Origin of the sequence: Streptomyces sp. NBC_00620 (assembly GCF_026341825.1) — a bacterium.
Taxonomy (GTDB): domain Bacteria; phylum Actinomycetota; class Actinomycetes; order Streptomycetales; family Streptomycetaceae; genus Streptomyces.
The window spans coordinates 1958519-2012365 of sequence record NZ_JAPENY010000002.1; the positions used below are offsets into that span (position 1 = coordinate 1958519).

The 53847-nt window shown below is 70.5% G+C and carries 62 protein-coding genes (2 of these 62 only partly in view); 34 read left to right on the forward strand and 28 right to left on the reverse strand.

Features of this window, described 5'->3' with window-relative positions; genetic code table 11:
- A protein-coding gene (locus tag OG246_RS28065) for an NADH:flavin oxidoreductase/NADH oxidase (protein WP_266469479.1) crosses the window boundary here: on the reverse strand, positions 1 to 424 show its 5' portion. The gene continues 656 nt to the left of window position 1, outside the view; only the first 424 of its 1080 coding nucleotides appear in the window; its start codon is at positions 422 to 424; its stop codon lies off the left edge, out of view.
- A 119-nt stretch (positions 425 to 543) separates the two neighbouring features.
- Here OG246_RS28065 and OG246_RS28070 point away from each other — a divergent pair, with 119 nt between their 5' ends.
- Positions 544 to 903 carry a helix-turn-helix transcriptional regulator gene (locus tag OG246_RS28070; protein ID WP_266469481.1) on the forward strand — a complete coding sequence of 120 codons (360 nt, stop codon included), beginning with the start codon at positions 544 to 546 and terminating at the stop codon, positions 901 to 903.
- Here the strand turns inward: OG246_RS28070 and OG246_RS28075 are convergent.
- A complete protein-coding gene (locus OG246_RS28075) occupies positions 900 to 2255 on the reverse strand; it encodes a nucleobase:cation symporter-2 family protein (protein WP_266469483.1) in 1356 nt (451 codons plus the stop codon). The genes OG246_RS28070 and OG246_RS28075 overlap by 4 nt on opposite strands.
- A 145-nt stretch (positions 2256 to 2400) precedes the next feature.
- Entirely contained in the window at positions 2401 to 3765 is a 1365-nt protein-coding gene (locus OG246_RS28080) for an FAD-dependent oxidoreductase (RefSeq protein ID WP_266469485.1), read from the reverse strand.
- Positions 3766 to 3988: 223 nt separating this feature from the next.
- Between OG246_RS28080 and OG246_RS28085 the strand changes: the two genes are divergently transcribed.
- Entirely contained in the window at positions 3989 to 4459 is a 471-nt protein-coding gene (locus OG246_RS28085; RefSeq protein WP_266470960.1) for a DUF6214 family protein, read from the forward strand.
- A gap of 81 nt (positions 4460 to 4540) precedes the next feature.
- On the opposite strand, the gene OG246_RS28090 is transcribed toward OG246_RS28085, so the two are convergent.
- A complete protein-coding gene (locus OG246_RS28090; RefSeq protein WP_266469487.1) occupies positions 4541 to 5191 on the reverse strand; it encodes a DUF305 domain-containing protein in 651 nt (216 codons plus the stop codon).
- Positions 5192 to 5385: 194 nt separating this feature from the next.
- On the opposite strand from OG246_RS28090, the gene OG246_RS28095 reads away from it, so the two are divergent.
- A complete protein-coding gene (locus OG246_RS28095; protein ID WP_266469489.1) occupies positions 5386 to 6888 on the forward strand; it encodes an LVIVD repeat-containing protein in 1503 nt (500 codons plus the stop codon).
- Here OG246_RS28095 and OG246_RS28100 read toward each other — a convergent pair.
- Positions 6876 to 7595: a TetR/AcrR family transcriptional regulator gene (locus OG246_RS28100; protein WP_266469491.1), complete on the reverse strand. Its 720-nt coding sequence runs from the start codon at positions 7593 to 7595 to the stop codon at positions 6876 to 6878. The genes OG246_RS28095 and OG246_RS28100 overlap by 13 nt on opposite strands.
- 183 nt (positions 7596 to 7778) lie before the next feature.
- Here OG246_RS28100 and OG246_RS28105 point away from each other — a divergent pair, with 183 nt between their 5' ends.
- A complete protein-coding gene (locus tag OG246_RS28105) occupies positions 7779 to 8024 on the forward strand; it encodes a DUF2630 family protein (protein ID WP_266469493.1) in 246 nt (81 codons plus the stop codon).
- A 45-nt stretch (positions 8025 to 8069) separates the two neighbouring features.
- On the opposite strand, the gene OG246_RS28110 is transcribed toward OG246_RS28105, so the two are convergent.
- The 4 genes from OG246_RS28110 to OG246_RS28125 form a co-directional block, all read right to left on the reverse strand.
- Complete coding sequence (locus OG246_RS28110; RefSeq protein WP_266469495.1) at positions 8070 to 8768, reverse strand: HAD family hydrolase; 699 nt, start codon at positions 8766 to 8768, stop codon at positions 8070 to 8072.
- A 33-nt stretch (positions 8769 to 8801) separates the two neighbouring features.
- Positions 8802 to 9491: a phosphatase PAP2 family protein gene (locus tag OG246_RS28115; protein ID WP_266469497.1), complete on the reverse strand. Its 690-nt coding sequence runs from the start codon at positions 9489 to 9491 to the stop codon at positions 8802 to 8804.
- A 96-nt stretch (positions 9492 to 9587) separates the two neighbouring features.
- On the reverse strand, positions 9588 to 10523 hold the full coding sequence (locus OG246_RS28120; RefSeq protein WP_266469499.1) for a M56 family metallopeptidase: 936 nt from the start codon (positions 10521 to 10523) through the stop codon (positions 9588 to 9590).
- A 110-nt stretch (positions 10524 to 10633) separates the two neighbouring features.
- A complete protein-coding gene (locus OG246_RS28125; protein WP_266469501.1) occupies positions 10634 to 11179 on the reverse strand; it encodes a DUF5134 domain-containing protein in 546 nt (181 codons plus the stop codon).
- A gap of 191 nt (positions 11180 to 11370) precedes the next feature.
- On the opposite strand from OG246_RS28125, the gene OG246_RS28130 reads away from it, so the two are divergent.
- Both OG246_RS28130 and OG246_RS28135 read left to right on the forward strand, forming a co-directional pair.
- Entirely contained in the window at positions 11371 to 13023 is a 1653-nt protein-coding gene (locus tag OG246_RS28130; protein WP_266469503.1) for an FUSC family protein, read from the forward strand.
- 308 nt (positions 13024 to 13331) lie between these two features.
- The gene (locus tag OG246_RS28135) at positions 13332 to 13823 is read left to right on the forward strand and encodes a MarR family winged helix-turn-helix transcriptional regulator (protein ID WP_266470962.1); all 492 of its coding nucleotides are present in this window, start codon (positions 13332 to 13334) and stop codon (positions 13821 to 13823) included.
- Between the two features lie 6 nt (positions 13824 to 13829).
- Here the strand turns inward: OG246_RS28135 and OG246_RS28140 are convergent, their stop codons facing one another.
- A complete protein-coding gene (locus OG246_RS28140) occupies positions 13830 to 14594 on the reverse strand; it encodes a VOC family protein (protein WP_266469506.1) in 765 nt (254 codons plus the stop codon).
- 116 nt (positions 14595 to 14710) lie between these two features.
- Positions 14711 to 15097, reverse strand: coding sequence for a VOC family protein (locus OG246_RS28145; RefSeq protein ID WP_266469508.1), 387 nt, complete (start codon positions 15095 to 15097; stop codon positions 14711 to 14713).
- A 69-nt stretch (positions 15098 to 15166) separates the two neighbouring features.
- Here OG246_RS28145 and OG246_RS28150 point away from each other — a divergent pair, with 69 nt between their 5' ends.
- Positions 15167 to 15709, forward strand: coding sequence for a GNAT family N-acetyltransferase (locus OG246_RS28150; RefSeq protein WP_266469510.1), 543 nt, complete (start codon positions 15167 to 15169; stop codon positions 15707 to 15709).
- Between the two features lie 29 nt (positions 15710 to 15738).
- On the opposite strand, the gene OG246_RS28155 is transcribed toward OG246_RS28150, so the two are convergent.
- Positions 15739 to 16422 (reverse strand): glycerophosphodiester phosphodiesterase family protein, encoded by a 684-nt coding sequence (locus OG246_RS28155; RefSeq protein WP_266469512.1) that lies wholly within the window; start codon positions 16420 to 16422, stop codon positions 15739 to 15741.
- A gap of 389 nt (positions 16423 to 16811) precedes the next feature.
- On the opposite strand from OG246_RS28155, the gene OG246_RS28160 reads away from it, so the two are divergent.
- The 5 genes from OG246_RS28160 to OG246_RS28180 all read left to right on the forward strand — a co-directional run bounded on the left by OG246_RS28160 (position 16812) and on the right by OG246_RS28180 (position 21453).
- Positions 16812 to 18209 (forward strand): DUF6421 family protein, encoded by a 1398-nt coding sequence (locus OG246_RS28160; protein WP_266469514.1) that lies wholly within the window; start codon positions 16812 to 16814, stop codon positions 18207 to 18209.
- Positions 18210 to 18244: 35 nt separating this feature from the next.
- Positions 18245 to 19003 carry an SDR family NAD(P)-dependent oxidoreductase gene (locus OG246_RS28165; protein ID WP_266469517.1) on the forward strand — a complete coding sequence of 253 codons (759 nt, stop codon included), beginning with the start codon at positions 18245 to 18247 and terminating at the stop codon, positions 19001 to 19003.
- Positions 19000 to 20070: a low specificity L-threonine aldolase gene (locus OG246_RS28170; RefSeq protein ID WP_266469518.1), complete on the forward strand. Its 1071-nt coding sequence runs from the start codon at positions 19000 to 19002 to the stop codon at positions 20068 to 20070. Before OG246_RS28165 ends, OG246_RS28170 begins: the two co-directional genes overlap by 4 nt.
- 83 nt (positions 20071 to 20153) lie before the next feature.
- Positions 20154 to 20747, forward strand: a complete 594-nt coding sequence (locus tag OG246_RS28175; protein WP_266469520.1) for a transglutaminase family protein — start codon at positions 20154 to 20156, stop codon at positions 20745 to 20747.
- 13 nt (positions 20748 to 20760) lie between these two features.
- A complete protein-coding gene (locus tag OG246_RS28180; RefSeq protein ID WP_266469523.1) occupies positions 20761 to 21453 on the forward strand; it encodes a B3/4 domain-containing protein in 693 nt (230 codons plus the stop codon).
- Positions 21454 to 21457: 4 nt separating this feature from the next.
- On the opposite strand, the gene OG246_RS28185 is transcribed toward OG246_RS28180, so the two are convergent.
- Together OG246_RS28185 and OG246_RS28190 are read right to left on the reverse strand one after the other, a co-directional pair.
- Positions 21458 to 22186: a 1-acyl-sn-glycerol-3-phosphate acyltransferase gene (locus OG246_RS28185; RefSeq protein WP_266469525.1), complete on the reverse strand. Its 729-nt coding sequence runs from the start codon at positions 22184 to 22186 to the stop codon at positions 21458 to 21460.
- Between the two features lie 186 nt (positions 22187 to 22372).
- Complete coding sequence (locus tag OG246_RS28190) at positions 22373 to 22789, reverse strand: DUF4395 domain-containing protein (RefSeq protein WP_266469528.1); 417 nt, start codon at positions 22787 to 22789, stop codon at positions 22373 to 22375.
- A gap of 75 nt (positions 22790 to 22864) precedes the next feature.
- On the opposite strand from OG246_RS28190, the gene OG246_RS28195 reads away from it, so the two are divergent.
- From OG246_RS28195 to OG246_RS28210, 5 genes are all read left to right on the forward strand, one after another.
- Complete coding sequence (locus tag OG246_RS28195; protein ID WP_266469530.1) at positions 22865 to 23278, forward strand: thioredoxin family protein; 414 nt, start codon at positions 22865 to 22867, stop codon at positions 23276 to 23278.
- An 81-nt stretch (positions 23279 to 23359) separates the two neighbouring features.
- Positions 23360 to 23440, forward strand: coding sequence for a putative leader peptide (locus OG246_RS42915; protein WP_353962478.1), 81 nt, complete (start codon positions 23360 to 23362; stop codon positions 23438 to 23440).
- A 44-nt stretch (positions 23441 to 23484) separates the two neighbouring features.
- Positions 23485 to 23994, forward strand: coding sequence for a flavin reductase family protein (locus OG246_RS28200; RefSeq protein WP_266469532.1), 510 nt, complete (start codon positions 23485 to 23487; stop codon positions 23992 to 23994).
- 205 nt (positions 23995 to 24199) lie between these two features.
- Entirely contained in the window at positions 24200 to 24985 is a 786-nt protein-coding gene (locus OG246_RS28205; RefSeq protein ID WP_266469534.1) for an electron transfer flavoprotein subunit beta/FixA family protein, read from the forward strand.
- A gap of 67 nt (positions 24986 to 25052) precedes the next feature.
- Entirely contained in the window at positions 25053 to 26015 is a 963-nt protein-coding gene (locus tag OG246_RS28210; RefSeq protein ID WP_266469536.1) for an electron transfer flavoprotein subunit alpha/FixB family protein, read from the forward strand.
- Between the two features lie 74 nt (positions 26016 to 26089).
- Here the strand turns inward: OG246_RS28210 and OG246_RS28215 are convergent, their stop codons facing one another.
- Entirely contained in the window at positions 26090 to 26983 is an 894-nt protein-coding gene (locus tag OG246_RS28215; protein WP_266469538.1) for an endonuclease/exonuclease/phosphatase family protein, read from the reverse strand.
- 202 nt (positions 26984 to 27185) lie between these two features.
- Here OG246_RS28215 and OG246_RS28220 point away from each other — a divergent pair, with 202 nt between their 5' ends.
- Together OG246_RS28220 and OG246_RS28225 are read left to right on the forward strand one after the other, a co-directional pair.
- Positions 27186 to 28490, forward strand: a complete 1305-nt coding sequence (locus tag OG246_RS28220) for an aldolase/citrate lyase family protein (protein WP_266469539.1) — start codon at positions 27186 to 27188, stop codon at positions 28488 to 28490.
- Positions 28491 to 28671: 181 nt separating this feature from the next.
- Entirely contained in the window at positions 28672 to 30360 is a 1689-nt protein-coding gene (locus OG246_RS28225) for a serine/threonine-protein kinase (RefSeq protein WP_266469541.1), read from the forward strand.
- Between the two features lie 11 nt (positions 30361 to 30371).
- Here the strand turns inward: OG246_RS28225 and OG246_RS28230 are convergent, their stop codons facing one another.
- Positions 30372 to 31127 (reverse strand): hypothetical protein, encoded by a 756-nt coding sequence (locus OG246_RS28230; protein ID WP_266469543.1) that lies wholly within the window; start codon positions 31125 to 31127, stop codon positions 30372 to 30374.
- Positions 31128 to 31130: 3 nt separating this feature from the next.
- On the reverse strand, positions 31131 to 32195 hold the full coding sequence (locus OG246_RS28235) for a LacI family DNA-binding transcriptional regulator (protein ID WP_266469545.1): 1065 nt from the start codon (positions 32193 to 32195) through the stop codon (positions 31131 to 31133).
- A 241-nt stretch (positions 32196 to 32436) separates the two neighbouring features.
- Here OG246_RS28235 and OG246_RS28240 point away from each other — a divergent pair, with 241 nt between their 5' ends.
- Entirely contained in the window at positions 32437 to 33396 is a 960-nt protein-coding gene (locus OG246_RS28240) for an ROK family protein (RefSeq protein ID WP_266469547.1), read from the forward strand.
- 23 nt (positions 33397 to 33419) lie between these two features.
- Here the strand turns inward: OG246_RS28240 and OG246_RS28245 are convergent, their stop codons facing one another.
- Both OG246_RS28245 and OG246_RS28250 read right to left on the reverse strand, forming a co-directional pair.
- On the reverse strand, positions 33420 to 35453 hold the full coding sequence (locus OG246_RS28245) for an NPCBM/NEW2 domain-containing protein (protein WP_266469549.1): 2034 nt from the start codon (positions 35451 to 35453) through the stop codon (positions 33420 to 33422).
- 420 nt (positions 35454 to 35873) lie between these two features.
- On the reverse strand, positions 35874 to 36332 hold the full coding sequence (locus OG246_RS28250) for an excalibur calcium-binding domain-containing protein (RefSeq protein WP_266469551.1): 459 nt from the start codon (positions 36330 to 36332) through the stop codon (positions 35874 to 35876).
- 122 nt (positions 36333 to 36454) lie between these two features.
- Between OG246_RS28250 and OG246_RS28255 the strand changes: the two genes are divergently transcribed.
- Both OG246_RS28255 and OG246_RS28260 read left to right on the forward strand, forming a co-directional pair.
- Positions 36455 to 36646 (forward strand): hypothetical protein, encoded by a 192-nt coding sequence (locus OG246_RS28255; protein ID WP_266469553.1) that lies wholly within the window; start codon positions 36455 to 36457, stop codon positions 36644 to 36646.
- A 134-nt stretch (positions 36647 to 36780) separates the two neighbouring features.
- Positions 36781 to 37821 carry an NUDIX hydrolase gene (locus tag OG246_RS28260; RefSeq protein WP_266469555.1) on the forward strand — a complete coding sequence of 347 codons (1041 nt, stop codon included), beginning with the start codon at positions 36781 to 36783 and terminating at the stop codon, positions 37819 to 37821.
- 145 nt (positions 37822 to 37966) lie between these two features.
- Here OG246_RS28260 and OG246_RS28265 read toward each other — a convergent pair whose 3' ends face one another.
- On the reverse strand, positions 37967 to 38497 hold the full coding sequence (locus OG246_RS28265; protein ID WP_266469557.1) for a hypothetical protein: 531 nt from the start codon (positions 38495 to 38497) through the stop codon (positions 37967 to 37969).
- A 253-nt stretch (positions 38498 to 38750) separates the two neighbouring features.
- Here OG246_RS28265 and OG246_RS28270 point away from each other — a divergent pair, with 253 nt between their 5' ends.
- Genes OG246_RS28270 through OG246_RS28280 form a run of 3 tightly spaced genes read left to right on the forward strand, consistent with a single transcriptional unit; the run spans position 38751 to position 41118 of the window.
- On the forward strand, positions 38751 to 39269 hold the full coding sequence (locus OG246_RS28270) for a hypothetical protein (RefSeq protein ID WP_266469558.1): 519 nt from the start codon (positions 38751 to 38753) through the stop codon (positions 39267 to 39269).
- Between the two features lie 20 nt (positions 39270 to 39289).
- On the forward strand, positions 39290 to 40438 hold the full coding sequence (locus tag OG246_RS28275) for a sensor histidine kinase (protein ID WP_266469560.1): 1149 nt from the start codon (positions 39290 to 39292) through the stop codon (positions 40436 to 40438).
- Positions 40435 to 41118: a response regulator transcription factor gene (locus tag OG246_RS28280; protein ID WP_266469562.1), complete on the forward strand. Its 684-nt coding sequence runs from the start codon at positions 40435 to 40437 to the stop codon at positions 41116 to 41118. The genes OG246_RS28275 and OG246_RS28280 overlap by 4 nt, the downstream gene beginning before the upstream one ends.
- A gap of 30 nt (positions 41119 to 41148) precedes the next feature.
- Here the strand turns inward: OG246_RS28280 and OG246_RS28285 are convergent, their stop codons facing one another.
- Positions 41149 to 42504, reverse strand: a complete 1356-nt coding sequence (locus OG246_RS28285; RefSeq protein WP_266469564.1) for a dipeptidase — start codon at positions 42502 to 42504, stop codon at positions 41149 to 41151.
- A 184-nt stretch (positions 42505 to 42688) separates the two neighbouring features.
- Between OG246_RS28285 and OG246_RS28290 the strand changes: the two genes are divergently transcribed.
- Positions 42689 to 43894 carry a geranylgeranyl reductase family protein gene (locus tag OG246_RS28290; RefSeq protein ID WP_266469566.1) on the forward strand — a complete coding sequence of 402 codons (1206 nt, stop codon included), beginning with the start codon at positions 42689 to 42691 and terminating at the stop codon, positions 43892 to 43894.
- Positions 43895 to 43934: 40 nt separating this feature from the next.
- Here the strand turns inward: OG246_RS28290 and OG246_RS28295 are convergent, their stop codons facing one another.
- Positions 43935 to 44384, reverse strand: a complete 450-nt coding sequence (locus tag OG246_RS28295; protein ID WP_266469567.1) for a nitroreductase family deazaflavin-dependent oxidoreductase — start codon at positions 44382 to 44384, stop codon at positions 43935 to 43937.
- A gap of 145 nt (positions 44385 to 44529) precedes the next feature.
- Here OG246_RS28295 and OG246_RS28300 point away from each other — a divergent pair, with 145 nt between their 5' ends.
- From OG246_RS28300 to OG246_RS28315, 4 genes are read left to right on the forward strand one after another with little or no spacing between them, the layout of a single operon-like run.
- Positions 44530 to 45267 carry a TetR/AcrR family transcriptional regulator gene (locus OG246_RS28300; protein ID WP_266469569.1) on the forward strand — a complete coding sequence of 246 codons (738 nt, stop codon included), beginning with the start codon at positions 44530 to 44532 and terminating at the stop codon, positions 45265 to 45267.
- 14 nt (positions 45268 to 45281) lie between these two features.
- Positions 45282 to 45473 (forward strand): hypothetical protein, encoded by a 192-nt coding sequence (locus OG246_RS28305; RefSeq protein ID WP_266469571.1) that lies wholly within the window; start codon positions 45282 to 45284, stop codon positions 45471 to 45473.
- A 53-nt stretch (positions 45474 to 45526) separates the two neighbouring features.
- Entirely contained in the window at positions 45527 to 46765 is a 1239-nt protein-coding gene (locus OG246_RS28310; protein WP_266469574.1) for a sensor histidine kinase, read from the forward strand.
- Positions 46762 to 47427, forward strand: coding sequence for a response regulator transcription factor (locus tag OG246_RS28315; protein ID WP_266469577.1), 666 nt, complete (start codon positions 46762 to 46764; stop codon positions 47425 to 47427). Before OG246_RS28310 ends, OG246_RS28315 begins: the two co-directional genes overlap by 4 nt.
- Here the strand turns inward: OG246_RS28315 and OG246_RS28320 are convergent.
- The gene (locus OG246_RS28320; protein ID WP_266469578.1) at positions 47388 to 47735 is read right to left on the reverse strand and encodes a DUF6332 family protein; all 348 of its coding nucleotides are present in this window, start codon (positions 47733 to 47735) and stop codon (positions 47388 to 47390) included. The genes OG246_RS28315 and OG246_RS28320 overlap by 40 nt on opposite strands.
- Positions 47736 to 47807: 72 nt before the next feature.
- Positions 47808 to 49304: an MFS transporter gene (locus OG246_RS28325; RefSeq protein WP_266469579.1), complete on the reverse strand. Its 1497-nt coding sequence runs from the start codon at positions 49302 to 49304 to the stop codon at positions 47808 to 47810.
- A gap of 85 nt (positions 49305 to 49389) precedes the next feature.
- On the opposite strand from OG246_RS28325, the gene OG246_RS28330 reads away from it, so the two are divergent.
- The gene (locus tag OG246_RS28330; RefSeq protein ID WP_266469580.1) at positions 49390 to 49797 is read left to right on the forward strand and encodes a MarR family winged helix-turn-helix transcriptional regulator; all 408 of its coding nucleotides are present in this window, start codon (positions 49390 to 49392) and stop codon (positions 49795 to 49797) included.
- Between the two features lie 174 nt (positions 49798 to 49971).
- Here OG246_RS28330 and OG246_RS28335 read toward each other — a convergent pair whose 3' ends face one another.
- Together OG246_RS28335 and OG246_RS28340 are read right to left on the reverse strand one after the other, a co-directional pair.
- The gene (locus OG246_RS28335; protein WP_266469581.1) at positions 49972 to 50733 is read right to left on the reverse strand and encodes a CbtA family protein; all 762 of its coding nucleotides are present in this window, start codon (positions 50731 to 50733) and stop codon (positions 49972 to 49974) included.
- A gap of 15 nt (positions 50734 to 50748) precedes the next feature.
- Positions 50749 to 50970, reverse strand: a complete 222-nt coding sequence (locus OG246_RS28340; RefSeq protein WP_266469582.1) for a CbtB-domain containing protein — start codon at positions 50968 to 50970, stop codon at positions 50749 to 50751.
- Between the two features lie 248 nt (positions 50971 to 51218).
- Here OG246_RS28340 and OG246_RS28345 point away from each other — a divergent pair, with 248 nt between their 5' ends.
- Entirely contained in the window at positions 51219 to 51803 is a 585-nt protein-coding gene (locus tag OG246_RS28345) for a histidine phosphatase family protein (protein ID WP_266469583.1), read from the forward strand.
- 51 nt (positions 51804 to 51854) lie between these two features.
- On the opposite strand, the gene OG246_RS28350 is transcribed toward OG246_RS28345, so the two are convergent.
- Entirely contained in the window at positions 51855 to 52592 is a 738-nt protein-coding gene (locus OG246_RS28350) for a DUF1775 domain-containing protein (protein ID WP_266470963.1), read from the reverse strand.
- Positions 52593 to 52813: 221 nt separating this feature from the next.
- Between OG246_RS28350 and OG246_RS28355 the strand changes: the two genes are divergently transcribed.
- Both OG246_RS28355 and OG246_RS28360 read left to right on the forward strand, forming a co-directional pair.
- Positions 52814 to 52951 (forward strand): hypothetical protein, encoded by a 138-nt coding sequence (locus tag OG246_RS28355; protein WP_266469585.1) that lies wholly within the window; start codon positions 52814 to 52816, stop codon positions 52949 to 52951.
- Between the two features lie 180 nt (positions 52952 to 53131).
- A complete protein-coding gene (locus OG246_RS28360; RefSeq protein WP_266469586.1) occupies positions 53132 to 53311 on the forward strand; it encodes a hypothetical protein in 180 nt (59 codons plus the stop codon).
- An 84-nt stretch (positions 53312 to 53395) separates the two neighbouring features.
- On the opposite strand, the gene OG246_RS28365 is transcribed toward OG246_RS28360, so the two are convergent.
- A protein-coding gene (locus OG246_RS28365) for an MFS transporter (RefSeq protein ID WP_266470965.1) crosses the window boundary here: on the reverse strand, positions 53396 to 53847 show its final stretch. 712 nt of this gene lie beyond the right edge of the window; the window shows 452 of its 1164 coding nt (coding positions 713-1164); its start codon lies beyond the right edge, outside the window; the stop codon is at positions 53396 to 53398.

The window sequence follows — 53847 nt, forward strand, 5'->3', positions numbered from 1 at the left end:
CGAAGGGAAGCGGGCTCGGGCCGAGCGGCTGCCAGCCGTACGCGTCCGGGCCGACCGGCGCGCCGCCCTTCCAGGGGCGCTCGGTCGATGCCTTGCGGCCGGCGTGGGCGAGCTGGATCGCCGGGACGGTGCCGTGGCTGGTCAGGAAGCGGGTGATGCGGCGGAACGCCTCGACCTGGGTGTCGTTCCAGATGCCGAGGTCGTACGGGCTGATGCGGCCCTCGGGGGAGACGGCGGTGGCCTCGACGATGATCAGGCCGGTCCCGCCGGCGGCCCGGGCCGCGTAGTGAGCGAAGTGCCAGTCGTTCGGGGCGCCCGTCGACGGCCCCTCCGGTGCGGCCGAGTACTGGCACATCGGGGGCATCCACACCCGGTTGGGGATGGTGACATCGCGCAGGGTGAAGGGCTGGAAGAGCGCGCTCACGGCGGACTCCATTCGTCGCGGGGCCGGTGTACGCCTCGTACGATAGGCATCGTAGTACGGTGGATGTCAAACTACGAGAGGTCTCGTACAATGAGGGTCCCCGACGATGTGGAGTCGCCGTGACCACCGCCGCCCCCGCCCCCAGCAGTCGCGACCTGCCGCACCCCGCGAGCGAGGAGATCCGGCTGGAGTCGGTGCTGCACGCGCTCTCCGACCCCATGCGGCTCCAGGTCGTGCGAGAGCTCGCCGCCGACGGCGACGAGCTCTCCTGTTCGCACTTCGATCTGCCCGTCACCAAGTCCACGACGACGCACCACTTCCGGGTGCTCCGCGAGAGCGGGGTGATCCGGCAGGTATACCGCGGCACGGCCAAGATGAACGGCCTGCGCCGGGACGACCTGGACGACCTCTTCCCGGGACTCCTGGACAGCGTCCTGGCCGCGGCCACCCGGCAGGCCGACCGGTCGGCCGGAGGCTAGGCTCCGGCCGAAGCGGCCTCGGGCTCGGCGGCTGTCTTGGGTGAACCGGCCTTGCCCGGCAGGTGGTTGAAGAGCAGGTTGAGGGCGATCGCCGTCAGGCACCCCGCGCTGATCCCGCTGTTCATCACCGTCTGGAACCAGTCCGGGAACTTCTCGTACACCGTCGGCACCCCGACCGGGAGCATGCCGATCGCCACCGAGACGGCCACCACGGTCAGGTTGTGGTTGTCCTTGAAGTCCACCTGGGCCAGCGTCCGCAGACCGCTCGCGGCGACCGTCCCGAACATCACCAGACCCGCGCCGCCAAGGACCGGCGCCGGTATGGCGGCGACCACCGCGCCCAGCTTGGGCAGCAGGCCGAGCAGCACGAGGATGCCGCCCGCGGCGGCGACGACCCAGCGGCTGCGGACCCGGGTCATGCCGACGAGGCCCACGTTCTGCGCGTACGCCGTGTAGGGGAAGGTGTTGAACACCCCGCCGAGGACGGTCGAGAGGCCGTCGGCGCGCAGACCGTCGGCGAGCGACCGCGGCTCGATCTTCCGGTCGGTCATCTCGCCGACCGCGATGAGGTCACCCGTGGTCTCGGTCATCGTCACCAGCGCCACGACCAGCATCGAGATGATCGCCGAGGCATGGAAGGTGGGCGCCCCGAAGTGGAACGGCGTGCTGATCCCGACCCAGTCGGAGTCCCCGACCCCACCGAAGTCCGTGAACCCGAACGGCACCGCGACCGCGAGACCCACCGCGATACCGATCAGCACCGCGATCCGGCTCAGGAAGGCCGGCGCGAACCGCTGCACACCCAGCACCACGGCCAGTACGAAGCCCGCGAGCGCCAGGTTCTTCGGCTCGCCGAAGTCCGCCGAACCCACGCCCCCGGCCGCCCAGTTGCCCGCGACCGGCAGCAACGAGATCCCGATGATCAGGATCACCGTGCCCGTGACGAGCGGCGGGAAGAAGCGGAGCAGCCTCCCGAACACCGGTGCCAGCAACACGATCGCGAGGCCCGCGACGATCACCGACCCGTAGATCGCGGGCAGTCCACCACCGGTAGTCCCGATGAGCACCATCGGCGAGACCGCCGCGAACGTACAGCCCTGCATGATCGGCAGCCGCACCCCGAAGCGCCAGAAACCCACGCACTGGATCAGTGTCGCGATCCCGCACACCAGGAGATCCGCGGTGATCAGATACGCCATGTCGGCAGGCGACAGCTTCATGGCCCCGCCCACGATCAGCGGAACCGCCACCGCCCCCGCGTACATCGCGAGCACGTGCTGGAGCCCGAAGGCGGCCAACTGGCGTACGGGTGGGACCTCGTCGACGGGATGCACGGGTGTGGTGGTTGCCATGGGCACTCCAGGAGCGGGCGGGGACGCGGGGGGCAGCACCAGACCGTAGGCGACTTGAACAGTTTGTTGATTTCTGGCTTGTTGCCGATGTGTGTCATACCCACGGAGTTGTCGCCGACTCTGCTAAGAACCCCCTGCGACCCCGCTAGGACCTGGCCGTCCGTGCCGCGGCCAGCAGTGCTGTCCAGTCCGGCAGCTTGACCACACCCCGCCCGAGCGAGGCCCCGAGCTCCGCCTCGGCCCGCTCGATCGCCTGCCATCCGGCCCACTCGACCGGCGTCAGCCCCGCCGCTCGCAGCGCCACGAGCGGATCCTCGGGCAGTTCCCGCCGTACGAGCATGCCGGCGTCCTCGAGCAGCGAGGTCACCGTCTCCTTGGCGCACGGCCGGTTGGTGCCGATGACGCCGGTCGGGCCGCGCTTGATCCAGCCCGCCACGTACTCGCCCGGCGCGATCGTGCCGTCCCGCACGACCCGCCCCGCGAGATGCGGCACCGTGCCGTGCTCCGCGTCGAACGGCAGCCCGTCCAGCGGCACTCCGCGATAGCCGACCGAGCGCAGCACCAACTGTGCGTCGATGTCCTCGTACCGCCCCGTGCCCGTGACGCCGCCATGGCCGTCCGGCACCGTCCGCTCGAAGCGCACCGCTCCCACGCGCCTGCCGTCGCCTTCCCCGCCGTCGGCGAGCAGTTCGACGGGGCGGAGGAAGAAGCGCAGCCGGATCCTGCGGGTGGCGCCGCGCGGCGGCGTGGCGGCCCAGCCCCGCAGCACCTCCACGTTCCGACGGTTGGCGGCCGGCAGTCCGGAGGGTTCGTTGTACTCCGGATCGAGCTCCAACTCCCGGGGATCCACGATCACTTCGGTGTCCGGCAGGGCGCCGAGCTCGCGCAGTTCCTTCGTGGTGAAGCGGGCCTGGGACGGTCCGCGCCGCCCCACCATGCTGATCTCCGTCACCTCGCTCGCGGCCAGCGCGGTGAGCGCCGCCTGCGGCATGTCGGTGGGGCTCAGCTCGGCCGTGCCGCGGGCCAGGATCCGGGTCACGTCGACGGCCACGTTCCCGACGCCGATGACCACGGCCGACCGTGCGCCGAGCACGAATCCGTCGGCCACGGAGTCGGGGTGCGCGCTGTACCAGGACACGAACTCGGTCGCCGACCAGCTGCCCGCCAGTTCCTCGCCCGGTACCCCGAGGTGGCGGTCGGTGGCGGCGCCCACGCAGTAGACGACCGCGTGGTACAGCTCGCGCAGCCGGGCGGCCGGCAGCCCGTCCGGGCCGATCCGCACGCCGCCCAGGAACCGCACCCGCTCGTCCTCCAGGACCGCCCGCAGGTTGTTCTGGAGGGACTTGATCTTCTCGTGGTCGGGTGCCACGCCGTAGCGCACCAGGCCGTACGGGCAGGGCAGCCGGTCCAGTACGTCAACCCGCACCTCGGGCACCTGGCTCTGCTGGACGAGGCCCTGGGCGGTGTAGACCCCGCTGGGACCCGAGCCGACGACGGCGACACGCAGCACGCGGAACTCCTTATCCGAAACCTGAACAGTCCGAGGAGATCGCTGATGACTCCAGGATCGCACCACCCGTGCTCCGCTGACAGGGTCGGCGCGCGGCTCACGCGTGCGTGTCCGTTCGTATGGAATGTGATCATGCGGTTACGTTCCGTATGTGCTAGAAGCATCCTCCCTTAATCCGTCCGATCGCCTCAACCTCTCCGACCGCTGCCGTTCGGACGGTGCCGTGTCCGTGTGGCCCGCGTGGGAAGTGCGTGAGCACGCGGGTGTCACGTCCTGGTTCAACGTCCGGCTGGCCTTCGCCGACGGCGCCCAGGTCGACGTACTCGCCGTGGTGGCCGAGGGTGACGTCTCGATCGAGGACGTACGGGCCCAGCCGCCGCTGTCCCTCGGTGACCTCGACCTGCTCGCCGAGTGGATCGAGGAACCGCTCTTCGAGGCGTGCGGCGCGCGGACCGCACCCTCGCACGAACCGTCGTGCGAGGAGGGGCCGTCGCGCCGCGCCCGGGCGGCGTGGCCGCGCGGCATCGAGGGCCGCCGGCTCGTCGCCGAGGAGTACCTCGCGGCCCAGGGCGAAGGCCGCGACCCGGTGCTCGCGGTGATGTGCGCGACCGGGCACAGCCGCCGCAGGTCGCTCAAGCTGATCGCAGGGGCGCGCGACGCCGGTTTCCTGACACCTCGTCACGCTCGCCGCTAGGCGGAGCGGCGATCGGCCGGGGTGGTTGGGCGGTAGTCGGATCCGGCAGGCTATTGAGGCCCGGCACCGAGGTTGCAGGCGCTACGACATGTCGCGCATCCTGCTGATCTCGCTCGTCTGCTGCGCGATCACGTCGTCGGCCATTTCCTCGATCCGGATGTTGTTGCCCTGGCCCTTCACATCCGTCGCCATCGTGATCGCCCCGTCGTGATGCGTGATCATCAACTTCAGGAAGAGCTCGTCGAACGCCTTGCCCTTGGCCGCACGCAACTTCTTCAGCTGCGCCTCCGTCGCCATGCCGGGCATCGCCTCGTGGGCGTGCTCCGTGGCGGCGGTCTCGCCGCCGTTCGCTTTCAGCCAGCTCTCCATGGCGGCGATCTCCGGCCCCTGCGCGGCCGTGATCCGCTCGGCAAGTGCCTTCACCGCGCTCGACTCGGCCTGTTTCGGGGCGAGTTGCGTCATCTCCAGCGCCTGCGTGTGATGCTCGATCATCTTCTGCGCGTACGCGATGTCCGCGGAGTTGGGGGTGTCGTCGTCGGTCCGCTGCTTCGCGGCGTCCTCGGCGGAAAGAGTTTCGGCGGCCTCGCCGGGCTTGCCGGGCACGATCACCGAAGGACCGCTGCTCTGGGGGGACTTGGCCTCGGAACCGGAGTCACACCCTCCCAGTGCGAACACCACGACCGCCAGCGACGCCGTGACCAGGGACGCGTGGGACGGACGGCGGAAGAGCACAGCGACCTCCTGCGGCACACGAATGGACGGACACCTCAAGGGTGTTGATGACCGTCCTAGCACGCTTGCGAACCTGAATGATCAGAAACTTTCATTACGACTGCGTTGCCGTCTGTTGATCTGTGCATGGTGAAGACGATACTGCGGGGTGTGCGTGAACCGTTCGACTGCGAACGGCTACAAGGGAGGAAGCAGTGATCCTGTTGAAAGACCCCCGAACGCGGCACAGACGTCTGGGAGTTGCTCTGACCGCGGCCGGACTCCTGGCCGCGCTGCTCACCGCCGGCCCGGCGGCCGCGACCCCCGACCCCGGGGACAGCCCCGTCGCGCAGGAGAAGGTCTCCCAGAGCGATGCCGCGGCCGCAGAGGCGGCCATAACCGCCGGCGAGATACCCGGGCAGGACGAGATCGTCCACTCGGCCAACATCGAACCCCTCGTGAACATCCCCAAGGAGGCGCTGCCCGGGACCAACTCGGACCTCGCCTTCCAGGGGAAGTACGCCTTCGCCGGCAACTACGACGGCTTCCGCATCTTCGACATCAGCAACCCGAAGGCGCCCAAGACGGTCGCGCAGGTGCTCTGCCCGGGCTCGCAGAACGACATCTCGGTCTCCGGCAACCTGCTCTTCCTGTCCACCGACTCCTCGCGCAGTGACAACTCGTGCGCCAGCACGACGCAGCCCGTGACGGAGAAGTCGTCGTGGGAGGGCATGAAGGTCTTCGACATCACCGACAAGGCGAACCCGAAGTACGTGGCCGCCGTCGAGACCGCCTGCGGCTCGCACACCCACACGCTGGTGCCGGAGAAGAAGAACGTCTACATCTACGTCTCCTCGTACTCGCCGAACGCCACCTACCCCGACTGCCAGCCGCCGCACGACGGCATCTCGGTCATCAAGGTGCCGCGCAACGCCCCCGAGAAGGCGGCAGTGGTGGGCTTCCCCGTCCTCTTCCCCGGTGAGGGACCGGACGGCGGCGGCAACCCGGGCTCGCCCACCAACCCGGGCGTCTCCAAGACCACCGGCTGCCACGACATCACGGTCCTGCCGTCGAAGGACCTGGCCGCGGGCGCCTGCATGGGCGACGGCATCCTCTTCTCCATCAAGGATCCGGAGAACCCGAAGGTCATCGACCAGGTCCAGGACAACGTGAACTTCGCGTTCTGGCACTCGGCGACCTTCAACCAGGACGCCGACAAGGTGGTGTTCACCGATGAGCTGGGCGGCGGTGGCGCGGCCACCTGCAACGCGGCCATCGGTCCGAACCGCGGTGCGGACGGCATCTACGACATCGTTGGCAAGGGCGACAAGCGCAAGCTCGTCTTCAAGAGCTACTACAAGATCCCCCGCTACCAGGCCGACACCGAGAACTGTGTCGCCCACAACGGCTCGATCGTCCCCGTCGAGGGCAAGGACATCATGGTCCAGGCCTGGTACCAGGGTGGCGTCTCCGTCTGGGACTTCACCAACTCGGCCAAGCCGAAGGAGATCGCCTACTTCGAGCGCGGTCCCCTGAGCGCCACCACGTTTTCGGTCGGCGGCTCCTGGTCGGCGTACTACTACAACGGTTACATCTACTCGAACGACATCGCCAAGGGCTTCGACGTGCTGAAGCTCAGCGACCGGCGCACGGACCCGGCGAAGCGCGTCAAGCTGCGCGAGCTCAACGTGCAGACGCAGCCGGACTACTTCGACTGACCGTTCAGCCGATCGGGCCGGCCGTCGGACTGAGGACCGGGCTGATCGTCGGTCCGCAGGCCGGTCGCGAAGAAGCGTGACAGGTCCGTGTCGTACGTCCCGCCGGGCACCTCGGTGTCCGGCGGGACACCCAACTCCCAGTCCAGGCGGTACCGCTTGAACAGCTCGGCCCGCAGCGTCGGGATCGGCATCGGGACGCCCGGCACCAAAGCCGCGTACACCGCACCCATCAGCAACGCGCGCAGCATCGGGTAGTCGGCGGCGGCGTCCGGCGAACCGTAGCGGGCGACGGTGTCGCCGAGCAGTTGCGCGAGACGCTGCTGATCCGGGCACTGCACGAATCCCTCGGGCTGAAGGATCCCCGCCATGTGCTGGCGCATCAGCACGGGCTGGTCCCGGGCGAGCCCCAGAATCGCGTCGATGGCCCGCGCCATCCGCTCCCGGCCGTCCTCGGTACGCGGCTCGCGCTCCAGAGCCTCCTCCAGCGTGCGGTGCATCAGCCGGTGCACGGCCGACTGCACGAGCTGGCGCTTGCCGGGGAAGTAGTACGACACAAGGCCGCGCGCCGATCCCGCGCGATCCGCGATGTCCCCGAGCGTCGTCGCCTCGTAGCCCCGCTCGCTCACCAGCTCCACCGCCGCCTGCAGGAGCCGCTCCCGGGAACGCCGCCGCAACTCTTCATTGACGTCTCGGCTGCGCGGGGACATTCTGAAACTCCTGCGTTGACTGGCTGTCAGCCAACTATACTCAACGCGTCCGGACCGAGACCCTCAGTGGGCGGCTCCGGGCTGCCGTTCGCCTCGGGTGACGCGGGGGATCATCCGAGGCGGACGCGCGGGGCGGGGGCGGCCTCCTTAGAGTGGGTGGGAGTGCCGAGGAGGCGGATGGACATGGATCAAGACCAGATCCTCGCCAGGATCACGGCGATGGTGGACGACGAACGACGCCTGCGCGAGGCCGTCGCGTCCGGGCAGATCGACAGCTCGACCGAGCACGAACGGCTCGGACAACTGGAGCGCGACCTCGACCAGTGCTGGGACCTGCTGCGCCAGCGGCGTGCGAAGACCGAGTTCGGCGAGAACCCGGATGAGGCCCGCGTCCGTCCTTCCTCGCAGGTCGAGGGCTATCAGAGCTGAGGCAGCGGTTGACGGAGCGGCCGGGAGCGAGGCCGCGCCGGGACGTCAGCCGAGCAGGCCGAGGATCGGCCGCAGCCCGTCCGGGCGCTCGGTCACCGGCAGGTGGTCCACGAAGTGCACCGCGCAGCCCAGGGCCGCCGCACCTCCGTCCGCGTGGCGGTCGTCCCCGACCATCAGCGTGTCCTCGGGGGCGATGCCCAGCGCGTCGCAGGCGGTCGCGAACAGTCGCGGATCCGGCTTCTGGATGCCGTGCTCGTACGACAGGACGTACGCGCCGACGTACGGGTCGAGGCCGTGCGCGCGGAAGACGGGCCGCAGATCCCAGCCGATGTTGCTGACCACACCGACCGCGATCCCGCGCTCGCGCAGTGCACCCAGCACCTCTTCCGCGTCGGGGTAGGGCCGCCAGGCGGCCGGGGTCATGTGGCGGTCGTACAGCGTGTCGTGCAGCCCGGGGTCGGGCAGCGCCACGAGTCGGGAGAGCCCGGTGTAGGCGGCCCGATGCAGTTCGGCGCTCTGGTCCCGGATCGCCCACACGTCGGTGAGGTCGTCCGGCACCAGCTGTGCAGGGGAAGCGCCGCCGGGAAGCGCGCCCGCCGACTCCAGTGCCCGGGCCGAGCGGACCAACTCCGTCTCGGGCAAGGGGATGTCGGCCTCCGCGAGCGCCGCCCGCAGCCAGGACTCGGTCGATTCGACGCGGAAGAGCGTTCCGGAGAAGTCGAAGAGCACGCCTTTGATCGTCATGAGGGTGATCCTTCGCGGCGCGGCCCGCACAGGTCAAGGCCGTCCCGAGGCGGGCCACCGCTCGTACGAGGCCACCGCCAGTGCCACCATCAGCGCCCCGAGCAGCCAGCCGCCCACCACGTCCGACGGCCAGTGGACGCCCAGCCAGACACGGGTCAGACCGACGCCCACGACGGAGACCACGGCCAGGGCGAGTGCCGTACGCCGCAGGGCGCGTCCGGCGCCGTACAGGCGGAGCAGCCACAGCAGCAGCCCGCACACCACCGTGGCCGTCATGGCATGGCCGGAGGGGAAGGCCGCGTAGTGGGCGGAGTCCACGGGGTCGGGCCAGACGGGGCGTTCGCGGCCGATCGCCGACTTCAGCCCCTGCTGCACCACTGTGCCCAGCGCACATGTGACCGCCACCCATAGGGCCAGCCACCATGCGCGGTGCCTCCACATCAGCCAGACCACGGCGGCGGCACCCACAGCACGCATCGTCCAGGGGTCCCACACCCAGTCCGTCAGGATGCGGAACGCATGGGTGAGGCCGGGGTCGTCGACCGCCCAGCGGTGCGTGGTGCGGGCGATGTCGCCGTCGAGGTCGAGCAGCGGATCCCAGGAGAACGCGACCAGCAGGAGAAGCAACAGGGAGGGCAAGGCGAGAGCCGCCGCGGCGAGTGCCGCCTTGTGCGGGCCCGGTGGTTGGGGGTGGGGAGGTGAGTCGACGGGCGGGGAGTGCATACGGTGATCCTCGCCGACGTGCGGGGCCGGAGGCCAACCCGGGGCTCATGGGGTGTCCCTCGCAGCCGTACGCGGCGAGTGCGTGCCCCCGCCCGGCTAGCTCAGCGCCCGCAGCCCCGGTACGAAGGTCACCAGCACCGGGATCACCGGCACCAGCGCGGCCGCCGCCGTCAGCCGCAGGCGCCGCGCGGCCGTGAGCCGGTCCGGGGGAGTGAGGAGCCGGTGGACGCGCTGCGGGACATGGGCCTGCGGGGTGGGGCAGGGGCCGAACACGCCCCGGTCCTCGTTGAGTTCCACCAGGGCGAGCGCGATGGTGAGGCGGCCGAAGCGGCGCGAGGCCATGTCGTCGGCGGAGAGTTCGACCAGGCGGTGCATCTCGTCGCGGAACGCGGCGAACACCGGCACCTGCGGGAATCCGTTCGCCAGCGCGCCCGAGCAGTGCAGCAGCCAGTCGTGCCGTGCCCGCGCGTGCCCCTGCTCATGGGCGAGCACCGCATCCAGCTGACGCCCCTTCAGGCGGCGCAACGCGCCTGTGGTGACGATGAATTGGGGCGCGGCGCCGGGCAGCCACCAGGCATCGGGGCGCACCCCCTCCAGGACCACCAGACGGTCGGCGCCGGGCTCCTCGCCGGGCAACAGCGGGGCGCGCAGAAGGAGTTCGGCGCGGCTCTGCCGACGGCGTGCCCGGGCCCGTACGACCTCGCGGACCAGCATCGCCGCGGTCCATGCGCCACCGCACGCGAGTGCCACGGCGGTTGTCGCGGCCCAGGGGCTCCCGGAGCTCAGCGCGTAGGCGTCCACGACCGAGTGCGGCGCCGGACCGAACACATGGCCCCGTACCACCACCCAGGCGGCGGCCGCGCTCAGTGTCATCGACAGCGCGCAGCACAGCAGTACGGCCGCCACCACGCACTGCCACACCCACAGGGCGACCACCGGTTCGCGGTCCGGCCAGTCCGCCCTGGCGAGCAGTCGCGGAGCGACCACGGCGGCCAGGGCGCCGAGCAGCAACAGTGCCGCGGGGACCATCATGGTCGAAGCCTATGAGCGGGGTGTCGCCGGAGGATACGGCCCGCGAGGGCAAAGTGACGTACGCCACGGTTTCGTTGGGGCCGTTTCCCGTGGTCCGAGATGTGTTGGTCTCAGAGCGTGACCAGCATGGCCAGCATCGCGATCCCCATGGACAGCCGGCACGCCTGCGACAGTTCCGGGCGGTCGGCCCAGCCGACGGTGGCGGTGCCGCCGGCCGCGGTGGCCATGGGCAGGAGGCGCAGGCCGGAGCGCAGCACGTAGCCGGTGAAGTAAAGCAGGAGCACCCCGGTCAGCAGCGGGACCCCCGAGCCGCCATGGGCGTGGTGGCCGGGAGAGGCGGCCATCACCCCCGCCATGTAGACCATCGCGCAGGCGCCCATCAGATGGTGCACATGGTGCGGGCTCGTACGGGCCGCCCACAGGGTGCGTACCGCCGCCGCGCCGAACACGGCCGCGTAGGCGAGCCAGGCCCAGCGCGGTGGCGCGGCCACCGCCGCGGGCACGGCCATCGCGGCCATGCCGAAGCCCATGAGCGCCTCGCCGCCCGCGGCGCGGCGCTGCTCCTCGACGGAACTGCGCATCCGCAGCAGGCAGTAGGCCCCGGTCGCCGCGCACAGCGCGACGAGCAGCCAGCCGGGCGAAGCCGCTCCGTGCATCGCGCACCTCCCCGCTGGACGACATCGGACATCGGGCATGGGCATCGGACAGTCGGTCAGGGCATGCCCGGCCCGGGTGGGGCGCAAGCGAGCGCAAGGGTGTACACGGGGGAGCGTTACGAGCGCACCGCAGGTGGGCCTGCACATCCCGGAAATGGTTCACGAGTAAAATACCTGCTAAACTTGTGGTCATGAGTAGTGCGATCCCTGGACCCCCGCGTGTACGTCGTCTTCCGCTGGCCGGTGTGCTGCGTGTCGGCCGCCCCTCCGACATCTGGTTCAAGCCCGCACTCAGCGTCGTCGCCTCGGTCGCCCCGCTGAATCTGACTCTCGCGGCGCTCGGCAGGCTGGACCTGGCGATGTACACGATGGCCGGGTCGCTCTGCGCGCTCTACGCCCACAACCGTCCCTACGCCGCCCGGGCCCGCGCCCTCGCCTGGGTGGTGCTCGGCATGCTCGGCGGTCTCGCCGTCGCCCTGGTCACGGCCTCGCTCACCACCGACGCCGTCGTGCTGGTCACCGTCGGGGCCCTGCTCGCCGCCGTACAGAAGGTGCTGTGCGACGCCACGCGCATCGGTCCGCCCGGGCATCTGATCTTCGCCTTCATCAGCTCCGCGTCCCTGTTCTCGCCGGGGACCCTGGGGCAGGTCCCCGGCCATCTCGCGCTGGCCGCCACGGGAGGTGCCTGGGCCTGGCTCGTCGGAATGGCCCCGGGGCTCGTCCGCCCGCACGGGCCGGAGCGCCGGGCGACCGCGCACGCGCTGAACGCCGTGGCCGCGTACGCCGGGACGCGGGGCGGCGGAGAAGGGGCCGCCCGTGCCCGTGCCGCCGCGGTCGCCGCCGTGCACGGGGCCTGGGAGGCGCTGCTCTCCACCGGCGCCCGCTCCGCTCCGAGGCGCGCCCTCGAACGGCTCGTCGTACGCGCCGAGATCGCCTTGGCCGCGCCCGCCGCCACGGAGCCCGAGCGGCTGCGCAGCTGGGCCCGCGAGCTGCGCGGCAACGGGCCGGTGCCGCGTCCGGACGACCTCGCGGACGCCGCCGACGAGCTCTTGGGCATGGAGGCCGAACTCGCCTTCGGGAAGCAGTCGTTGCTGCGCCGCCTCGGCCCTCTCGCGCCCATCGCCCTGCGCACCGCACTCGGCTGCGCCCTCGCCGGATACGCCTCGCTCGCGCTCGGTGTCGGCCGCCCGTATTGGGCCCTGGTCACGGCCGCCTCGCTCTACCAGGCCAACGTCACCCTGACCTGGAGCCGGGGTGTGCAGCGCGTCGTCGGCAACCTCGTCGGGGTACTGGTCTTCGCGGCGGTCGTGCCGCTCGCCCACCTCGGGAAGGTGGCCCTCGTGCTGTGCGTCCTCGCCTTCAACTTCGGTGCCGAAGCGCTGATAGGCCGCAACTACTGGCTCGGCAGCATCTGCGTGACCCCCATGGCCCTGCTGATCACCGAGTTCGCACGCTCCCAGCAGCCCGGCGAACTGATCACCGACCGGGTCGTGGACACCCTCGTCGGCGCGCTGATCGGCTTCGTGGCCGCGGTCGCCGTGACCAACCGGCGGGCCGGCGACCGCATCGAGCACGCCCTCTCCGCCGTGGAGCGCGCCCGCGAGCACGCCGCGCGGGTCCTCGCCCGCGACCACCCCGAGCCCGGAGCCCTGGAGTCCGCCCGCCGGGGCCTCGCCGCCGCCGTCGTCGACCTCCGCGCCACCGCCGACACGGCCGCCGGCGAATGGTGGCAGCGCGCCTTGCCGGAGGACCGGGTGATGCCGGTCGAGCACGCCGCACACCGTACGCTCGCGGCGACGGTACGACGGCAGGGACTGCACTCCTTGGAGGGCGCACGGGCATGACGGCAGCGGACGGGCGGACGACGGACGGGGACGCCCACACGAGGCGGGCGGAGACGGAGAGCGCCGACGTCGGCCGGGCGGGTGACGCGGCCGTCCGCAACGGCCGCGCGGAGAATTCGGGCACCGGCACCCGGCGGGCGGGCGCCGAGACTACCTCTGGCGGGCGCACGGAAGCCGGGGATGCCGTCCACGCGCGCGGGGGCACGATGGACAGCCGGGCCGCGGGAGCGGAGACGCAGCGCGGCCGGGCCGTACAGGCAGCGGGAGCGGGTTCCCCCGGAGCAGGCCCGGCCTGGCCCCGGGACACCATGGCGGCGGTGGTGCGGCAGTGGCAGACCGTGCGGCCCGACCTCGACACCGGGCCCATGGAGATCATCGGCCGTATCAACCGGTGCGCCGCGCTCCTTCAGCAGGCGGAGGACGCGCCGCTGCGCCGGGCCGGACTCACCCGCCCCGAGTTCGACGTCCTCGGCACGCTGCGGCGGACCGGGCACGAGCTGACGCCCAGCGAGATCGCCCGGGAGACGTTCTCCTCCGGTGCCGCCGTCACCAAGCGCCTGAAGCAGCTCACCGAGCGAGGTCTGGTCGAGCGGCGCGGTGACACCCGTGACCGCCGGGTCGCGCACGTCCGGCTGACCGACGCGGGGCGCGAACTCGTCGACGGCATCCTCCCGGAACAGCTCGCCTACGAGACGACAGTCCTGTCGGGGACCGACCTCGACCGGCAGCACGAACTGGCCGAACTGCTGGGCGACTTGCTCGGCCAGCTTGAGGGCCGGCTGGGCATGCCGCGCGCCTGAGTCCCGCTAGCCCTCCTCGCCCGCCGTATAGACGCCGAACGCAGCTCCCTGTGGATCCCGCACGACGGCGATCCGCCGGCTGGGCGACTGGGACATGGGCTCCATGAGCAGGTGGCCGCCCGCCTGGAGGGCCGCGTCCGCCGTGGCCTCCACGTTCTCGACGGCGAAGTAGGGCAGCCAGTGCGAGGGCACCTCGTGCGGGAACTTCTCGTCCATGGTCACCATGCCGCCGAAGTCGGCGCCGTCGACACCCCACTGCGTGTAGTGCTCGGAGGCGTTCACGGTCCAGCCGAACACCGTCGTGTAGAACTCCGTGACCCGGTCCGGGGCGCGGGTCAGCAGCTCCACCCAGCCGAGGGCGCCCGGAGCGTTGAACAGCCCCGCGCCGGGGAAGGACCGCGCCTGCCACAGCTGGAAGGCGGCGCCGCCCGGGTCGAAGGCGACCGCGAAACGGCCGATGTCGAACACGTCCATCGGGCCGAGGACCACCGTGCCGCCGGCCGCCTGCACCGCTGCCACGGCGGCATCCGCGTCGGCCACGGCGAACGAGACGCTCCAGGCGACCGGCTGCGACTCCTGGTACAGCGGCGACAGGGCGGCGACCGCGGCATCACCGAGGTGCGCCACGGTGTAGCCGCCCGCCTCCTGGCGCGGGTCCGTCTCCGGGCGCCAGCCGAACAGGTCGGCGTAGAAGCGCTTGGCCGCTTCGAGATCGCTGGTCCCCAGCTCCGTCCAGCAGGGTCCGCCGGTCACCGGCCTGTCGAGCTTCATGAGGTTCCTTCCGCAGCGAGTCCCCTGAAAACGCTAGTCCCGGGCCGCTGCGGCGGCCATCCGGGGCCCGGACCCGCGCCAGGGCGGACGCAAGCGCGGCCGAGCGACGCCGGGCCTCAGGGCCGGTAACGCAACGGATGGTCCGCCGGGATCTCCACGACCGCGATCTCGGTGCCGTCCGGATCCGCGATCCACATCTCGATCAGCCCCCACGGCTCCTTCACCGGCGGCCGCAGGACCTCGACACCGGCGGCCGCCAGTTCCTCGTACGCCGCCGCCGCGTCCGCGACCTGGAGCCACAGCTTGACCGCGGGGGACGGCGGGGTCTCGGAGCGGCCCGCGACCTCCAGGAAGCCGCCGCCGAGGAAGTAGACGGTGCCGCGTTCGGGTCCCGTACCGAACTCGCGGTAGACGGCGAGCCCCAGCTTCTCGCCGTAGAAGGCACGGGAGCGCTCCGGGTCGGTGGGGCGCAGAAGGGTTCGGCTGCTCAGTACATGCACCATGCAGCCGCAGCCTAGGGGAGGGTTACGCTCGTTGGTGCCTGAGCCGCGCCACGAACGGAGAACCGCTCCATGGACACCACCGCCTCCACCGGACTGACCTTCCGCGATGCCACCGACAGCGATGTGGACGCTCTGGTCGCGCTGATCGAGTCGGCGTACCGCGGGGACTCCAGCCGGGCGGGCTGGACCACGGAGGCCGACATCCTCGAAGGGCAGCGGATCGACCCCGAGGGCGTGCTCGCGGTCATCAAGTCACCGGACAGCCGGCTGCTGACCGTCGAGCGCGACGGTTCGGTCGTCGCCTGCTGCCAGCTCGAACACCGCGGTGACCACGCCTACTTCGGGATGTTCGCGGTCAGCCCCGCGCTCCAGGGTGCGGGCCTCGGCAAGGTGATCATCGCCGAGGCGGAGCGGCACGCGCGCGAGACCTGGGGCGTCGAGGAGATGCACATGACGGTGATCTCCGTACGCGAGGACCTCATCGCCTGGTACGAGCGGCGCGGCTACCGCCGTACGGGAAGGATGACGCCCTTCCCGTACGGCGACGAGCGCTTCGGCGTCCCGCAGCGCGACGACCTGCAGTTCGAGCTGCTGGTCAAGCCGCTCGGATAATCGTTACGGCAGTTGTGCCGATCATCAGGTCACGCGGTGAAGCGGCCAGTGCGCTTGATCTCGGGATAGTCGGTGGTCGCGCCGTCCAGTTGCAGGGCGCGCACCAACCGCAGCTGGTCCTGGGTGTTCACCACCCAGCCGATGATCCGCAGGTCGGCCTTGCGGGCGTGCTCCACGACCTCCAGGGTCAGCCGGCGGATGTTGAGGCAGACGGTCGCGGCGCCGACGTCCACGGCGCGGTCCACGACGTCGGTGCCGTACCGGCTGGCGATCAGCGCGGTGCGGACGCCGGGCACGAGTCGGGTGATCTCGTCGACCGCCTCGTCGTGGAACGAGGACACCTCGACCCGTCCGACCAGGTCCCGCCGGTGCATGACCTCGGCCAGAACCCGTGCCGCCGCCACGTCCTTGATCTCGGCCTGGATCGGCGTCGGGATGGCGTCAAGCACCTCCTCGAAGACGGGAACGCGCTCACCGCGCCCCGCGTCCAGCGCGCGCAGCTCGCCGAGTGTCTTCTCGGCGATCGGCCCCGACCCGTCGGTCGTACGGTCCACTTCGGCGTCGTGCATGACGACGAGGGCGCCGTCCTTGCTCAGATGCAGATCGAGTTCGATCAGGTCGAGGCCCGCCTGTTGGGCGGCGATGAAGGAACGGAGGGTGTTCTCGGGTTCGACACCCATCACTCCGCGGTGACCGATGGTGAGGAAGTTCAAGACGTGACTCGCTTCCGTCGACGGCGGCTCGGCTCGCGCGTGGTTCCGACGGCGGCGCCCACGCGGCAAGGCCGCAGCCTAATGGCCCTGCCGTGTGATGTACCCGCTCGTACGCGGGCCAAAGGGCCCGTCGGTCAGGGCGGACACGCCTCGCGCCGCCGACCCGGGTCACTCTGCGGTGGGCGAGTCCCGGCGGGGGTTGACCCGGAGCGAAGTCCTCGCGCCGTCTCGTGGTCCATAGCCGAAGTGAGCGTCCTTACGGTTTCCGGCAGGAAAAAGAGCGGTGAAGGAGGGGGTGCGCAGGATAATGTCCCGAGTTCCCACTTGTGGGAAGGAACTCCGAACGCATACGGTGTTCATACGCGAGGTTCTCCTGTGGAGGGTGGGACATGACGGAAATTCTTGTGCGGGTAGGTGCGGAGGGACAGGTTCCTCCCGTGGCCAGGGTGGTGGATCATCCGGCATGGCCCGTCCTCAAGGATGCCGTGGAGGAGATCCGGCCGTGGCAGGCCAAGGACGGCTCCATCGACTTCGACGCCGAGGGCGCGCCGGACACCTCCGACGCCGATCTGGCCGTACGCCGTGCCGTGGACGCGATCGAGCGGCTCGCCCCGCTGCTGCCCCACGACGCCGCCTATCACGAGGCGCTCGTGAAGGACCTGCGCCGCTGGGCCGACGGGGGCTTCAAGGTGCCCGACTTCCTCGACTCGCTGCTGGCCTTCCAGCCCGCCGCGCACCGCGAGGACGGCCTCCAGCACCTGGTCGTCTTCCCGATGTACACACAGAACGGCAACCCCGACCGCAACTTCGAAGCGGTCGTGCTGCGCATGGTGTGGCCGGACTGGCTGGCCGAGCTGGAGCGCACCCGCTACGACAACCCGCTGTTCTGCGGTATCACCTTCGAGGACTTCACCGCCGGATACGACACCAACTCGGCCGTCCTCTTCCCGGAGACCATCGCGGTGCGCGAGGCGCCCGAGCGCTTCTCCTGGGGCGGCATCTTCTGCGACCGCGAGGCCGCCCGCTTCCGCGCCGTCACCGAAGCCGCCGTGGACACCCTCGGTCTGGAACTGCCCGAGGACATCGCCGCGATGGTCGACGACCAGGAGCGCTGCGAGCAGGCCTTCGTGCTCTGGGACATGGTCCACGACCGCACCCACAGCCATGGCGACCTGCCCTTCGACCCGTTCATGATCAAACAGCGCCAGCCGTTCTGGATGTACGGCCTGGAGGAGCTGCGCTGCGACCTCACCGCCTTCAAGGAGGCCGTGAAACTGGAGGCCGACGGCTTCCCGCAGGGCCGCGACGTGCAGTACGCGGTGCTCTTCGACCGGATGTTCCGCTTCCCGGTCACCGGCGAGCGGGTCCGCAACTACGACGGCCTCGGCGGCCAGCTGCTCTTCGCCTACCTGCACAAGCACGACGTCGTCCGCTGGACCGACAACAAGCTGCACATCGACTGGCAGCGCGCCCCGCAGGTCACCAACGAGCTGTGCGCCGAGATCGAGGACCTCTACCGGGCCGGCATCGACCGCCCCAAGCTCGTCCACTGGTTCAAGGCCTACGAGCTGGTCGCCACCTACCTCGCCCCGCACCCGGGCTCCCGCTGGGCCAAGGGCCCGGACGCCCTGGACCTCACCCTGCCTCCGCGAAAGCTCGTGGACGACGTGCTTCCGGACGAGTTTCCCCTGAGCATGTTCTATGAGGCGCTCGCCAAGAAGCTGAAGCATGTGATCGCCTCCACCAAGGGCATCACAGCGGCGAGCGCCGAGCGGGCCGCCGCGTGAGCGCCCGTGTCCAGCACGCTCAGGAGGCGAGGACCATGTCCGACGGGAATGGCAACGGAGCACTGAGCGGAGCGGTGATCGCGGTCGCGGGTGCCGGAGGCCCCGCGGGCCGCGCGACGCTGCTGCGGCTCGCCGAGGCGGGCGCGACGGTCGTCGGCTCGGACAACGACCCCGAGCGTCTCGCGGAGGCCGTGGACGCGGCCCGCTACGCCTACGGAGGCGCCACCGTCGTCGGCGACACGGTCGACCTGCTCGACCTGGACTCGACCCACGACTGGGCCACCCGCATCGAGAAGGACTTCGGCCGCGTCGACGGCCTGGTCCACCTCGTCGGCGGCTGGCGCGGCAGCGAGACCTTCACCAAGACGGTTCTCGACGACTGGGACCTGCTCGAACTGCTGCTCATCCGCACCGTGCAGCACACCTCCCTCGCCTTCCACGAGGCGCTGCAGCGCAGCGAGCGCGGCCGGTACGTCCTGACCAGCGCCGCCGGGGCGAGCAAGCCCACCGCGGGCAACGCGGCCTATGCCGCGGCCAAGGCCGCCGCCGAGGCCTGGACGCTGGCCATGGCGGACTACTTCCGCAAGGCCGGGGGCGAGCAGGGGCCGACCTCCGCTGCTGCCATCCTGGTCGTCAAGGCACTGGTGCACGACGCGATGCGCGCCGAGCGCCCGAACGCGAAGTTCGCGGGCTTCACGGACGTCAAGGAGCTGGCCGACGCCATCGCCGGCGTCTGGGACAAGCCCGCCGGTGAAGTGAACGGAAAACGTCTGTGGCTGACCGAGAAGCCGTGAACCCTCCCAGGACCGACGCCCGGCGTCACCACGACCCGGCCGTCCGTGGATTCGCCAGCGACAACTACGCGGGGGCCCACCCCGAGGTGCTCGCCGCCCTGGCCCTGGCCAACGGCGGGCACCAGGTCGCGTACGGCGAGGACGACTACACGGCCAACCTCCAGTCGGTCATCCGCAGCCACTTCGGTGCCACGGCGGAGGCCTTCCCGGTCTTCAACGGCACCGGCGCGAACGTGGTCGCGCTGCAGGCCGTCACCGACCGCTGGGGCGCGGTGATCTGCGCGGAGAGCGCGCACATCAACGTCGACGAGGGCGGCGCCCCCGAGCGCATGGGCGGTCTCAAGCTGCTCACGGTGCCCACCCCCGACGGCAAGCTCACCCCCGAGCTGATCGACCGGCAGGCGTACGGCTGGGACGACGAGCACCGCGCGATGCCGCAGGTCGTCTCGATCACCCAGAGCACCGAACTGGGCACCCTCTACACGCCCGAGGAGATCCGCGCGATCTGCGACCACGCCCACGCGCACGGGATGAAGGTGCACCTGGACGGGTCCCGGATATCCAACGCGGCCGCCTCCCTGGACGTCCCCATGCGGACGTTCACCAACGCGGTCGGCGTCGACATTCTCTCCCTGGGCGGGACGAAGAACGGCGCGCTGTTCGGTGAGGCCGTCGTCGTCCTCAACCCCGACGCCGTCAGCCACATGAAGCACCTGCGCAAGCTGTCGATGCAGCTCGCCTCCAAGATGCGTTTCGTCTCCGTGCAGTTGGAGGCGCTGCTCGCCAAGGACCTGTGGCTGCGCAACGCCCGGCACTCCAACGAGATGGCTCAGCGGCTGGCCGAGGGCGTGCGCGCGGTGCACGGCGTGGAGATCCTCTACCCGGTGCAGGCCAACGCGGTCTTCGCACGCCTTCCGCACGACGTGAGCGAGCGCCTGCAGAAGCGCTACCGCTTCTACTTCTGGGACGAGAGCGCGGGTGACGTCCGCTGGATGTGCGCCTTCGACACGACCGAGGACGACGTCGACGGTTTCGTGGCGGCGCTCAAGGAGGAGATGGCGCACTAGCGAGCTGACACGGTGTGCATAGATATACGGCCGACCGAAAAGTCATTGACTCTCGGTCGGCCGTATTCCTATGCTCTGCGACCATGGAGCTGATCCAGGAAACCCCTGACCTGTCCGCCTACTTGGCCGCGGACGAGGCCATCGACCACCATCATCCGCTGGTGCGGGAGACGGCCGCGCGGCTCGCGAAGGGTGCGGCCGACTCGTATGACTATGCGCGGGCGGCCTATGGATTCGTGCGCGACACCATTCCCCACTCGCAGGACGCCGGTGATCCGCGCGTCACCTGGCGCGCCTCCGACGTCCTGGAGCAGTGCACCGGCATCTGTCACGCCAAGGCGCACGCGCTGACCGCGCTGCTGCGGGCGGAGGACATCCCGACCGCCCTGTGCTACCAGTCGCTGGCGCACGACGACGGCGCCGGACATGTCGTGCACGGCCTGGTCGCCGTCCGGTTCAACGGGGCCTGGCATCGGCAGGACTGCCGCGGGAACAAGCCCGGCGTCGACGCGCGGTTCTCGCTCGACGGCGAGCGCCTTGCCTGGATCCCCGACCCGGAGTCCAATGAGATGGACTACCCGGTACTGTATGCTGAACCTCATCCGGCCGTTCTGCGCGCACTCAAAGGCGCCCCCGACCGGCCGCACTTGTGGAAGACGCTCCCCACCGCACTCTGAGGCCAGGCAGACGATGACTCTCACGCTCACCGTGTCCGACGAGGTGCGCGCCCTCGCGCCCGGATTCACGCACGTCGCCATCGAGGCGTACGGACTCGTCAACGGACCCAGTACCGAAGGGACTTCGGCGCTCCTGGACGACGCGGCCCGCCGTCTGGCCGTACGACTGGACGGTCGCGCTCCGCACGAGGACCCGCACATGGCGGCCTGGCGGGAGACCTACACGGCGTTCGGCTCCAAGCCCTCGCGGACGCGCAACTCGGCGGAGGCGCTGGCCAAACGGGCCCTCTCGGACGCCGGACTGCCCCGGATCAACGTGCTCGTCGACGTCTACAACGCCATCAGCGTCGCCCACCTGATCCCCGTCGGCGGTGAGGATGCCGACCATATCCAGGGCGGGATGCGCCTCGTGCGCGCCACGGGTGAGGAGGACTTCGTGACCGTCGCGGGCGGCGAGGAGGCCGTCGAACACCCCGACGCGGGCGAGGTGGTGTGGCGCGACGACGCCGGCGTGACCTGCCGCCGCTGGAACTGGCGCCAGGGGCCGCGCACGCGGCTCACGGAGGAATCGGCCTCCGCGGTCTTCCTGCTGGAGAGCCTGGCGCCGATGCCGGTCGCCGACGTCGAGCGGGCGGGAGCCGAACTCGCCGAACTCCTGGAGAAGTTCAGCCCCGGGGCGCGGATCACCGTCCACGCCCCGGAGTGACGATTCAGCGTGCCTCGGCTGCCTTCACCTCTTCGGGGGTCGGCGCTGTGCCGCCGAGGTGCGCGGGCATCCACCATGTGTCGTCCGGACCCTTGGGCCGCACGGGATAGGCGCGCTGCGCGGCTTCGAGGAGCTCCTGTACCTGGTCGCGCAGCCGCCGGGTGATCGCCCCCGCGTACTGGTCCTTCGGGGCCTCGACCGGCTCGCCGACCCGGATGGTGATCGGGATGTGGCTGCGCTTGAAGTTGCGCGGGCGGCCCTTGGTCCACAGGCGCTGGGTGCCCCACACGGCCATCGGGATCAGCGGGACACCGGCCTCCTGGGCCATGCGTGCCGCACCCGACTTGAAGCTCTTCAGCGTGAACGACTGCGAGATGGTGGCCTCGGGGAAGACACCGATGATCTCGCCGGCGCGCAGCGACTCCAGCGCGTGGGCATAGGCCGTCTCGCCCTGCTTCCGGTCCACCGGGATGTGCTTCATGCCCCGCATCAGCGGACCGGAGATCTTGTGCCGGAAGACCGACTCCTTCGCCATGAAGCGGACGAGGCGCTTCTGCGGCAGGGCGGCCAGACCGTCGAAGATGAAGTCCAGATAGCCGATGTGGTTACTGACCAGCACGGCGCCGCCCGAGCGCGGAATGTTCTCCGATCCCTTGCAGTCGATCTTGAGGTCCCAGGCCTTGAACAACGTTTGGGCGAGACCGACGACGGGACGGTAGACAAGCTCTGCCATGGACGGGGTGGACCCTTCTCTCTGCCGGGGAAGGGTTCTCCCGGCGGGGAAGTTACGCAGCCGTAGGTTTACGGCATTGCGCAGATCGTGCCCCAAGAACGGACGAGTGACCAGTCCTAGTGCCTTCGGGCAGCGAGATCCTCGTCACGTCGACCCCTTGATCCACCTCGGAGTTTTAACTCGCCTTTACTCCGCGCGTACCGTGACCCGACGCACGAGCAGGTACATCTCACACCCGAGGCAGTACCCGAACGCGGCATTGAGAAACGCCGCCGCGAGCGCGCAAGCGGTTGCCGCCGTCCCCAGCCACTCCGGTCCCACCGCGTAGCCGACGAGTCCCACGACCGCGAAGGCGAGCCCGACCGCCTGCGCGAACCGCGGCGGCTCCGGCGCCTCGAACTCGGTCGGCGGCCCGATCCGGGGACGTACCGCCTTGCGGAACAGCCAGCCGTAGGGAGAGCGCCCCACGCCGCCCGCCGCGCCCAGCGCGAACGCCAGCGTCTGCCAGGCCAGCAGCCAGGCGCTGCCGGTGATCAGCACGACCGCCAGTACGACGGTCGTCACGGCCGCGCCGAACCGCGGCCCCCTCACATCGATGTCCATGAATCAAGCATTCCGCACTCATCGGCTTTTGTGAGGCGGGGAATCTTTGCGGTCTCGTGAATGCTTGTGCAGGAGATGACCGGACTTGTGGTGTGCGTGGTGGTGCTCGCGCTGTCGAGCGTGTACGGAGTGCTGCATCGGCGGCGGAGCGGGAGGGTGAGGGTGCGCGGGCGCGACGGCGGAAAGCTTCTCGGCGCGGCGGAGTTGGGGGAGGGGCTCGGTGAACGGGCCACGCTCGTCCAGTTCTCCAGCGCCTTCTGCGCCCCCTGCCGGGCGACCCGACGGGTGCTCACCGAGGTGGCGGAGATGGTCCCCGGGGTGTCCCACGTGGAGATCGACGCCGAGGACCGCCTGGACCTCGTACGCGAACTCGACATCCTCAAGACCCCGACCGTGCTCGTCCTCGACGCGGCCGGGCGGATCGTGCGGCGGGCAACGGGGCAGCCGCGCAAGGCCGATGTGATCGCCGCGCTGGGGGAGGCTGTCTGACCCGTGGTGATCAAGGTGAGGCATCTCCCAGATGCCGGAACGCACTTGACTGCACCCACCACCTATCGTCAGCCTGACCGTATGCCCCGGGAAATCCTTCTCTTCGAGCGCGTCCACGTGGACCTGGCCCGTACCGCGAGTGCCTGCTGTCCGGGCTGTTGAGCAGCCACGGATCAGCCCGTCACCTCTCGCAGAAGGACAACTCCATGACGGCCACGCCCGACCTCGGCACCCCACAGCTCGCCTCTCCCGACCTGCTGCGCTCCGTCTTCAGGCGGCACGCGGCCGGTGTCGCCGTGATCACGGCCCCCGGCGCCGAGGGCCCCGTCGGCTTCACCGCCACCTCGCTCACCTCGGTCTCCGCCGAGCCCCCGATCGTCTCCTTCGGGATAGGCGTCGGCGCCTCAAGCTGGCCCGCGATCTCCGCGTCCGACCACATCGGCGTGCACATACTCGGGGAGCATCAGCAGGAACTGGCCGGCACCTTCGCCAGGAGCGGCGCCGACCGCTTCGGCGCGCCCACCCGTTGGCGTAACGGCCCTGAAGACGTTCCCGTGCTCGACGACGTCCTCGCGTGGCTGGTGTGCCGTGTCGTCGCGCGCGTGCCCGCGGGAGATCACCGCATCGTCCTGGCCGAGGTGGTTCTCGGCGACCCGTCGGGCGCGGGCCGCCCGCTGCTCTACCACCAAGGGCGTTTCAACGGCCTGCGCGACTGAAGCTACCGGCGGGTCCTACTCGTCGGTTACGCAGCGTTGCGAAGGTCACAGTTCAAAGCGCTTGCTTAGTGGGTAATTGCTGGGTGTACTGGCGAGTAATATTTCGGTCGGAGCGCGGGCCGCCCCGACCGGGATCGGCCGCTTCAGGCGCCTATGCTGCCGATAAGAAGGCAGCCAAAAATGACGATGCAGTAGGAGAGCCGGCGTGAGCTTGAGGATCGTTGTCACTGTGAAGTACGTGCCCGACGCCACTGGCGACCGGCACTTCGCCGATGACCTGACCGTCGACCGTGACGACGTGGACGGTCTGCTCTCGGAGCTCGACGAATACGCGGTGGAACAGGCGCTGCAGATCGCCGACGAAGCCGACGACGCCGAGATCACCGTGCTGACGGTCGGCCCCGAGGACGCCAAGGACGCGCTGCGCAAGGCGCTGTCGATGGGCGCGGACAAGGCCATCCACGTCGAGGACGACGACCTGCACGGCACCGACGTGATCGGTACGTCGCTGGTGCTGGCGAAGGCCATCGAGAAGGCCGGCTTCGACCTGGTCATCTCCGGCATGGCGTCCACCGACGGCACCGCGGGTGTGGTCCCGGCCCTCCTTGCCGAGCGTCTTGGCGTTCCGCAGGTCACCCTGCTCTCCGAGGTCTCCGTCGAGGACGGTGTGGTCAAGGGCCGCCGTGACGGCGACTCCGCCTCCGAGCAGCTGGAGGCTTCCCTCCCGGCGGTCGTGTCGGTCACCGACCAGTCGGGCGAGGCGCGTTACCCGTCCTTCAAGGGCATCATGGCGGCCAAGAAGAAGCCGGTGGAGTCCTGGGACCTGGAGGACCTCGAGATCGAGGCGGACGAGGTCGGCCTCGAGGGTGCCTGGACCAAGGTCGACTCCGCGGCTGAGCGCCCCGCACGCACCGCCGGCACGATCGTCAAGGACGAGGGCGAGGGCGGCAAGCAGCTCGCCGAGTTCCTCGCGGGCCAGAAGTTCATCTGAGAACACCGGCCTGCCGCAGGCTCCCTGACCGCCCCTCATCTTTCGCAAGCAGGAGAGAAGAAGTCCCATGGCTGAAGTTCTCGTCTACGTCGACCACGTGGACGGCGCCGTCCGCAAGCCCACCCTGGAGCTGCTGACGCTGGCCCGCCGCATCGGCGAGCCCGTCGCCGTTGCCCTCGGCGCCGGTGCCGAGGCCACCGCGCCCGCGCTCGCCGAGCACGGCGCGGTCAAGGTCCTCACCGCCGACGCCCCCGAGTTCACCGACTACCTGGTCGTACCCAAGGTGGACGCGCTCCAGGCCGCGTACGAGGCCGTGTCCCCGGCCGCCGTGCTCGTCCCGTCCTCCGCCGAGGGCAAGGAGATCGCCGCCCGCCTCGCGCTCCGTATCGGCGGCGGCATCATCACCGACGCCGTCGACCTGGAGGCCGGCGACGAAGGCCCGGTGGCCACGCAGTCCGCGTTCGCCGCTTCCTTCTCCACCAAGTCCCGTGTTTCCAAGGGCACTCCGGTCATCACGGTCAAGCCGAACTCGGCCGCCGTGGAGACCGCCCCGGCCGCCGGCGCGGTCGAGGCCCTCACCGTGTCCTTCTCGGAGAAGGCCACCGGCACCAAGGTCACCGCGCGCACCCCGCGTGAGGCCACAGGCCGCCCCGAGCTGACCGAGGCCGCGATCGTGGTCTCCGGCGGCCGTGGCGTCAACGGCGCCGAGAACTTCTCGATCATCGAGGGTCTCGCCGACTCCCTCGGCGCGGCCGTGGGTGCCTCGCGTGCCGCGGTCGACGCCGGCTGGTACCCGCACTCCAACCAGGTCGGCCAGACCGGCAAGTCGGTCTCCCCGCAGCTGTACATCGCCTCCGGCATCTCCGGCGCGATCCAGCACCGCGCCGGCATGCAGACCTCGAAGACCATCGTCGCCATCAACAAGGACGCCGAGGCCCCGATCTTCGACCTCGTCGACTACGGCGTCGTCGGCGACCTCTTCGAGGTTGTCCCCCAGCTCACCGAGGAGATCAAGTCCCGCAAGGGCTGAGTCTCTGACGTACGAGATGTAAGAGCCGTACGAGGCCCCTGTGACCGTTTTTGACGCGGTCGCGGGGGCCTTGCTCATGCCAGGGTCAGCGTCGCCTGTACGGGCAGATGGTCGCTCGGGCACTGGCCGTTCAGGGAGAAGGTGTTGATCGTGGAGCGGTGTGCCGTCACACCCGGCGTGGCGAGGATCCAGTCGATGCGGTCGCCGTCCGGCGCCAGCGGCCGGTAGCCGTGGAAGGTGGCGTACAGCCTGCTCCGTTCGGCCGCCGTGTCCCAGGTGTCGACGAGTCCGGCGTGCAGCATCGTGTCGTAGACAGGGCTCTCGTGGGCCGCGGCATTGAAGTCGCCGGTCACGAGCACCGGCAGGGAACGGTCGAGTCCGGCGATGCGTTCGCCGATCAGGGCGGCGGAACGCGCGCGTGCGTTCTGACTCGCGTTGTCCAGGTGGGTGTTGAGGAAGTAGAACTCCCGCCCGCCGGCGCCGAGGTCACGGAAGCGGACCCAGGTGACCATGCGGATGGAATCGGCGCCCCAGGTGTTCGAACCGACCACGTCAGGGGTGTCCGAGAGCCAGAAGTGTTCGTGCTCGACCGGGGTCACCCGGCGGGTGTCGTAGAAGACCGCCATGATCTCGTCCCGGGTGCCGCCCGCGCTGCCGGTGCCGATCCAGTCGTAGTGCGGGCCGAGGTCGGCCTCGATGTCGAGGAGCTGCTGGTGGACGCCCTCCTGGGTGCCTATGACATGGGGCCGTTCCTGGAGCAGTAACGCGCGTATCGCGGGGCGGCGTGCCGTCCAACTGTTGGGTTCGGTGGTGCTCGCGAAACGCAGGTTGAAGGTCATGACCTCCAGGCGGCGGCCCGGGCTTCCGACGGCGGAGACGGACGCTGTACTGAAGAAGGGCAGGGCGACCGCGGCGGCCACGACGGTCTTGAGTCCCAGGCGACGGGTGAGTCTCTTGGCGTTCGGCACGCGTGCTCCTTCGCTCGCTGGACCCTCAGGATGATGAAGGGTGCGGGCCGCAGTGTGAAGGAGGGAACTGAGAGGGGAGTGAACGCGGTGGGTTCGGAGGGTGACCCGGGACGCAAGAGGGTGTTGACCGGTGGGAAGGTCCCCGGATAACTTCGTTCTACGGATTGTTGATTCCGCAGTGCGGAAAACAGGAGGGTGCGGGATGGGTCAGGGCCAGCAGGAGAAGGTGGCGACGAGCCTCGCGGGCGCCGTCAGCGAGGAGATCAGCGCCTCCCTCGCCCCGGTCGACGCCGAGTTGGAGCGCCGCTACCCCGGAGACCCGGGCACCCGGCAGCCCGTCCACACCGTCTACGTGCCCGGCGACGCGTTCGCCGCCGACACCATCCGCTCCTGGGGCGACCGGGCGCTCGCCGCCCTCGACGAGCACGCCCCGGACGCCGCCTCCTTCGCCGCCGTCCTCGGCCTCACCGACGACCTCGCCGAGCCCGTGTACGACCGCGTACGGGCCAAACTGGAGCGCGAACCGATCGAGGACCTGCGCGTCGACTTCGAGGACGGCTACGGCCCGCGTCCGGACGCCGAGGAGGACGAGGCCGCGGCGCGCGCCGCCCGGCTGATCGCGGAGGCGTACGAGAACGGGACGGCGGCCCCGTACATGGGCATCCGCATGAAGTGCATGGAGGCCCCGGTCCGCGACCGCGGCATCCGCACCCTCGACATCTTCCTCACCGGCCTGATGGAGGCCGGCGGCCTCCCCGACGGGCTCGTCCTGACGCTGCCGAAGGTGACGTACGCCGAGCAGGTCACCGCGATGGTGCGGCTCCTCGAGGAGTTCGAGAAGGCGCGCGGTCTCGAGCCCGGGCGGATCGGCTTCGAGATCCAGATCGAGACCAGCCAGTCGATCCTCGCCGCCGACGGCACCGCGACCGTCGCCCGCATGATCCAGGCCGCCGAGGGCCGCGCCACGGGTCTGCACTACGGCACCTTCGACTACAGCGCCTGCCTCGGCGTCAGCGCCGCCTACCAGGCCAGCGACCACCCCGCCGCCGACCACGCCAAGGCGATCATGCAGGTCGCCGCCGCGGGCACCGGCGTACGCGTCTGCGACGGCTCCACCAACGTCCTCCCGGTCGGCCCGACGGAGAAGGTCCACGACGCCTGGCGGCTGCACTACGGCCTCACCCGCCGCGCCCTCGCCCGCGCCTACTACCAGGGCTGGGACATGCACCCCGGCCACATCCCGACCCGCTACGCGGCCGTCTTCGCCTTCTACCGCGAAGGCTTCGAACAGGCCGCGACCCGCCTCTCCCGCTACGCCAACCAGGCCGGCGGCGACGTCATGGACGAACCCGCCACCGCCAAGGCCCTCAGCGGCTACCTGCTGCGCGGCCTGGACTGCGGCGCCCTCGACATCGCCGAGGTAGCGCGGGTTACGGGTCTGACGCGGGCGGACCTGGAGGGTTTTGCGGTGCCGAGGCGGGCGGACCTGACAATCTCCGCCAAGTAGAGCGCCCCGTCAGGGGCGCGGGGAACTGCGCGACCAGCCACGGCCGTCCGCAGCTTCAAGACGACCGTTGACGCCGGTCGCGTAGCGACCACGTCACAGAGACTGCCTCCAGGCACTGGGTGTCACTGCTGCCCCGTAGTGTGGACGCCATCCACTGGCGTGACACAGGAACGGGGCAGCAGTGTCTTCGGGGGAGAGCGAACAGCCGGACGGCATAGGCCGACTGCTGGCGGACCGGTACCGCGTCGTGGCCCAACTCGGCCGCGGCGGCATGGGCATCGTCTGGCGAGCCCAGGACGAAGTCCTGGGCCGCGAGGTAGCCGTCAAGGAACTCCGCACCTACACCGACGCCGCCGCGCCCGAACTGGCCGACCTGGGCCGGAGGATGCAGCGCGAGGCCCGCGCGGCCGCCCGGGTGAGCCACCCCGGAGTCATAGCCGTGCACGACGTGGCGGAGGTCGACGGACGCCCGCTCATCGTCATGGAGCTGGTGGACGGCCCGTCGCTGGACGACGTCCTGCGCGAGCGCGGCACCCTGGACCCCCGCGAAGCGGCCTCCATCGGCGCCAAGGTCATGGACGCGCTGGCAGCCGCCCACCGCGCAGGGGTCCTGCACCGCGACGTGAAGCCGGGCAACATCCTCCTCGACCGCTCGGGCCGCGTCGTCCTCACCGACTTCGGCATCGCCACGATGGACGATCCCGGCGACGGCTCCACCACCCACCTGACCCGCAGCGGCGAACTGGTCGGCTCCCTCGACTACTTGGCACCCGAGCGGGCCCAGGGCAACGAACCGGGCCCCGCGTCGGACGTCTGGGCCCTCGGTGCGACCTTGTACGCCGCCGTGGAGGGATCGTCCCCCTTCCGCCGTGCGTCGACGTGGTCCACGCTCACCGCGATCGTGGTCGAGCCGCTGCCGGAACCACGGCTCGCCGGTCCCCTGGGCCCCGTACTGCAGCAGCTCATGAACAAGCAGCCGGAGGCACGCCCGGACGCGGACCTGGCGCGCGAACTGTTGGAGGCGGTCGCGGGAGCACCCGGGGCGGACTCCGCGACGACGGGACTGAGAGTTCCGGAGCCGCGGCCGCATGAGGCGACGGAACGGAGTGTCCCGTCGGTACCGCCGGGATTCGGACCGCCGGTGCCCGTCGCTCCGGCGGTAGCCCTCGCCGCCGTCGCCCCTTCTTCCGCGCCCCGCCGCCGCGGAGGCCGCGCCCTCCTCGCCGCCGGGGCCGTCATCGTCGTCCTCGCGGCGACCGGCTTCACCGTCGCGCTGCTGAACAGCCCGGACGACACGGGCGCCGCGGCTCTCCCGACGCCGTCCCACGTCGGCGGGACGGCCCCTTCCGACGGCGCCAGCCGCGGCTCGGTCGACCTGTCGGACGACTCCAAACCGACCGAGAAGGGAGACGGGAAGTCCAAGGCCCCGGAGAAGAAGCCCACTTACATACCCGAGACCACTCCTGAGCCCTCGAAGGCCCCCGTCAACGGGGGCAGCACCGGCGGCACATCGGACGACGGCTCGGGCGGCTCCACCGACGGCGGTACCACCGGGGGCGGTTCAAGCAGTCCCACCACTCCTGCCGCCCCGGTCTGCGACCCCATCGGCGGCGGCAAGTACAACTGCCAGGTCTGGCGCACCGCCAAGTCCTACACCGCCTCCGGCACCGAGGCCGGCGTCCTCAACGCGGGCACCAACTACTTCTACTGCCAGCAGGACCTGGGCCGCCGGGAGACCTACGGCGAGTGGACCAACGTCTGGTGGGCCAGGACCGACGACGACAGCGGCAACACCGGCGTCTTCGTCAGCGATGTGTACATCCAGGGCGGCGACAACGACGCACCGCTTCCGGGCCTTCCGGTCTGCTGAGGCCGTCGAAGTCAGCGAGGCCGTATATACCTTTCGAGGCCGGAAGCAGTCGCGAGTCCTTCCTCGGCGAACAGTCGCGTGCCCCGCGCGCAGAGCGCCCTGTCGAAGCGCGCCCGGTCGCAGAACTCCTCGGGTGTGTCCCCGAACAGCTCACGCAGGCGCGGTGATTCGGCGAGAAGAGAGGTGAGCAGCGGACGCTCGCCCGGATGCCCGCGTGGTGTCCCGGAGCCGTCGTGGAGTACGCCGCGGCGGTTGACGTAGACGTACGCGCCGGGGAGGAGTTCGCCGGACTCCAGCTCGATCCGGAAGTCCTCCGAGGAGAGCCGGGCACGGTCGTACGCACCGGTCGGCGTCGTGACTCCCTCGCTCGCGTCGACGACCGCTAGCTGGGCCGCGTCGAGCCAAGTGATGAACAACTCGCTCACGGTTCCAGGTGCTTGGAACGGCGACGCCGACACATATCCCGTCAGGCTCACATGGGCCGAGACACCGACGCCGATACCGGTGACCATCGCCTTCACCATCGGGATCGGGGAGGACACCTCGAACTCCGCCATCTTGTGGCGGAGTTGGGCGGGGCAGGCATTGGAACCGACGGCGACCACGGGGACGCGGTCCTCGTACACCAGGCGCTTCAGGGGCAACAGCCGGTCTCCGTCCAGGAGTCCGGACGTCTGAGGCCACTTTCCTGGATAGCTCAGCGGATGGTCGCGGGGCGCTTCGGCGAGGCCGAGTGCTTCGAGCGTACGAGGGTCTGGGCCGGCCATGGCTCAGCCCGCGGGCGGCAGTTCGCCCGAGCCGCGGGTGATCAGCCGGGTCGGGAGCTGGATCCGTTCCGGAGTGATGAGGGTGCCGTCGAGCTGGCGGAAGAGGCGTTCGGCGGCGGTGCGGCCGAGGGTGGCGGCGTCCTGGGCGACGACGGTGACACCGGGCTGGAGGAGGTCGGCGAGTTCGATGTCGTCGAAGCCGACGAGGGCGACCGGGCGGCCGCGCTCGGCGATGACGCGGACGACCGTGACGGTCACGCGGTTGTTGCCGGTGAAGATCGCGGTGACGGGGGAGGAGCCGGAGAGCATGTCCTCGGCCGCCTTGCGCACCCGCTGCGGATCGGTGACGCCCAGGGACATCCACGCGTCCTCGACCGGTATCCCCGCGTCCTCCATGGCGGCGCGGTAGCCGCGCAGCCGCTCGGCGGCGGTGTGGATGCGAGGCATGTCGCCGATGAAGCCGATCCGGCGGTGGCCGTGCGCGATGAGGTGGGCGACGCCGTCGCGGGCACCGCCGAAGCTGTCGGACAGCACGGCGTCGGCGTCGATCTTCCCGGCCGGACGGTCCACGAACACCGTGGCGACGCCCGCCTTTATCTCGGGCTCCAGATAGCGGTGGTCGTCACCGGCCGGAATCACGACGAGCCCGTCCACGCGGCGCGCGCACAGGGCGAGGACCAACTCCTGCTCGCGGTCCGGGTCCTCGGCGCTGGAGCCGTTGATCAGCAGTGCGCCATGTGCCCGGGCGACCTCTTCGACCGCCCGGCTCAGGGGCCCGTAGAAGGGGTCCGCGAGATCCTCGAGGACGAGACCGATGCTCGCGGTGCTGCCCTTGCGCAGCACCCGCGCGCTGTCGTTGCGGCGGAAGCCCAGCGCGTCGATGGCCTCCTGGACCCGGCGCTCGGTGTCCGGGGTGACCCCCGGTTCGCCGTTGACCACACGCGAGACCGTCTTCAGGCCGACCCCCGCACGCGCCGCGACGTCCTTCATGGTGGGACGGTTGCCGTAACGGTTCTCGGATCGGCGGGCGGTCTCTGCCACGATGCGCTGTCCTGTCCTGTCGTCCACGGGATGCACCGGCCCACGAGAATGGTCGATGGGGATGCACAGGTCCATGGGGTTGTATGAGGATGTGGCGTCGAGCATAGAGCCTGGACAACGTTGTCAGATGCGGGAGAGACTGTCCACCGCATTCTCCGGCCTGCGCCTTCCCCCAGGGGCGCGTCGTCCTTTCCAGTTTTTCGGCCGGGGATCCGGATCCGCAGCGCGGCGGGTCCGACTCGACACCTCCTTGGGAGATCTGAAACTGATGCACACCGACCTCGTGGCCGCGCTCGACATCGGCGGCACCAAGATCGCCGGAGCGCTGGTGGACGGCCACGGCCGGATTCTCCTCCGCGCGCAGCGCGCGACGCCCGCGCAGGAGGACGGCGACACCGTGATGGGGGCCGTCGAGGACGTGATCGGCGAGCTGACCCTCTCCCCACTGTGGGGCAGGGCAGGCGCCGTCGGTATCGGCAGCGCGGGCCCCGTGGACGCCTCCGAGGGCACGGTGAGTCCCGTGAACGTGCCGGGCTGGCGCGACTACCCCCTGGTCGAGCGGGTCCGTACGGCCACGGCCGGGCTGCCCATCGAGCTGATCGGCGACGGTGTGGCCATCACGGCGGCCGAGCACTGGCAGGGCGCGGCGCGCGGGCACGACAACGCGCTGTGCATGGTCGTTTCGACGGGAGTCGGCGGCGGACTGGTCCTGGGCGGAAAACTGCACCCGGGGCCCACGGGCAACGCGGGCCACATCGGCCACATCAGCGTGGACCTCGACGGAGACCCCTGCCCCTGCGGATCCCGGGGCTGTGTCGAGCGCATCGCGAGCGGTCCGAACATCGCCCGCCGTGCACTGGAGGGCGGCTGGCAGCCCGGTCCGGACGGCGATGCCTCGGCGGCCGCGGTGGCCGCCGCGGCCCGCGCCGGTGATCCCGTCGCCATCGCCTCCTTCGAGCGCGCTGCCCAGGCGCTCGCGGCGGGCATCGCGGCGACCGCGACCCTCGTCGAGATCGACATCGCCGTCATCGGCGGGGGAGTGGGCAAAGCGGGGGACGTCCTCTTCGCACCGCTGCGCAAGGCGCTGGCCGACTACGCGACGCTGTCCTTCGTCCAGCGCCTGACCGTGACGCCCGCGCTGATGGGCACGGACGCCGGTCTGGTCGGCGCGGCGGCGGCCGCGCTCACCCGTAGGGCGAGCACGACCGCCGCCGGCGTGAGTGGCTGACCCGTCAGCAGCTGAGCGGCGCGTCAGCAGGTGAGCTGCGCGTCCGCCCAGTCGCCGTGGTCCGAGGTGATCCCGTCTCCGCCGTCAGTGACGACGAGACGCACCACCTCGGCACCGCTCACGTCGGCCGAAATCGCCTGCGCGGCCTGGGCGTTGGTGAGTACGCCCGTGGAGGCCACCTTCGTCCCGTCCGCCCAGATCTCGAACGCGACGGAACCGTCGGCGCCCTCCTCGTCGTCGGCGCCCACCTGTGCGGTGACGGTCTCGCACGCCTTGCCGGTGTAGTACTCGACGGTGCTCTCCGCGTGTACGCCCAGCCCCTTGGCATACACGGCACCGTTGATGGTGATCGGATTACCGTCTCCCGCCTCGTTCTCACCGTTGCTGGTGTCGCGCTCGACCGGGCCCCACCCATTGGTCGTCGACAGCCATGGCAGGTCCCCGAGAGAGGAAACTCCCGAGGGTGGCGCCACGACCACGGACGCGGTCAGCGGAAGCACACTCTCGGCGCGTACACCGGTCGGCGAGCGGTAAGTCGCCTTCAGCGTCAGGTCGTACGAGCCCGCGACCGTGCCCGCCGGCGCGGTGACCTTCCACGACGTACGCAGCGACCGGCCCGTCGGCAGGACGCTCGCGGTGGTCGGCGAAGCCGCCTTGACCTTCCATCCCTCGGGCCCGCTCAGCTTCACGGAGACCTGCTTGGCGGCCGTACGGCCCAGGTCGGTGACCGTCGACGTCAGGGCGACGGCCTTGTCCGGCTCGGCCAACAGGCTGCCTTCCAGGCCGAGTTCGACGGCGGGCGGGTTCTTGGCCCACTTGGCGTCGGTGGAGACACGTACAAGCACCGTGCCGTGCGCCGGGACGGTCGCCGAGATCGTGCCCGCGGTGTTGTAGCTCTTGTGCTGCCACAGATCGCGCAGGGTGTACGCGCCCGCCTGGGGCAGGCCCACGGCCCCCGCGGTCGTGGCGATGCGCTGCGCGCTGCCGGTCTCGTTGAACAGCGCCACGGTCCGGCTGCCGTCCTTCATCTCCTTGGCGACGACCCAGCGCCCGCCCTCGGAGGAGAGCACCACGCCCTGCTTGCCCAGCGGGTCCTGGTCGACTGCGATGACTTCCTTGTTGTCGAGGATGTCGAAGGTCGCGTCGGACGCGGTACGCAGGTCGGAGCCGATGAGGAGGGGTGCGGCCATGATCGACCACATCGAGAAGTGCGAGCGGTACTCGGTGTCGGTCATGCCGCCGTTGCCGACCTCCAGCATGTCCGGGTCGTTCCAGTGCCCGGGACCGGCGTACTGGGCGAGCGGCAGGTTCTGCTTGAGGATCGACAGCATCGAGCCCCAGCTGTCGCTGATGTCACCGGTCGTACGCCACAGCTGTCCGACGTCCGAAGCCCATTCCCAGGGCTTGTTCTCGCCCCACTCGCAGATGCTGTAGACGATGGGGCGGCCTGTCGACTGGGAGGCGGCTGCGAGAGCGTCACGCATGGTGTTGTAGCGCAACTTGGCGTCCACGCCTTGGTTGTTGCAGTTGTCGTACTTGAGGTAGTCGACACCCCAGTCCGCGAACTGCTGGGCGTCGCTGTACTCATGGCCGAGCGCGCCAGGGAAGCCCGCATCGTTGCATGTCTTCGTGCCTGCGCTGGTGTAGATGCCGAGCTTCAGGCCCTTGGAGTGGATGTAGTCGGCAACTGCCTTGATCCCATTGGGGAATCGCGCGGGGTCGGGCACCAACTTGTCGTTGGCGTCGCGCGAAGGCAGGGCCCAGCAGTCGTCCAGGTTGACGTACTCGTACCCGGCGTCCTTGAGGCCCTTCTCGACGAAGATGTCGGCGATCCCCTTGACCATGTCCTCGTTGAACTCGGCGCGGCAGTGCGTGGAGTTCCAGTTGTTGAAGCCCATGGGTGGGGTGAGGGCGAGGCCCTCGGCCAGTGCGGGGGAGGCGGTGTCCTCGGCCGGGGCGGCCAGGGCCGGCGCGGCGAGGCCGATCGTGCACAACAGTCCTGCGGTGAACGCTCCGACCGCTCTTCGGCGGGCCGTGCGGGTGTGAAGGTGACGCATCGTTACGTCCTCCGAACACGCGAAAGATGGGATGACGTCATGTTCGCGTCATCGCTGAGCGTTTAAGGTAGGACGTGTTGGACTCTGTTGGAAGAGGGGGCGCAAGACCCGCTCGGAGTGACGGCAGTTGTTCGATATCTCGTTAAAACCCTTGACTTGGCGCCGTTTTGGTGTGAGGCCCGCCCCTCACGTTCGGTTGTGTTGGTTGCTACCTGGAGGAGATAGGCGCGGCACAGGCCTCGTTGCAGGGGCTCGTCTTGCCCGAAGATACGGCAGGACATCGGATGTCCCGGCTAAATCTCTTGCGTGCGGCGAGGGGGCCGGCGGAAACACGAACGTAGTCGCGGTGGAGCCCAACGCCTCGGACGCGGTACCGCGACGGCATCAACGACGCGTGGAGGCGAAGGGCTGATCCCACCCTCACTCGCAGCCGACGCCGTCCCCGTCACGGTCGAGGTGGCGGCCGTAGCCGGGGTCTCCGGCGCGTACGGGCGCGGCTCCCGCCGCGCGGGCGGCAGCGCAGTTCTCGTAGTACACGTCGTCGCTCCCGCCACTGCTGTCGTCCGTGTTGCCACTGTCGGCGGCGGGCTGTGCGGTGACGGTCGTTCGCACGGTTGTCGTCGCCCGGACCGTCACGGTGGCGGCGGGCTTCGCGTCCGCGGTCTCCGTCGCGGTGGCGGTCGCTGTCGTGGTGGCGGTGACCGTGGCGGTCGGCTGAGGATCGGCCGACGCGGACTCCTTGTCGTCTCCGCTGCCGCCGATGCCTATGCCGAGGAAGAGCGCCAGAGCGAGCGCCGGCAGGACGAAACGTTTACGCGCCCAGCCTGGAGCGATGCGGGCCGGTGCGGTTGACGGTGGTGGTGTGTACGGGTTGGTCATCTCGTCCCCCCTGGGATGATTCGAGGGGGATGACGGTAGTGCTGGAGATGTGCCGGATGGTGCGGAGATGGCGTTGCGTGACCCACCCGTTACTCATGCCCCGCTTCGTAGTTGAACCGGGCATGAAGAAGCGAAGCATGCTTGCCATTGCCTCCCTGGCTGCCGGATTCGTCGTCGCGGCGGTCACGCCGTCCCATGCCGACACGGACGTACTCGACAACCTGGACGTCAACGACACGCTCAGCACCCTCGACCACACCGTCAGCAGCGACAGCCTGGCCGCGCACGAGGGCGCTCCGGGCCACAACAGCTGAGGGGTTCGATCCGTGGCGCCGGTGTCCCTGGGCGGGGACACCGGCGCCGTGCTTTCGGCCCCCTCATCAGGGGCTGGTTTCCGTGGCAGGGTGAAGCGGGCAAGCCTCAGGGGGCCAACAGAAGAGGGGGAACCGTGATCGTCTGGATCAACGGTGCGTTCGGTGCGGGGAAGACCACCACCGCACGGGAACTGATCGAGCTGATCCCGAACAGCACGCTCTTCGACCCCGAGGTCATCGGCGGCACGCTCCCGCAGCTGCTGCCGCCCAAACGCCTCGCCGAGGTCGGCGACTTCCGGGACCTGCCGATCTGGCGGCGCCTGGTGGTCGACACCGCGGCGGCGATGCTCGCCGAACTCGGCGGCGTCCTCGTGGTTCCGATGACCCTGCTGCGCCAGGAGTACCGGGATGAGATCTTCGGCGGTCTCGCCGCGCGCCGGATCCCTGTACGACATGTGCTCCTCGCCCCGGCGGAAACGATCCTGCGCAAGCGAATAGCGGGGCGTGAGGTGCCCCCGGAACTGCCGGACGGTGAGATACGGGTGCGGCAGTGGTCCTACGACCACATCGAGCCGTACCGCGCCGCACTCGCCTCCTGGCTCCTCGCCGACGCCCACCCCGTGGACACCGGCGCGCTCACCCCGTACGAAGCCGCGCTGCGCATCGCCGAGGCCGTACACACCGGGGACGCGCCCGTCTGCGAGATCGTGCAGACCCCCGAACCCACCGCGGAGACCGTCGCCGCGGGGGTGCTGCTCTTCGACGAGCAGGACCGTGTGCTGCTCGTCGACCCGACGTACAAGGCGGGCTGGGAATTCCCCGGCGGCGTCGTCGAGTCCGGCGAAGCCCCCGCGCGCGCGGGCATACGCGAGGTCGCCGAGGAGACCGGCCTGCAACTGGACGACGTACCCGCTCTGCTCGTCGTCGACTGGGAGCCGCCCGCGCCGCCCGGCTTCGGCGGCCTGCGCCTTCTCTTCGACGGCGGCCGGCTCGACGACGCCGCGGTCCGGCGCCTGCTGCTTCCCGGCCCCGAACTGCGGGACTGGCGCTTCGCCAGCGAACAGGAGGCGGCGGATCTGCTGCCACCGGTGCGTTACGAACGGCTGCGGTGGGCACTTCGGGCGCGGGAACGTGGAGCCGCGCTGTACCTGGAGGCTGGGATTCCCGTCGGCTGAGCTCACCGACGTGAATTGATGTCAGGTGTCGTCGATGCGCCGGGAGTTGCCGAACCGGCGCAGCTCCTTCGCCGCCCAACGGGTCCCACGCACCGCTGAACCCCCGGCAAGCGGGGGCTCGGGGACGGATGCCCGGCGCGGGCCGCTAGTTGTGGGCCGCGCCGGCGGACGCGAGCCGGTGGGTGCCGAAGGCGCGGGTGGCCAGGCCAAGGGTTCGGGTCAGTGTCATTGAGACGGCCATCAGGATCAGGCTGTCCGTGATGGCGTCGACGGTGATCTGGTGGGAGATCATCCAGTGGCCGAGCTGTGTCCCGAACCAGTGCTCGCTGCCGTAGGAGAAGGCGGCCCGTGCTCCGATCACGACGATCCACAAGGACGCGTAGCCGAACCCCGCCCGGGTGACCGGGCGGCCGGTGCGCGGGCTGCTGTAGACACGCATGAGGCTTGTGGCGGCCAGCCCGGCGAGCAGACCTGCGACGCTCGCGGCGATCTCCAGGGTCAGGCCGTCGCCGTGCGTGGTCAGCCCCTTCGCGAACAGCGGAACGATCGCGGCGGCCAGCAGCAGCGGGCGCAGGATGCGAAAGACGCCGACCTTCCGGTGGGAGCCCAGATCCGCTTCCAGTACGGCGAAGAGGACGAGGCCGTTGATGAGCATGGCTTGGCTGAGGGTGGACATGGCGTCACGGTCCTAGGGTCGGGACGCGGCCGTTTCGGCCGGTCGGTACGGCGTGGCTTCGCGCTGTCACCACACTCGTCCGGCGCCGGTCGTGGGTCGCCGTAGCAGGGGGTGACCCGAGGGGTGATCCGTCGCGGGGACGCCCCTCCCGTGTCACCCCGCAGGTCATGCCGTGGTGTGACGCCGCCTGTGATCGGTCTCCGTAGCGTCGGCCTCGGTCGATGAAGCGAATGCAGCCGATGAAGGAGTCGTCATGAGCGTGCTTGTGGTCCTGGCCGTGATCGGCATCGTGGTGGTGGTGATCGGACGCCAGCTCGCGGGCGAACCGCTGCGCGGCAAGCGGGTCCTGCTGCTGCCCGCGATCCTGGCGGTCGTCGGCGTGTACCAGCTCTCCGGGCACGGCGAGCACCCCACCGCGCCCGACATCGGACTCCTGGTGGCCGGCGCGGTGGTCGCGGCGGGCATCGGCGCCGGCCAGGGCTCGGTCATGCGGCTGGAGAACCGGGGCGGCGCCCTGTGGGGACAACTGCCCGTCATCGGTCTGTGGCTGTGGGGCGCTCTGATCGCCTCCCGGGTGCTGACCACACTCGTCGCGAGCGAGCTGCACGCCCATGTCGCGGCATCCTCGGCAGCGATCCTGCTGATGCTGGGCGTCAACCGGCTCGGCCAGGCCGCAGTGATCACTCGGCGCGCGCTGTCCTCGGGTGTGCCCTTCGCGCCGGAGAAGGACGGCAAGGTCTTCATGGGGAATCGCTTTGGGCGTCAAAATTGAGGTCCGGATACCATTCGAGTGTGCTGCGCAAGATCTCCTGGCTCATTCGCGCGGGCGCCTACGTCCTGGTGGGCACGGGAATCTTCGGCTGGTCGTCCTTCGGCCCGGTAGCACTGCCTGTCACCGTCACCGCGTTCGCCCTCACCGGGCTGATGATGTGCGCCTGGGCGGTGCTCGACCTCCGCGGCCGCGAGGACGCCGGGTGGCGGCCGTCGCCCGCACTGCCCTACCTCCTCGGCGCGATCGCAGTCCTCGCGGGTGGCGCGTCCGGAGTGCCCGACGCCACCTCGCTGGTCGCGCTCGCCGCACTGGCCGTGCTCGACGCCGGCAGCGAAGCGTCCCTGCTCGCGGGATGGGCGGTCGCCGGTGCCGGGGCGCTCGCCATCGAGATCGGCGCGCTGATCGCCGGGGCCGGTACCGGCGTAGTGCTCGGCTCACCGCTGATCCTGCTGGTCGCCCTGCTCAGTGGCCGCAACCGCCGTGCCTACCGGGTCCAGGCCGAGCAGGCCGCGGCGATGCTCGCCCAGGTCGAGCAACTCCGCGCCGAGCAGCGCCAGGTGGCCGTACTCGACGAGCGCACCCGGATCGCCCGCGAGATCCACGACGTGCTCGCCCACTCGCTCGGCGCCCTCGGCATCCAGATCCAGGCGGCCCGCGCCCTGCTGACCGACCACGGCGACATCGAACGGGCCGCCGGTCTCCTCGGCGTCGCCCAGCGCATCGCCTCCGACGGCCTCACCGAGACCCGCCGGGCCGTGCACGCCCTGCGCGCCGATACCGCGCCACTGGACGAGGAGCTGGCCAAGATGGCGGCCGAGCACCGCCAGCGGCACAGCACGGACGTACAGTTCACCGTCGAGGGCGACCCGGTCCCGCTGCCCCCGGAGCAGACGCTGGCCCTGGTGCGTACGGCTCAGGAGTCGCTCACCAACACCGCCAAGCACGCGCCCCACCAGCCGGTGACGCTGCTCCTGAGCTACCAGGACGACGACGTGACACTCACCATCGGCAACCCGCTCACCGACTCCCCGGCCGGACCGGCCTTCCACACCGTCGACGGAGGCTACGGCCTCACCGGGATGCGCGAACGACTGCTGCTGCTCGGCGGCGCCCTCGCCGCGGGAGCGGAGAGCGGACGCTGGGCCGTGACCGCGCGGGTGCCGCGATGAGCGCCGGGACACCGCTGCGGGTGATCGTCGCCGACGACCAGGCCAGCGTCCGCGAGGGCCTCGTCCTGATGCTCGGACTGTTGCCGGACATCGACGTCGTCGCCTCGGCCGCCAACGGCGAGGAAGCCCTCGCGCTGGTCGCCGAGCACCGCCCCGACGCCATCCTCCTCGATCTCCACATGCCGGTCATGGACGGCACCGAGACCACTCGGCGGCTCACCGCGGACCACCCCGAAGTGGCGATCGTCGTCCTGACGACATTCGCCGACGACCGCTCGGTGCTGGACACGCTCCGCGCCGGGGCCCGCAGCTACCTGACCAAGGACGCCGACCGCCTGCACATCGCCCAGACGCTGCGCAGCGCCGCGAGCGGACTCGCCGTCCTCGACCCCCAGGTGCAGGCCACACTGCTGGCCGCGACCACCCCGCCGCCGGCCGCCGCCGCGCCCGAGACGGCCCCGGTCCCCGCCGCCGACCGTGAACCGCCCGACCACCTCACCCAGCGCGAGGCGGAGATCCTCACCCTCATCGCCCGTGGTCTGACGAACACCGAGATCGCGACGACGCTCTTCCTGAGCAACAACACGGTCAAGACCCACATCAACCGCATCTTCGCCAAGACCGCCTCACGCGACCGCGTCGCCGCGACCCGCTACGCCCGCGACCACGGCATGGGCTGACGCCCCCCGCTCAGCGCGTCGCCCGCGTGCTCAACTCGCCGCGTAGGTCCGCAGGAAGAGTGCCTCCGCGACCGAGAGGCGCTCCAACTCGTCCGGAGAGACGCTCTCGTTCGCCGCGTGGATCTGTGCCTCTGGTTCGCTGAGGCCGATGAGGAGGATCTCGGTCTGCGGGTACAGGGCGGCGAGGGTGTTGCAGAGCGGGATGGAGCCGCCCATGCCCGCGTACTGCATTTCCTGACCGTCGTACGCGACCGACATCGCCTCGGCCATCGACGCGTATGCGGGGGTGGAGGTGTCGGCGCGGAACGCCTGCCCCTGGCCGATCTGCTCGGCGCTCACCCGCGCGCCCCAAGGAGTGTGCGCCAGCACGTGGGCCTCAAGAAGTTTGGTCGCCTCGGCCGCGTCCATGCCCGGCGGCACCCGCAGGCTGATCAGCGCACGGGCGCCCGCCTGCACGGACGGGGTCGCGCCGACGACCGGCGGGCAGTCGATGCCGAGGACGGTGACCGCCGGACGCGCCCAGATGCGGTCGGCGACCGTTCCGGAGCCGATGAGCTCCACCCCGTCGAGCACCTTGGCGTCCGCACGGAACGCCTCCTCCTCGTACTGGAGGCCATCCCACACCGCGTCGTCGGCCAGCCCGTCGACCGTCGTCGAACCGTCCTCGGCCCGCAGCGAGTCCAGTACGCGGATCAGCGCGGCCAGCGCGTCGGGGGCCGCGCCACCGAACTGGCCCGAGTGCAGGTTCCCTTCGAGGGTGTCCACCTGGAGGCGTACGAGGGTCATGCCGCGCAGTGTCGAGGTCACCGTCGGCAGACCGGCCCGGAAGTTGCCGGCGTCGCCGATCACGATGGTGTCGGCGGTCAGCAGCTCGGGGTGCTCCTCGGCGTACCGCTCCAGACCGCCCGTGCCCTGCTCCTCCGAACCCTCGACGATCACCTTGACGTGCACGGGCACGCCGCCGTTCGCCTTCAGCGCACGCAGCGCGAGGAGATGCATCACGAAGCCGCCCTTGCAGTCGGCGCTGCCACGCCCGTACCAGCGGCCGTCGCGCTCCGTCAGCTCGAACGGCGGCGACACCCAGGCCGCCTCGTCCAGCGGCGGCTGCACGTCGTAGTGCGCGTACAGCAGAACGGTCTTCGCACCCTCGGGGCCGGGCAGGAAGCCGTACACCGACTGCGTGCCGTCGGGGGTGTCGAGCAGCGCCACGTCCTGGAAACCCTCGGCGCGCAGTGCGTCGGCGACCCAGTTCGCGGCGCCCTCGCTCTCGCTCTTGGGGTATTGATCGAAGTCCGCCACCGACTTGAAGGCCACCAGCTCGGTGAGCTCCGCCTTCGCCCTGGGCATCAGGGAGGCAACGGTCTCGGCGACCGGATTCGACGACATGGGCACGCTCCTTGTGGGTGCGACGTTGTACTTCTGTGTACTGGTGATCGTGCGGTGTGTAAGCGTCTCCTGGTGTGCAGGGCGCCTACGCTGCCGATCCTCCCACAGTGGCCTGCGGCGATGGCCGCCGTAGGATGCGGGAGAAACGTGCGGCAGACGGCTGGACTGGGAGCAATAGACCATCGTGAGCAGCGAGAACTCTTCGGCGGACGACGGGCAGCGGGTGTGGGACGTCGTCGTGGTCGGCGCGGGGCCGGCGGGCGCCTCGGCCGCCTATGCGGCAGCGGTCGCGGGACGCAGCGTCCTGCTGCTGGAGAAGGCGGAGCTGCCGCGCTACAAGACGTGCGGCGGCGGCATCATCGGTCCCTCGCGCGACGCGCTTCCGCCAGGTTTCGAACTGCCGCTCCAGGACCGGGTGCACGCGGTCACCTTCACGCTGGACGGGAAGTTCACGCGCACCAGGCGCTCGCGGCAGATGCTGTTCGGGCTGATCAACCGTCCCGAGTTCGACCAGCAGCTGGTCGAGTTCGCGCAGAAGGCGGGCGCCGAGCTGCGTACGGGCGTCACGGTCTCGCGCGTCGAACAGCATGGTTCCGCCGTACCGGACCGGCGTACCGTCGCCGTCGTCCTGCAGGGCGGTGAGACCGTCCTTGCGCGGGCGGTCGTCGGGGCTGACGGCAGCGCCAGCCGGATAGGAGCGCACGTCGGGGTGAAGCTCGACCAGGTCGACCTCGGCCTCGAGGTGGAGATCCCCGTGCCGGAGACCGTCGCCGAGGACTGGCAGGGGCGGGTCCTCATCGACTGGGGGCCCATTCCCGGCAGTTACGGCTGGGTGTTCCCCAAGGGCGACACGCTCACCGTCGGCGTGATCTCCGCGCGCGGTGAAGGCGCGGCCACCAAGCGGTACTTGGAGGACTTCGTCGCCCGGCTGGGGCTCGCCGGTTTCGAACCGAGCATCTCCTCCGGCCACTTGACGCGCTGCCGCGCCGACGACTCGCCGCTGTCGCGCGGCCGGGTGCTGGTGTGCGGGGACGCGGCGGGGCTCCTCGAACCCTGGACCCGCGAGGGCATCTCCTTCGCGCTGCGCTCCGGACGGCTCGCGGGGGAGTGGGCGGTACGGATCGCCGAGGCGCACGACGCGGTCGACACGCGGCGCCAGGCCCTGAACTACGCCTTCGCGATCAAGGCGGGACTCGGCGTCGAGATGAGCGTCGGCAAGAGCATGCTCTCGGCCTTCGAACGCCGTCCGGGTGTGCTCCACGCCGTGATCACGGGCTTCAGGCCCGCGTGGAACGCCTTCGCCGGGATCACCCGCGGGTCGACCTCGCTCGGCGAGGTCGTCCGCTCCCGCCCGATCATCGGGCGCGTCCTGACCGCGCTCGACCGGTAGGCCCTGGGTCCCGGGCCCTGTGCCCTGGGCCCGGTGGGGGTTACGGCTTGACCGTGATCCGGAACACCGGGTGCTTGGGCGCGGCGGCGAGCAACTCCTCGTCGGTGGAGTTCACGTTGACGTCGCCGAAGAACCTGCCGACCTCCCAGCCCCACTTCTTGAGGTAGGTGCGCAGGACCACCGGCTTCTCCTCGTCGGCCAGCTCGACCGCCGTGAACTCCTGGGTCCTGCGCCCGACCTGGAGCCGTCCGCCACCGGCCGCACGCATGTTGCGCACCCATTCGGAGTGGCCGCGGGCCGAGATCAGGTACGGGCCGCCTTCGTACGGGAGCGGGTTGATGGGAACCTTCCGCCACTCGCCGCTCTTGCGCCCCTTCACGGAGAGCTCGGCGCTGCCGAGGAGGCTGACGCCGCGGCGCGCGAGCCAGCCGACGAGGCCGTTCATGGCCCGGTCGAAGGGCTTGGGCTTGATGTAGTGGGCCGTCGACATGGTTCCTCCTGGTTTTGGAGAGCACTGCTCTCGCTTGACATCAGTGTGTACGAGATCGGTGATCCAAAGCAAGAGCACTGCTCTCGTTTTTGTGCGACGCTCTCGTTTGTGTGCACTGCTCTGAAAACGTGGCACACTTCCCAGCATGAGTACCGCACGAGGGGCACGGGCCCGAGCCAGGATCGAGGTCACCGCGGCCATCAAGGACGAGGCCCGCAGTCAGCTCGCGGCGGAAGGCGCCGCCAAGCTCTCGCTACGGGCCGTGGCCCGCGAGCTCGGCATGGTCTCCTCCGCGCTGTACCGCTACTTCCCCAGCCGCGACGACCTGTTGACCGCGCTCATCATCGACGCCTACGACTCCCTTGGCGAGGCCGCCGAGTCGGCGCACGCCCAGATCGCCGGCGCCGCACCCCGCGAGCGCTGGATCGCGGTCTGCGTGGCGGCGCGCCGCTGGGCGCTGGAGCATCCGCACGAGTACGCGCTCATCTACGGCTCGCCCGTGCCCGGGTACACCGCGCCGGAGACGACGATCCCGGCCGCCTCCCGCGTGGGCCTGCTCCTGATCGGCATCGTCCGTGACGCGTACCAGGGCAAGGGTGTCGCCCGCTCCCGCCTGCCCGCCGATCTCGAACCCGAGGCGAAGCGGATGGCCGCCGACCTCGCGCCCGACCTCCCGCCCGAGGTCGTCACCGCGCTGGTGGCCGCCTGGGCGCAGCTCTACGGACTGATCGGCTTCGAACTGTTCGGCCAGTTCAACCGGGTCGTCGAAGACCGTGAGACGTTCTTCCGGCATGCTGCGGGCCAACTCGCCCACGGTGTGGGCCTGGTGTTCCCTCAGCCCACCGGTACGGCGGTCAAGGGACCCAGCGGCTCCGGGTCCTGACGGAGGATCCGCGGATGCGGGGAGCGCAACGCGGACCTGGGGTCCGTGCCGACGGCCTCGGTGACGCGATCCGCGTCCGAGTCGTGCGGCTGCCTGTGACGATGCGGCCCGCGGGCCGTGCCGGCTGGTGGGCGCCGAAGCCGCTGCGGTGGCTCTATCGGGGGTTCGGGATCAGCGAAGCGGTACTCCCTGGGGAGTACGTGTGATCACCTCGCCCGGCTGACGCCGTGGGCGGCCTCTCGCGTCTAGCGTGAACGTCATGGAAGAGCAGCGCACGCCCAGGTCCCCGGCGTGGGGCGGACCACCCCAGTGGTGGCGGCACGGGCCGCCGGCGTGGGGCCGAAGGGACGACCAGGAGCGCCGCGCCCGCTGGCCGTGGCGCTCGACGCTGCTGGTCACCGTCTTCGTGTTCGGCGGCTCCAGTTTCGCGAGCCAGGCCCAGGAGGGCGAGCGCGCGTCCCTGGACCTCTTCGCACGGGCGCTGCTGCTCGTGGGATGCGGGTTGCTGCTGTGGCGGCAGCGGCAGCCGGTGCTTGTCGCCTTCGGCACCGCGGCGGCGGCCATGCTCTACCTCGGCGCCGGATATCCGTACGGGCCCGTCTTCCTCACCGTCGCCCTGGGCTGCTTCAGCGCGATCGTCGCCGGGCACCGCCGAGCCGCCTGGACGGCCGTCGGGATGCTCTGGGCCGGACATGTGCTGGTGGCGCACTGGCTGTACCGGTGGCTGCCGCCGTCGGGGGACACACCGGCCGACTGGGGGCAGGAGGTGGTCGTCGCCACCTGGATCGTGGCGATCGTGGCGCTGTCGGAGCTGGTCCGCGTACGCCGTGAGCAGTGGGCCCGCGATCGCGCGGAGCGGGCACAGGCCGCCCGACGGCGCGCCGACGAGGAACGGCTGCGGATGGCGCGCGAGCTGCACGACGTCCTGGCGCACAGCATCTCCGTGATCAACGTCCAGGCTGGCGTGGGACTTGCGCTCCTGGACTCCGACCCGGAACAGGCGCGCACGGCGCTCACCACCATCAAGGCGGCGAGCAAGGAGGCGCTCGGAGAGGTCCGCCAGGTGCTCGACACGCTGCGTGCGCCGGGGGACGCACCGCGCACGCCGGCGCCCGGTCTCGACCGGCTCCCCGAACTCGTCGAACAGGCGGCGGGCGCGGGCCTGACGGTCGAGATCCAGGGTGCGGCCCCGAAGCTCACGCCGGGCACCGACCTCGCCGCCTTCCGCATCGTCCAGGAGGCGCTCACCAATGTCGTACGGCATTCGGGATCGCGGCACGCGCGCGTGCTGGTTGATTCCACGGAGGGCGCGCTGAGGCTACGTATCGACGACGACGGGCCCGCGACCGGCGCGGACGCGGGCGGCAGCGGCAACGGGCTGGCCGGGATGCGGGAGCGGGCCGCGGCCCTGGGCGGCACGATCGAGGCGGGTCCGCGTGACGACGGCGGGTTCCGCGTACTGGCCGAACTGCCGCTGAAGGCCAAGGAGGCACGGTGATCCGCGTACTGCTCGCCGACGACCAGTTGCTGGTGAGGGCAGGCTTCAAGGCGCTGCTCGACGCGCAGTCGGACATCGAGGTGGCCGGGGAGGCCGCCGACGGAGAGGAGGCGCTGCGCCAGGTACGCGAACTGCACCCCGACGTCGTCCTGATGGACATCCGCATGCCCCGGCTCGACGGCCTCGCCGCGACCCGCCGCATCACCGACGACACCGACCTGGAGGACGTCAAGGTGGTCATGCTCACCACCTTCGAGCTGGACGAGTACGTCTTCGAGGCGATCCGGTCCGGTGCCTCCGGGTTCCTGGTCAAGGACACCGAGCCGGAGGAACTCCTGCGCGCGGTACGGGCGGTGGTCGGGGGCGACGCGCTGCTCTCGCCGGGTGTGACGCGCCGGCTGATCGCCGAGTTCGCGGCCCGCTCCAAGGAGCCCGCGGAAGTCGCGTCCCTCGCCGAACTCACCGAGCGGGAACGGGAGGTTATGGCCCTGGTCGGCATCGGCCTGTCCAACGACGAGATCGCCCGGCGCCTGGTCGTCAGCCCGCTCACGGCGAAGACGCATGTCAGCCGGACCATGGTGAAGCTGGGCGCCCGTGACCGGGCCCAACTGGTCGTGCTGGCCTATGAGTCGGGCTTGGTGCGGCCGGGCTGGCTGGGCTGACCCGCGCCCTCGCCCTTGCCGCCCTGGCCCACGCCACCCGTGCCCTCGTCGCCCGTGCCCTCGCCCTCGCGGCCGAAGCGGACCAGCACGCTGACCGCGCGTACGGCGAAGAGGGCGGCGGCGAGCAGGATCCCCGACGTAAGCAGCGCCTGGCCGACGGCGCCGGGGAGATCGAAGAGCAGGGCGGGACCGGACACGGCCCCGAACACGACGGCCGCCGCGAACGCCGCGCTGCACAGCGCGTATCCGATCTCGACGGTGATCGCGTCACGCTCGGCCTGACTGCGCCGCCCCCTGGTGAACTCCATCCGTCGAGTCAAACAGGCGTGGGCCCGGCAGGACAAGTGAGTCCGCCGGGCCCACGCCGTAGAGGCGCCCCCTCAGTCGCGGACCGCCACGCGCTCCGCGCCCGCCTCCTCCTGGATGGACTGTTCCTGAACGGACTTGACGACCACGATCGACTCCACGGTTCGCCGCGTCCGCAGCCCCGGCAGGGTGATCAGCAGACCCACGAAGGCGATCGCCGTCACCACCATGAGACCGGGCCGGTAGCTGTCGAGGACGGCCTGAGGTGAGGAATCCCCGGAGGAGTTCGCGGCCACGACCGCCGTCACGACGGCCAGGAAGATCGCGCCGCCCACCTGGACCGAGGTGTTGAGCAGGCCCGAGACCATGCCCTGCTCATGGTCGTCCACGCCGTTGGTGGCCTGGATGTTGAGCGAGGGGAAGACCAGCGCGCAGGCCGCGCCGATCAGCAGCATGCTCGGCAGGATGACCGCCGCGTACACCGGGTCGAGGTCGACGCGCAGGAACAGCGCGTATCCGACGACCATCAGCGCGAAGCCCGCCGCGATGAGCCGCGGAGTCCCGAAGCGGTCGACGATCGAGCCGACCTTCGTGGAGGACAGCGCCACCAGTGCGCCGGCCGGCAGGAAGGCGAGCGCGGTGTGCAGCGCCGACCAGCCGAGCAGCGACTGCATGTACAGCGTCACCAGGAACTGGAATCCGACGTACGAGCCGAAGAACGCCATCGCGCCGAGTTGGGCCCGGATCTGGTTGCCGGAGCGGAGCACTCCGAGCCGGATCAGGGGGCCTGCCGAGCGCTGCTCGACACGGACGAAGACGGTGAGCAGGACGGCGACGGCGAGGAAGGACAGCAGCGTACGGGCGGACGCCCAGCCGGCCTCCGGGGCCTGTACGACGGTGAACACCAGCAGCAGCATCGACGCCGTGCCGAGGATGGCGCCGGGTACGTCATAGCCGTTGTGGTTCTTCTCGCGCTCGCTGCGCGGGAGGAGCTTCAGGCCGGCGAACAGGGCGATGAGCGCGATGGGCGCGGGCAGCAGCATTGTGAGGCGCCAACTGGCCTCGGTGAGCAGGCCGGAGAGGACCAGGCCCATCGAGAAGCCGGTGGCCGCGCAGGTGGTGTAGATCGAGAGCGCGCGGTTGCGCAGCGGGCCCTCGGCGAAGGTCGTGGTGATGATCGACAGGCCCGCGGGTGCGGTGAACGCCGCGCTGAGGCCCTTGATGAAGCGGCTGGCGATGAGCAGCGGGCCCGAATCGACGAGTCCGCCGAGCAGCGAGGCGAGCGCGAAGACACCCAGGGCCACGAGGAAGACCTGGCGGCGGCCCAGCAGGTCGGCGGTGCGTCCGCCGAGGAGGAGCAGTCCGCCGTATCCCAGGATGTAGCCGCTGACGATCCATTGGAGCGTCGAGGTGGAGAGATCGAGTTCGGAACCGATGGAGGGCAGGGCGACGCCGACCATCGATACGTCGAGCGCGTCCAGGAACATCGCGGCGCAGAGCACGAGCAGGGTGCCCCACAGGCGAGGGGTCCAGCGTCCCTCGGTCGCGGAGTTGGTGAGCGGAGAGGTCATGCCGGAGACACTACATGCGCATGCATTCAATGCAAATGCATTTAATGTCGATGCAACAAAGCCGATTGTTTGCTACGGTGCGCCCATGGCGGCGAAGAAGGCCGAGCAAGGGCTCGTGAACCAATGGCGCGACATCCTCGCGGTGCATGCGCGCACTCTCTGCGAGCTGGACCGTGAACTGCACCGACACGGCCTCGGCGCCAGCGACTTCGAGGTGCTCGACGTGCTGGCCGAGGGTGTCGCCTCGGACGGCGGCCCGTCCTACCGCGTGCAGGAGATCGCCGACCGCGTCCATCTGAGCCAGAGCGCGCTGTCCCGGCTGATCGCCCGCCTGGAGCGGGACGGTCTCGTGACGCGCGGGATGTGTGCGGAGGACCGGCGCGGTGTGCGCGTCTGCCTCACGCCGAAGGGGCGCGACCTGCACGGCGAGGTGCTGCCGTTGCAGCGCGCGGTGCTGACGCGGATGCTGGCGGGCGGCGGCGCGGCCGACTGACCGGGCCGGTCGGCGCCACCCAGGCCGAGGGCCCGAGCCGAGCGCCATGCCGAGCGTCCTTGTGCGCGGCCTGACGAGCCTTGGTGAACAGACGGCAAGACGGCAGGAGCCGCCGGGCGCGCCCCCGACGGCTCCTGTTCGTACACGAAATCGGTTGTTCTCGGTTCGGTGTTCTCAGTTGGGCTGAGCGGAGAACTCGGGCACACGCCCTGTCGCAGCGGCGGTGGTCCTCGGTTCCAGGAGCCGTTCGGCGAGGTAGCCGAAGAGCAGTCCGAAGGTGGCCCACAGCACGGCCTGGATGCCGATGGACGCCAGCCGGAACTCCCACAGGTCGGTGGCCGGGAAGCCCTTGGGAGTGTTCTCCCCGGCCGGAAGGAAGACCATGGCGACGCCGACCGCCGCCATGAAGGCCGCCCCGGCCGCGATGGAGGCGTTCCAGTTGCCCCATCCCGGAGCCAGCCGCCGGCCAAGGAGGACCGCGGCGACGCCCAGGAGCACGCTCAGCGCGATCATGAGGACGAACAGGATGGTGCGCTTGCCGATCGTGTCGGGATTGCCCACCGCGGGAGGGCTGGCAGGGTACTTGAGGATGGGCACCAGGTAGACGGTGAGGAACCCGGCGAGCGCGGTGAGCGCCGCCGTCGCCCTGGCTCCGAACCGGCCGATCCGGCCGAGCGCGAAGCAGAACGCGAGCGCCGCGATGCCGCCGATGGCCACGCCGAACACGAGGACGCCGGTGGCGAGCCCCGCTGTCGACTGCACGGAACGACTGACGAGTTCCTCGCCGTGCTCATGGGAGTTGGCCGACTCGAAGGCGATGGCCGCATCCACGGGGCCTTCGCCCACAAGGTAGGCGAAGACGAAGGCGAGCACGCCCGCGGCGAGGCCCGCGAGCATGCCGCGGACCAGCAGGGTGCGTACGTTGACGGAGTTCATCGGTTTGTCTCCGTCTCAGTGGCAGGGGAAGCCGAGCAGGTGCCGACCGTCGTGGACCCACTCGTGCACGCCCTCGCCGGAGATCAGCGCGGTGGCACCCTGCTCAGCGCCGACGAAGTACAGCAGGACCAGCATGAGAACGCCGAAGAAGACGGCCCAGGGCAGGATGGCCTGGATCGGCAGCGGCGCCGCGGCGGACGGAGCAACGGGGGCAGGGGCGGCAGTGGACTGCGCCATGGCGAGACCTCCTCGGGAACACGCGTCCCGCATTGTGTGGAGCACTCGACGACGGCGTTGGGTCTGACTCACCACCGACTCCTTGCGAGGGGTGGCACACAGGGGCGCGACCGTGCCGGGCTTGCACCGGACTTCCGTAGCGCCGTCGTCCTTGTCGTCCCAGATGGTAGGTGCAATGAGGGCTTCGGCCAACATGGCGTAGGACACCTACGATGAACCGGCCTCGGCGACCTTGCGAAGGGACTCACATGACCGTCCGGCTGACCCTGTTGTGCGCCGCCGCCCCAGTGGAACGCGACGTACGTTTCGCCGACGCGACGCTGGACGATCGGGCGCTGCGGGAGACGCGGGCGATCGCCGGAACGCTGCCCACGGCCGACACCCGGTATTCGGCGCCCTCGCAGCGGTGCACCCAGACGGCGAAGGCTCTGGGATGGGACGCCGTAACCCTGGAACCGGCCCTGCGGGACGTCGACATGGGCAGTTGGCGCGATCGGTCGCTCGGCGAGGTCGCGGCCAGTGACGGTGCCGGGCTCGCCGCCTGGATGTCGGACCCGGACGCCGCCCCGCACGGCGGCGAGTCCGTGACGGAGCTGTGTCACCGGGTCTCCGCCTGGTTGGATGCGCTGCCGGAAGACGCCGGACGCCTGTTGGCCGTGGTCGAACAGGCCGTGGCGCGCGCTGCGGTGGTCGGCGTGCTGGGCGCACCGCCGCAGTCGTTCTGGCGCGTCGACGTACCGCCTCTGTCCACCGTCCAGTTCACCGGCCGGGGCAACCGCTGGAATCTGCGGATGGGTACCGCCTCCACCGCACCAGTCGGTGGAGACGGCTGAACTTCCCGCGGAGCGGCGTGTGTTCCGCTCCGCGGACGACCGGTTCGAGTGTCAGTTGCTGCGAGTGGCGGCGCGCCGCTTGACCAGCCACCACGCGCCGCCGCCGAGGACGAGCAGGGCGACGACGATGACACCGACCACGACGCCGGAGGACATGCCGTCATCCTCCTCGGTGGCGGTGTTACTGGTGGTCGCCGTGCCGGCCGGCTCCGTGGCGGCGGTGCTTGCAGCGGACGGAGTCGCGCTGGGGGTCGCGCTCGGCGTGGGGCTCGTACCGACCGGCTTGGCTCCCGGGGCCGCCGCCTTCAACTCGAGGAGCGGCGCGGGCTGTTCGGGCTCCTCGCCGCCGCTGGGCAGTTCGATCCAGCGGGAGACCTCGCCGTCGCTGTAGGTCTCGACCGTCTTGAACGCGATCTCCTTCGCGTCCGGGAGCTGCCTGACCTTGATCTTGTGCTCGGCGTCCACCCCGGTCTTGAGGGCGGCGCCGCCGACGGTGTAGCCGTCGGCGGTGGCCTTGAACGTCCAGCCCTTGGGCGCCTCGTCGAGCGAGACGTCAGCCGGTGCGATGCCGTCGGGCAGGACGATCCGCAGCTCGGTGAAGCCGGCGGAACTCGACTCCGCCTCGGAGACGAAGCTGAGGGTGACGTTCTCGGCCAGGGCCTGCGGGGTGTCGGCTTCAACCTCCGCGTGGGCGGAGGCCGTTCCGGCCATGGCGAGGGTGGCCGTGAGCGCGGCGGCGCCGACGAGCCCGATACGGCGCGTCGCGCGGCCGAAGTGGTGCGTGGACAGAGACACGGGAACTCCTTGCTGGTGGGACCGGGCAGGCCGAAGCCGGGCCCGGGTGAAGGGACGACCGGACGTGCTCGCGTTCCGGTGGTCCCCTGCGCACCAGCGCATGCTCAAGAGGTTCTGCCCTTACCGCTGGCGGGAATTCGAAGCGGCTGACCAGTCGTACGGCGGCGGGCGGTTCGGGAATTGCGGCACCGGTGGGCCGCGGCCGCACCCAGGCCATGACCGCAACCGCGGCACCCCGCACCGTACGGGCGGTGACCAGCGCCGCCGTCACGGCCGCGTCGGCCCGGTGGAGCAGCCAGGCGACCGCCAGGGCGGCGACGACATGGGTGGCCGTCATGGCCGAGGAGGCGTGATGCCAGGTGCTTCCGTCTCCCTGGGACATGGCCATATGACTGTGCGCCGTGTGACCGCTCTGGGCGTGATCGGTGCCACCCGCCAAAGTCAGTACGAGGTGCAGCGTGCCCTGCGCCGTGAGCGTGCAGCCCGCGATGACGGGCAGCGAGTGATGGCGGCGGGCGACGGGCCAGAAGGCGATGAACTGTGCGACGGCGAAGGCGATCACGAGCCGCCACGGCACCGGGCCCTCGGCGACCGCGTGGTGGGCGAAGGCGGCGAGCACGCTGCCCACGAGTGCGAACATCCCGGCCCGGACGCAGGCTCCCGCGCGGCTCGGCCGCGGGCCTGAGCCCCGGCTGTCGTCGTCCGTCACGTGATCGCCTGGCATGGTCGCCCATCATCCACCCCCAGCCCCTCGCCCGTCAGGCCGGGCTGCGGATCGGTTCGGCGAGCCGGTGGGATCAGTGCGCTGCCGCGCGTCGCGTGACGAACGCGATGACCGCGGCGGTCGCGGCCAGTACCGCCACGCTGGTGAGGGCGATGGGAAGGGAGAACCAGTCCGCCATGAACCCGATGGCGGGTGGTCCAAGGAGCATGCCGCCGTAGCCGAGCGTGGACGCGATGGCGACTCCGTCCGGGCCGGCCAGCCTGCCGGCGCGTTCGACGGAGACGGGAAAGAGGTTGGCGAGGCCGAGCCCGGTGATCACGAAGCCGAGGAGCGCCGCCCACAGGGAAGGGGCGAGCGCGGCGAACAGCATGCCGACCGCGGCCGTGGCGCCGCCGAACACCAAGGTCCGGGTCTGGCCCAGGCGTTCGAGCAGCCTCGTGCCGGTCAGCCTGCCGATGGTCATGGCGAGCGCGAAGCAGGAATAGCCGAACGCCGCGAAGCCCGGTGTGGAGTCCAGGTCCTGCT

Coding starts and splice junctions, on each gene's coding strand:
- OG246_RS28075 (WP_266469483.1), bottom strand. CDS start 2,255: ATGGCAACCACCACACCCGTGCATCCCGTCGACGAGGTCCCACCCGTA.
- OG246_RS28100 (WP_266469491.1), bottom strand. CDS start 7,595: ATGTCCCCGCGCAGCCGAGACGTCAATGAAGAGTTGCGGCGGCGTTCC.
- OG246_RS28105 (WP_266469493.1), top strand. CDS start 7,779: ATGGATCAAGACCAGATCCTCGCCAGGATCACGGCGATGGTGGACGAC.
- OG246_RS28110 (WP_266469495.1), bottom strand. CDS start 8,768: ATGACGATCAAAGGCGTGCTCTTCGACTTCTCCGGAACGCTCTTCCGC.
- OG246_RS28115 (WP_266469497.1), bottom strand. CDS start 9,491: ATGCACTCCCCGCCCGTCGACTCACCTCCCCACCCCCAACCACCGGGC.
- OG246_RS28120 (WP_266469499.1), bottom strand. CDS start 10,523: ATGATGGTCCCCGCGGCACTGTTGCTGCTCGGCGCCCTGGCCGCCGTG.
- OG246_RS28125 (WP_266469501.1), bottom strand. CDS start 11,179: ATGCACGGAGCGGCTTCGCCCGGCTGGCTGCTCGTCGCGCTGTGCGCG.
- OG246_RS28130 (WP_266469503.1), top strand. CDS start 11,371: ATGAGTAGTGCGATCCCTGGACCCCCGCGTGTACGTCGTCTTCCGCTG.
- OG246_RS28135 (WP_266470962.1), top strand. CDS start 13,332: ATGGCGGCGGTGGTGCGGCAGTGGCAGACCGTGCGGCCCGACCTCGAC.
- OG246_RS28140 (WP_266469506.1), bottom strand. CDS start 14,594: ATGAAGCTCGACAGGCCGGTGACCGGCGGACCCTGCTGGACGGAGCTG.
- OG246_RS28145 (WP_266469508.1), bottom strand. CDS start 15,097: ATGGTGCATGTACTGAGCAGCCGAACCCTTCTGCGCCCCACCGACCCG.
- OG246_RS28150 (WP_266469510.1), top strand. CDS start 15,167: ATGGACACCACCGCCTCCACCGGACTGACCTTCCGCGATGCCACCGAC.
- OG246_RS28160 (WP_266469514.1), top strand. CDS start 16,812: ATGACGGAAATTCTTGTGCGGGTAGGTGCGGAGGGACAGGTTCCTCCC.
- OG246_RS28165 (WP_266469517.1), top strand. CDS start 18,245: ATGTCCGACGGGAATGGCAACGGAGCACTGAGCGGAGCGGTGATCGCG.
- OG246_RS28175 (WP_266469520.1), top strand. CDS start 20,154: ATGGAGCTGATCCAGGAAACCCCTGACCTGTCCGCCTACTTGGCCGCG.
- OG246_RS28180 (WP_266469523.1), top strand. CDS start 20,761: ATGACTCTCACGCTCACCGTGTCCGACGAGGTGCGCGCCCTCGCGCCC.
- OG246_RS28185 (WP_266469525.1), bottom strand. CDS start 22,186: ATGGCAGAGCTTGTCTACCGTCCCGTCGTCGGTCTCGCCCAAACGTTG.
- OG246_RS28190 (WP_266469528.1), bottom strand. CDS start 22,789: ATGGACATCGATGTGAGGGGGCCGCGGTTCGGCGCGGCCGTGACGACC.
- OG246_RS28195 (WP_266469530.1), top strand. CDS start 22,865: ATGACCGGACTTGTGGTGTGCGTGGTGGTGCTCGCGCTGTCGAGCGTG.
- OG246_RS42915 (WP_353962478.1), top strand. CDS start 23,360: ATGCCCCGGGAAATCCTTCTCTTCGAGCGCGTCCACGTGGACCTGGCC.
- OG246_RS28200 (WP_266469532.1), top strand. CDS start 23,485: ATGACGGCCACGCCCGACCTCGGCACCCCACAGCTCGCCTCTCCCGAC.
- OG246_RS28210 (WP_266469536.1), top strand. CDS start 25,053: ATGGCTGAAGTTCTCGTCTACGTCGACCACGTGGACGGCGCCGTCCGC.
- OG246_RS28220 (WP_266469539.1), top strand. CDS start 27,186: ATGGGTCAGGGCCAGCAGGAGAAGGTGGCGACGAGCCTCGCGGGCGCC.
- OG246_RS28230 (WP_266469543.1), bottom strand. CDS start 31,127: ATGGCCGGCCCAGACCCTCGTACGCTCGAAGCACTCGGCCTCGCCGAA.
- OG246_RS28240 (WP_266469547.1), top strand. CDS start 32,437: ATGCACACCGACCTCGTGGCCGCGCTCGACATCGGCGGCACCAAGATC.
- OG246_RS28245 (WP_266469549.1), bottom strand. CDS start 35,453: ATGCGTCACCTTCACACCCGCACGGCCCGCCGAAGAGCGGTCGGAGCG.
- OG246_RS28250 (WP_266469551.1), bottom strand. CDS start 36,332: ATGACCAACCCGTACACACCACCACCGTCAACCGCACCGGCCCGCATC.
- OG246_RS28255 (WP_266469553.1), top strand. CDS start 36,455: ATGAAGAAGCGAAGCATGCTTGCCATTGCCTCCCTGGCTGCCGGATTC.
- OG246_RS28265 (WP_266469557.1), bottom strand. CDS start 38,497: ATGTCCACCCTCAGCCAAGCCATGCTCATCAACGGCCTCGTCCTCTTC.
- OG246_RS28270 (WP_266469558.1), top strand. CDS start 38,751: ATGAGCGTGCTTGTGGTCCTGGCCGTGATCGGCATCGTGGTGGTGGTG.
- OG246_RS28280 (WP_266469562.1), top strand. CDS start 40,435: ATGAGCGCCGGGACACCGCTGCGGGTGATCGTCGCCGACGACCAGGCC.
- OG246_RS28285 (WP_266469564.1), bottom strand. CDS start 42,504: ATGTCGTCGAATCCGGTCGCCGAGACCGTTGCCTCCCTGATGCCCAGG.
- OG246_RS28295 (WP_266469567.1), bottom strand. CDS start 44,384: ATGTCGACGGCCCACTACATCAAGCCCAAGCCCTTCGACCGGGCCATG.
- OG246_RS28300 (WP_266469569.1), top strand. CDS start 44,530: ATGAGTACCGCACGAGGGGCACGGGCCCGAGCCAGGATCGAGGTCACC.
- OG246_RS28305 (WP_266469571.1), top strand. CDS start 45,282: ATGCGGGGAGCGCAACGCGGACCTGGGGTCCGTGCCGACGGCCTCGGT.
- OG246_RS28310 (WP_266469574.1), top strand. CDS start 45,527: ATGGAAGAGCAGCGCACGCCCAGGTCCCCGGCGTGGGGCGGACCACCC.
- OG246_RS28320 (WP_266469578.1), bottom strand. CDS start 47,735: ATGGAGTTCACCAGGGGGCGGCGCAGTCAGGCCGAGCGTGACGCGATC.
- OG246_RS28325 (WP_266469579.1), bottom strand. CDS start 49,304: ATGACCTCTCCGCTCACCAACTCCGCGACCGAGGGACGCTGGACCCCT.
- OG246_RS28330 (WP_266469580.1), top strand. CDS start 49,390: ATGGCGGCGAAGAAGGCCGAGCAAGGGCTCGTGAACCAATGGCGCGAC.
- OG246_RS28335 (WP_266469581.1), bottom strand. CDS start 50,733: ATGAACTCCGTCAACGTACGCACCCTGCTGGTCCGCGGCATGCTCGCG.
- OG246_RS28340 (WP_266469582.1), bottom strand. CDS start 50,970: ATGGCGCAGTCCACTGCCGCCCCTGCCCCCGTTGCTCCGTCCGCCGCG.
- OG246_RS28345 (WP_266469583.1), top strand. CDS start 51,219: ATGACCGTCCGGCTGACCCTGTTGTGCGCCGCCGCCCCAGTGGAACGC.
- OG246_RS28355 (WP_266469585.1), top strand. CDS start 52,814: ATGACCGCAACCGCGGCACCCCGCACCGTACGGGCGGTGACCAGCGCC.
- OG246_RS28360 (WP_266469586.1), top strand. CDS start 53,132: ATGAACTGTGCGACGGCGAAGGCGATCACGAGCCGCCACGGCACCGGG.